General features: G+C 58.8%; 54 protein-coding genes and 1 tRNA gene (1 of these 55 only partly in view). 21 read left to right on the top strand and 34 right to left on the bottom strand.

Annotation, left to right across the window (positions count from 1 at the left end; all coding sequences use genetic code 11):
- The 16 genes from WNY61_RS17880 to WNY61_RS17805 form a co-directional block, all read right to left on the bottom strand.
- Positions 1–1,707 carry the 5' portion of a heavy metal translocating P-type ATPase gene (locus WNY61_RS17880; protein ID WP_342852798.1) on the bottom strand. 414 nt of this gene lie to the left of the window's left edge, so only the first 1,707 of its 2,121 coding nucleotides appear in the window; its start codon is at positions 1,705–1,707; its stop codon lies beyond the left edge, outside the window.
- Complete coding sequence (locus WNY61_RS17875; RefSeq protein ID WP_342852797.1) at positions 1,704–2,174, bottom strand: FixH family protein; 471 nt, start codon at positions 2,172–2,174, stop codon at positions 1,704–1,706. The genes WNY61_RS17880 and WNY61_RS17875 overlap by 4 nt, the downstream gene beginning before the upstream one ends.
- Complete coding sequence (ccoG, locus tag WNY61_RS17870; RefSeq protein ID WP_342852796.1) at positions 2,155–3,762, bottom strand: cytochrome c oxidase accessory protein CcoG; 1,608 nt, start codon at positions 3,760–3,762, stop codon at positions 2,155–2,157. The genes WNY61_RS17875 and ccoG overlap by 20 nt, the downstream gene beginning before the upstream one ends.
- Before the next feature lie 95 nt (positions 3,763–3,857).
- Positions 3,858–4,763 carry a cytochrome-c oxidase, cbb3-type subunit III gene (gene ccoP / locus WNY61_RS17865; protein WP_342852795.1) on the bottom strand — a complete coding sequence of 302 codons (906 nt, stop codon included), beginning with the start codon at positions 4,761–4,763 and terminating at the stop codon, positions 3,858–3,860.
- On the bottom strand, positions 4,760–4,963 hold the full coding sequence (locus tag WNY61_RS17860; protein WP_342852794.1) for a cbb3-type cytochrome c oxidase subunit 3: 204 nt from the start codon (positions 4,961–4,963) through the stop codon (positions 4,760–4,762). Before WNY61_RS17860 ends, ccoP begins: the two co-directional genes overlap by 4 nt.
- A gap of 10 nt (positions 4,964–4,973) precedes the next feature.
- Complete coding sequence (gene ccoO / locus WNY61_RS17855) at positions 4,974–5,810, bottom strand: cytochrome-c oxidase, cbb3-type subunit II (RefSeq protein WP_342852793.1); 837 nt, start codon at positions 5,808–5,810, stop codon at positions 4,974–4,976.
- Positions 5,811–5,815: 5 nt separating this feature from the next.
- A complete protein-coding gene (gene ccoN / locus WNY61_RS17850) occupies positions 5,816–7,426 on the bottom strand; it encodes a cytochrome-c oxidase, cbb3-type subunit I (protein ID WP_342852792.1) in 1,611 nt (536 codons plus the stop codon).
- A 125-nt stretch (positions 7,427–7,551) separates the two neighbouring features.
- Positions 7,552–9,999 (bottom strand): FAD-dependent oxidoreductase, encoded by a 2,448-nt coding sequence (locus tag WNY61_RS17845; RefSeq protein ID WP_342852791.1) that lies wholly within the window; start codon positions 9,997–9,999, stop codon positions 7,552–7,554.
- A gap of 1 nt (position 10,000) precedes the next feature.
- Positions 10,001–12,463 carry an FAD-dependent oxidoreductase gene (locus tag WNY61_RS17840; RefSeq protein WP_342852789.1) on the bottom strand — a complete coding sequence of 821 codons (2,463 nt, stop codon included), beginning with the start codon at positions 12,461–12,463 and terminating at the stop codon, positions 10,001–10,003.
- 58 nt (positions 12,464–12,521) lie between these two features.
- The gene (locus WNY61_RS17835) at positions 12,522–13,109 is read right to left on the bottom strand and encodes an XRE family transcriptional regulator (RefSeq protein ID WP_342852788.1); all 588 of its coding nucleotides are present in this window, start codon (positions 13,107–13,109) and stop codon (positions 12,522–12,524) included.
- A gap of 89 nt (positions 13,110–13,198) precedes the next feature.
- On the bottom strand, positions 13,199–14,464 hold the full coding sequence (locus WNY61_RS17830; protein ID WP_342852787.1) for an ABC transporter permease subunit: 1,266 nt from the start codon (positions 14,462–14,464) through the stop codon (positions 13,199–13,201).
- Positions 14,464–15,267: an ABC transporter ATP-binding protein gene (locus WNY61_RS17825; protein WP_342852785.1), complete on the bottom strand. Its 804-nt coding sequence runs from the start codon at positions 15,265–15,267 to the stop codon at positions 14,464–14,466. The genes WNY61_RS17830 and WNY61_RS17825 overlap by 1 nt, the downstream gene beginning before the upstream one ends.
- Before the next feature lie 106 nt (positions 15,268–15,373).
- A complete protein-coding gene (locus WNY61_RS17820; RefSeq protein WP_342852784.1) occupies positions 15,374–16,366 on the bottom strand; it encodes an ABC transporter substrate-binding protein in 993 nt (330 codons plus the stop codon).
- 433 nt (positions 16,367–16,799) lie between these two features.
- A complete protein-coding gene (locus WNY61_RS17815; RefSeq protein WP_342852783.1) occupies positions 16,800–17,576 on the bottom strand; it encodes a MetQ/NlpA family ABC transporter substrate-binding protein in 777 nt (258 codons plus the stop codon).
- Between the two features lie 45 nt (positions 17,577–17,621).
- Entirely contained in the window at positions 17,622–18,296 is a 675-nt protein-coding gene (locus tag WNY61_RS17810; RefSeq protein ID WP_342852782.1) for a methionine ABC transporter permease, read from the bottom strand.
- Positions 18,286–19,347: an ATP-binding cassette domain-containing protein gene (locus tag WNY61_RS17805; protein WP_342852781.1), complete on the bottom strand. Its 1,062-nt coding sequence runs from the start codon at positions 19,345–19,347 to the stop codon at positions 18,286–18,288. The genes WNY61_RS17810 and WNY61_RS17805 overlap by 11 nt, the downstream gene beginning before the upstream one ends.
- A 192-nt stretch (positions 19,348–19,539) precedes the next feature.
- Between WNY61_RS17805 and WNY61_RS17800 the strand changes: the two genes are divergently transcribed.
- Together WNY61_RS17800 and WNY61_RS17795 are read left to right on the top strand one after the other, a co-directional pair.
- Complete coding sequence (locus WNY61_RS17800; RefSeq protein WP_342852780.1) at positions 19,540–20,457, top strand: MBL fold metallo-hydrolase; 918 nt, start codon at positions 19,540–19,542, stop codon at positions 20,455–20,457.
- Positions 20,454–21,401, top strand: coding sequence for an MBL fold metallo-hydrolase (locus WNY61_RS17795; RefSeq protein ID WP_342852779.1), 948 nt, complete (start codon positions 20,454–20,456; stop codon positions 21,399–21,401). The genes WNY61_RS17800 and WNY61_RS17795 overlap by 4 nt, the downstream gene beginning before the upstream one ends.
- A 9-nt stretch (positions 21,402–21,410) precedes the next feature.
- Here WNY61_RS17795 and WNY61_RS17790 read toward each other — a convergent pair whose 3' ends face one another.
- Complete coding sequence (locus WNY61_RS17790) at positions 21,411–22,670, bottom strand: urate hydroxylase PuuD (RefSeq protein ID WP_342852778.1); 1,260 nt, start codon at positions 22,668–22,670, stop codon at positions 21,411–21,413.
- A gap of 97 nt (positions 22,671–22,767) precedes the next feature.
- On the opposite strand from WNY61_RS17790, the gene WNY61_RS17785 reads away from it, so the two are divergent.
- Complete coding sequence (locus WNY61_RS17785; RefSeq protein ID WP_342852777.1) at positions 22,768–23,676, top strand: LysR family transcriptional regulator; 909 nt, start codon at positions 22,768–22,770, stop codon at positions 23,674–23,676.
- On the opposite strand, the gene uraH is transcribed toward WNY61_RS17785, so the two are convergent.
- On the bottom strand, positions 23,673–24,026 hold the full coding sequence (gene uraH / locus WNY61_RS17780) for a hydroxyisourate hydrolase (protein WP_342852776.1): 354 nt from the start codon (positions 24,024–24,026) through the stop codon (positions 23,673–23,675). The two genes, WNY61_RS17785 and uraH, sit on opposite strands and share 4 nt — an antisense overlap.
- 139 nt (positions 24,027–24,165) lie before the next feature.
- Between uraH and puuE the strand changes: the two genes are divergently transcribed.
- From puuE to WNY61_RS17765, 3 genes are read left to right on the top strand one after another with little or no spacing between them, the layout of a single operon-like run.
- Positions 24,166–25,575, top strand: a complete 1,410-nt coding sequence (puuE, locus tag WNY61_RS17775) for an allantoinase PuuE (RefSeq protein WP_342852775.1) — start codon at positions 24,166–24,168, stop codon at positions 25,573–25,575.
- Positions 25,572–26,066 (top strand): ureidoglycolate lyase, encoded by a 495-nt coding sequence (locus WNY61_RS17770; RefSeq protein WP_342852774.1) that lies wholly within the window; start codon positions 25,572–25,574, stop codon positions 26,064–26,066. Before puuE ends, WNY61_RS17770 begins: the two co-directional genes overlap by 4 nt.
- A 55-nt stretch (positions 26,067–26,121) precedes the next feature.
- Positions 26,122–27,558 (top strand): nucleobase:cation symporter-2 family protein, encoded by a 1,437-nt coding sequence (locus tag WNY61_RS17765; RefSeq protein ID WP_342852773.1) that lies wholly within the window; start codon positions 26,122–26,124, stop codon positions 27,556–27,558.
- Between the two features lie 224 nt (positions 27,559–27,782).
- On the opposite strand, the gene WNY61_RS17760 is transcribed toward WNY61_RS17765, so the two are convergent.
- The 4 genes from WNY61_RS17760 to WNY61_RS17745 all read right to left on the bottom strand — a co-directional run bounded on the left by WNY61_RS17760 (position 27,783) and on the right by WNY61_RS17745 (position 31,575).
- Positions 27,783–28,604: a bifunctional allantoicase/(S)-ureidoglycine aminohydrolase gene (locus tag WNY61_RS17760; protein ID WP_342852772.1), complete on the bottom strand. Its 822-nt coding sequence runs from the start codon at positions 28,602–28,604 to the stop codon at positions 27,783–27,785.
- 466 nt (positions 28,605–29,070) lie between these two features.
- Positions 29,071–29,637 carry a hypothetical protein gene (locus WNY61_RS17755; protein WP_342852771.1) on the bottom strand — a complete coding sequence of 189 codons (567 nt, stop codon included), beginning with the start codon at positions 29,635–29,637 and terminating at the stop codon, positions 29,071–29,073.
- 94 nt (positions 29,638–29,731) lie between these two features.
- Positions 29,732–30,457 carry an RlmE family RNA methyltransferase gene (locus tag WNY61_RS17750; RefSeq protein ID WP_342852770.1) on the bottom strand — a complete coding sequence of 242 codons (726 nt, stop codon included), beginning with the start codon at positions 30,455–30,457 and terminating at the stop codon, positions 29,732–29,734.
- Complete coding sequence (locus WNY61_RS17745; protein WP_040701136.1) at positions 30,457–31,575, bottom strand: Ppx/GppA phosphatase family protein; 1,119 nt, start codon at positions 31,573–31,575, stop codon at positions 30,457–30,459. Before WNY61_RS17745 ends, WNY61_RS17750 begins: the two co-directional genes overlap by 1 nt.
- A 288-nt stretch (positions 31,576–31,863) precedes the next feature.
- Between WNY61_RS17745 and WNY61_RS17740 the strand changes: the two genes are divergently transcribed.
- From WNY61_RS17740 to WNY61_RS17730, 3 genes are read left to right on the top strand one after another with little or no spacing between them, the layout of a single operon-like run.
- Entirely contained in the window at positions 31,864–32,160 is a 297-nt protein-coding gene (locus WNY61_RS17740; protein WP_342852769.1) for a virulence factor, read from the top strand.
- A gap of 30 nt (positions 32,161–32,190) precedes the next feature.
- Entirely contained in the window at positions 32,191–33,120 is a 930-nt protein-coding gene (locus WNY61_RS17735) for a methylenetetrahydrofolate reductase (RefSeq protein WP_342852768.1), read from the top strand.
- Positions 33,121–33,133: 13 nt separating this feature from the next.
- Complete coding sequence (locus WNY61_RS17730; RefSeq protein ID WP_342852767.1) at positions 33,134–34,213, top strand: methyltetrahydrofolate cobalamin methyltransferase; 1,080 nt, start codon at positions 33,134–33,136, stop codon at positions 34,211–34,213.
- Between the two features lie 225 nt (positions 34,214–34,438).
- Here the strand turns inward: WNY61_RS17730 and WNY61_RS17725 are convergent, their stop codons facing one another.
- Positions 34,439–36,451 carry a hypothetical protein gene (locus WNY61_RS17725; RefSeq protein WP_342852766.1) on the bottom strand — a complete coding sequence of 671 codons (2,013 nt, stop codon included), beginning with the start codon at positions 36,449–36,451 and terminating at the stop codon, positions 34,439–34,441.
- Between the two features lie 88 nt (positions 36,452–36,539).
- Between WNY61_RS17725 and WNY61_RS17720 the strand changes: the two genes are divergently transcribed.
- The 5 genes from WNY61_RS17720 (at position 36,540) to WNY61_RS17700 (ending at position 40,640) form a co-directional block, all read left to right on the top strand.
- A complete protein-coding gene (locus WNY61_RS17720) occupies positions 36,540–37,628 on the top strand; it encodes a pyridoxal-phosphate dependent enzyme (protein WP_342852765.1) in 1,089 nt (362 codons plus the stop codon).
- A 108-nt stretch (positions 37,629–37,736) separates the two neighbouring features.
- Positions 37,737–38,378: a DUF1326 domain-containing protein gene (locus WNY61_RS17715; protein ID WP_342852764.1), complete on the top strand. Its 642-nt coding sequence runs from the start codon at positions 37,737–37,739 to the stop codon at positions 38,376–38,378.
- A gap of 1 nt (position 38,379) precedes the next feature.
- The gene (locus WNY61_RS17710) at positions 38,380–38,586 is read left to right on the top strand and encodes a hypothetical protein (RefSeq protein ID WP_342852763.1); all 207 of its coding nucleotides are present in this window, start codon (positions 38,380–38,382) and stop codon (positions 38,584–38,586) included.
- A 6-nt stretch (positions 38,587–38,592) separates the two neighbouring features.
- Positions 38,593–39,153 (top strand): DUF2182 domain-containing protein, encoded by a 561-nt coding sequence (locus tag WNY61_RS17705; protein WP_342852762.1) that lies wholly within the window; start codon positions 38,593–38,595, stop codon positions 39,151–39,153.
- A 17-nt stretch (positions 39,154–39,170) separates the two neighbouring features.
- The gene (locus WNY61_RS17700) at positions 39,171–40,640 is read left to right on the top strand and encodes a pyridoxal-dependent decarboxylase (RefSeq protein WP_342852761.1); all 1,470 of its coding nucleotides are present in this window, start codon (positions 39,171–39,173) and stop codon (positions 40,638–40,640) included.
- Between the two features lie 432 nt (positions 40,641–41,072).
- On the opposite strand, the gene WNY61_RS17695 is transcribed toward WNY61_RS17700, so the two are convergent.
- From WNY61_RS17695 to WNY61_RS17650, 10 genes are all read right to left on the bottom strand, one after another.
- Positions 41,073–41,149 (bottom strand) — tRNA-Arg (locus tag WNY61_RS17695).
- A gap of 74 nt (positions 41,150–41,223) precedes the next feature.
- Positions 41,224–42,444: a cysteine desulfurase gene (locus WNY61_RS17690; RefSeq protein WP_342852760.1), complete on the bottom strand. Its 1,221-nt coding sequence runs from the start codon at positions 42,442–42,444 to the stop codon at positions 41,224–41,226.
- A gap of 3 nt (positions 42,445–42,447) precedes the next feature.
- On the bottom strand, positions 42,448–43,026 hold the full coding sequence (locus WNY61_RS17685) for a YIP1 family protein (protein WP_342852759.1): 579 nt from the start codon (positions 43,024–43,026) through the stop codon (positions 42,448–42,450).
- 1 nt (position 43,027) lies between these two features.
- Entirely contained in the window at positions 43,028–43,510 is a 483-nt protein-coding gene (locus WNY61_RS17680; RefSeq protein ID WP_342852758.1) for a YIP1 family protein, read from the bottom strand.
- The gene (locus WNY61_RS17675; RefSeq protein ID WP_342852757.1) at positions 43,510–44,790 is read right to left on the bottom strand and encodes a SufD family Fe-S cluster assembly protein; all 1,281 of its coding nucleotides are present in this window, start codon (positions 44,788–44,790) and stop codon (positions 43,510–43,512) included. The genes WNY61_RS17680 and WNY61_RS17675 overlap by 1 nt, the downstream gene beginning before the upstream one ends.
- Positions 44,790–45,545 carry a Fe-S cluster assembly ATPase SufC gene (gene sufC / locus WNY61_RS17670; RefSeq protein ID WP_342852756.1) on the bottom strand — a complete coding sequence of 252 codons (756 nt, stop codon included), beginning with the start codon at positions 45,543–45,545 and terminating at the stop codon, positions 44,790–44,792. The genes WNY61_RS17675 and sufC overlap by 1 nt, the downstream gene beginning before the upstream one ends.
- A gap of 84 nt (positions 45,546–45,629) precedes the next feature.
- A complete protein-coding gene (locus tag WNY61_RS17665) occupies positions 45,630–46,436 on the bottom strand; it encodes a polysaccharide pyruvyl transferase family protein (RefSeq protein ID WP_342852755.1) in 807 nt (268 codons plus the stop codon).
- Positions 46,436–47,959, bottom strand: coding sequence for a Fe-S cluster assembly protein SufB (gene sufB, locus WNY61_RS17660; RefSeq protein WP_342852822.1), 1,524 nt, complete (start codon positions 47,957–47,959; stop codon positions 46,436–46,438). Before sufB ends, WNY61_RS17665 begins: the two co-directional genes overlap by 1 nt.
- 35 nt (positions 47,960–47,994) lie before the next feature.
- Positions 47,995–49,131 (bottom strand): cysteine desulfurase family protein, encoded by a 1,137-nt coding sequence (locus WNY61_RS17655; RefSeq protein ID WP_342852754.1) that lies wholly within the window; start codon positions 49,129–49,131, stop codon positions 47,995–47,997.
- Positions 49,086–49,547 (bottom strand): Rrf2 family transcriptional regulator, encoded by a 462-nt coding sequence (locus WNY61_RS17650; RefSeq protein ID WP_007119583.1) that lies wholly within the window; start codon positions 49,545–49,547, stop codon positions 49,086–49,088. Before WNY61_RS17650 ends, WNY61_RS17655 begins: the two co-directional genes overlap by 46 nt.
- 172 nt (positions 49,548–49,719) lie before the next feature.
- Between WNY61_RS17650 and WNY61_RS17645 the strand changes: the two genes are divergently transcribed.
- The 4 genes from WNY61_RS17645 to WNY61_RS17630 all read left to right on the top strand — a co-directional run bounded on the left by WNY61_RS17645 (position 49,720) and on the right by WNY61_RS17630 (position 52,504).
- On the top strand, positions 49,720–50,373 hold the full coding sequence (locus tag WNY61_RS17645; RefSeq protein ID WP_007119582.1) for an alpha/beta hydrolase: 654 nt from the start codon (positions 49,720–49,722) through the stop codon (positions 50,371–50,373).
- Complete coding sequence (locus WNY61_RS17640; RefSeq protein WP_342852753.1) at positions 50,373–50,609, top strand: hypothetical protein; 237 nt, start codon at positions 50,373–50,375, stop codon at positions 50,607–50,609. Before WNY61_RS17645 ends, WNY61_RS17640 begins: the two co-directional genes overlap by 1 nt.
- On the top strand, positions 50,606–51,190 hold the full coding sequence (locus WNY61_RS17635; RefSeq protein WP_342852752.1) for an HD domain-containing protein: 585 nt from the start codon (positions 50,606–50,608) through the stop codon (positions 51,188–51,190). Before WNY61_RS17640 ends, WNY61_RS17635 begins: the two co-directional genes overlap by 4 nt.
- 99 nt (positions 51,191–51,289) lie before the next feature.
- The gene (locus tag WNY61_RS17630; protein WP_342852751.1) at positions 51,290–52,504 is read left to right on the top strand and encodes an NADP-dependent isocitrate dehydrogenase; all 1,215 of its coding nucleotides are present in this window, start codon (positions 51,290–51,292) and stop codon (positions 52,502–52,504) included.
- Between the two features lie 236 nt (positions 52,505–52,740).
- Here WNY61_RS17630 and WNY61_RS17625 read toward each other — a convergent pair whose 3' ends face one another.
- On the bottom strand, positions 52,741–52,947 hold the full coding sequence (locus WNY61_RS17625) for a DUF6356 family protein (protein WP_243267448.1): 207 nt from the start codon (positions 52,945–52,947) through the stop codon (positions 52,741–52,743).
- Positions 52,948–53,062: 115 nt separating this feature from the next.
- On the opposite strand from WNY61_RS17625, the gene WNY61_RS17620 reads away from it, so the two are divergent.
- The 3 genes from WNY61_RS17620 (at position 53,063) to typA (ending at position 55,830) form a co-directional block, all read left to right on the top strand.
- Positions 53,063–53,521, top strand: coding sequence for an Lrp/AsnC family transcriptional regulator (locus WNY61_RS17620; protein WP_342852750.1), 459 nt, complete (start codon positions 53,063–53,065; stop codon positions 53,519–53,521).
- Positions 53,522–53,536: 15 nt separating this feature from the next.
- On the top strand, positions 53,537–53,866 hold the full coding sequence (locus WNY61_RS17615; RefSeq protein ID WP_342852749.1) for a multidrug efflux SMR transporter: 330 nt from the start codon (positions 53,537–53,539) through the stop codon (positions 53,864–53,866).
- Between the two features lie 146 nt (positions 53,867–54,012).
- Positions 54,013–55,830: a translational GTPase TypA gene (gene typA / locus WNY61_RS17610; RefSeq protein ID WP_342852748.1), complete on the top strand. Its 1,818-nt coding sequence runs from the start codon at positions 54,013–54,015 to the stop codon at positions 55,828–55,830.
- Positions 55,831–55,875 lie beyond the last annotated feature (45 nt).

Below are 55,875 nucleotides of genomic sequence, written 5' to 3'. Positions count from 1 at the left end.
CAGTGCAGCAGCGCGCGCGTCTGTGTCGCCTGTAACCATAGCCACAGTTAGACCCCGCCCACGAAGCGCTTGGACCACCTCTGCGGCGCCCGGGCGTGGGGTTTCAAGAAGCGGCAGCGGAATGCAACGGTCGGGCAAGTGAAGTTCTGGCCCGTCCTGCCCCCTGCCCAGCCACACCTGCGCCCCGTTCCATAAGCCGAAGACCCCCTCGCCCGGCACTTCATGAAGCTCGCTCAAGTCCGCGGGCCGGTGATTGTGAAGGGCGGCGGCCAATGCACGCGAAGCCGGGTGGTCCGACACCCGTGCAAGGCCAAGCGCCACCGAAGCCGCCGTTGCATCAAGTTCGGGCAGCCGCGCCACACCTTCCGTCAGCGTGCCCGTCTTGTCGAACAAAACCGTGTCGATTTCGGCCAATCGCTCCAGCGCAGTCGGGGACTTCAGCAACACACCATCGCGGAACAGCCGCCCTGTCATCGCCGCTGTCACCGCCGGAATAGCCAGCGCCAATGCGCAGGGGCAGGTGATGATAAGCGTCGCCGTCGCCACTGCAATCGCGTGATGCAGATCCCCCGTCAGCCCCCACCAAACGACAAATGCCACAGCCGCCAGCCCGTGCACCACCGGCGCATATAGCCGTGCGGCCCGATCCGCGATCCCGCTGTAGCGGTGTTTGCCGGTTTCGGCCACTTCGACCAAAGCCGCCAAACGGCGCAGGGTGCTGTCTTCGGCCCGACGCACGACGCGCAGGGTAAGCGGAGAGCCCAAGATCACCTCGCCCGCGCAGACCGGGTCGCCTGCCGTCAAGACGATGGGCTCCGCCTCCCCTGTCAGGGCCGATCGGTCGACCATTGCGGCACCAAGCGCGATGCCATCCACCGGCGCGCGGGCACCTACGGCCAAAGCGATGCGGTCTTCGGGCATCAAGGTGGCCACGTCAACGGTTTCGCGGCCAACCGGGGTCAAACGGGTCGCGCGTGGCAATTCCAGTGCCGTCAGCTCTGCCGCTGCGGACCGCGCCGTGGCCCTTGCGCGGTGCTCAAGATAGCGCCCTACCAATAGGAAAAAGGTCAACGACAGCGCCGCGTCGAACCACGTATGCGCGCCGGTTGCCGCGAAGGTCTCATAAAGTGAGGTCGCAGCCGCCAGCAGAATCGCCAGCGCGATTGGCACGTCCATGTTCATCCGCCCGGCCCGCAGCGCCACGGCTGCCGAAGCAAAGAACGGCACCGCTGAAAAGGCCAAAGCGGGCAGTGCGATAGCCGCAGAAACCCAGTGAAACATCACCCGCGTGATATCGCCCGCCCCAGACCAGACCGCGACAGATACCGCCATCACATTCATCATGGCAAAGCCTGCCACGGCGGCCCGGGCCAGCAGGCGGCGGCCTGTGTCATCACCCATTGGGCGCAGGGCCGTGGCGTCCAACTCATGCGCCTCAAAGCCCGCATCATTGAGCGCCTTCAGCGCTCCGTCTGCATCATACCCATGCGCTAAAACAATGCGAACCCGCTTGGCCCCAAGGTTTACCCGTGCTGACTGAACCGAAGGTAATTTGGCCAAAACCCCTTCCACCCCGGCAATACAAGCCGCGCACCGGATCTGCGGCAGCGCAAGATGAAGAGCGGCCGCGCCGCCCGATGCTTTGTTCGCCGCAGCGTCGACCGAGGGGGCCACCGCAACACAGCCGGGACAGGCGGCGAGGGTCATCGCACAACCCTCAGAGGGATACGGCGGCGAAAGAGTGTTCCATCAGCAGCGTGCATTTCGATCCGCAAATTCCAGTTCCCCGGCCCGGCAGTCACCAAAGCAGTCCACGCCCGGCCATCCCATTTGAACTCAGGCGTTATATCATCGGCGACAGTCGTCGCGCGCCCCAACGTCGCCGTAATGATCTGGGGCTTTACCACAGCGCCCCCCGCCTTCTGCACCGCCAACCGCAAGGCCGTCTCAGTCAAATCCGTCTGCACGGCCCAACCCAATGCATCCTGTGCTGCGCGGTCCGTGTCAAAATTCTGCGAGGCGACATAGCTGGAGTCTGTTTCCATGCCCGGAAAGGTCTTCACCGCGCTGACCGCCAGAGCAATGTTCACCGAAATGATGATAGTGAAACCGCCGACAAACATCGCCAAGACGTGCCATCCGGTTAGCGGTCGTTCAGTCTGCACCGTGTTCATCAAGACCTTCCTTTCCATTGAAAATGGTATTTCCATACGCCCGCTCGCCCGAGGTGATGTCTTCGACCCAGAGGCGCAGATCACTGCGCGACTGCCCGGCGGCGTGGGTCTGCGGGGGGGCGATCACATAAACACGTTGTAGACGGCTGGTATCAGCGGGCACTTCGACCACCCTGTCCAACGCGCCCTCTAGGGCCAGTTGCAGACCGGCATCCCCCACCTGCGACAATCGAAAATCCCGCGCCTCGCCATGTTTGTTGCGCAGTCGGATGTCATAGGCGTTGCGGATTGATCCGTCAGACAGGGTAACAAACGTTGGGTTGCGGACCGGGGCGATGGTCATGTCGATCTCGGGTCGGATGAATAGCGCAACCACAAGCGCCACCCCGATGGCGGCCCAAGCCGTGGTGTAAAAGATCGTTCTGGGGCGAAAGATGTGCTGCCAGAGCGGTTTGGGCTGCCACGGAGGCTGCGTGGCCCCGGCAACATCACCCGCGGGCGCCTCTGCAAGTCCCGCGACGGCGGCGCTTTGCTGGGGTGCGGTCGGCGGCTCATCATCCAGCGCGAGGTAGTCAATCAAGCCACGCGGACGTCCGATCTTGGCCATCACATCGTCGCAGGCATCAATACACAGAGCGCAGGTAATACACTCCATCTGCTGGCCCTCGCGGATGTCGATGCCCATGGGGCAGACCGCAACGCAGGCGTTGCAGTCGATGCAATCGCCCAATACCTCGCCACTGCGCGACTGGCGGCCTCCGGCGGAGTTTTTGTCCAGCGCCGCACCATAGCGCGCCACGGCATCGCCGCTGCCGATCGCCTCGACAGCGGCTTGCTGACGCTTCACCCCACCCTTACCCCGCGGCTCCCCACGCCATTTGCGGTAGCCAACGGTGAGCGTGCCAGGGTCCATCATCGCGCCTTGAATGCGCGGCCAAGGGCACATGTAGATGCAGACCTGTTCGCGCATGAAACCGCCAAAGATGAATGTCGTGGCGGTGAGAATTGCGATGGTCGCATAGGCCACGGGTGCCGCCTGCAGGGTCACAAGGTCACGCGCCAAGCTGGGCGCATCGGCAAAGTAAAAGACCCAAGCGCCGCCCGTCGCCACCGCAATAACCAGCCAGACCACCCATTTGGTCAGACGCAGCCGCGCCTTGCGCAGGCTCCACGGTGCGTTGTGCAGACGGATGCGCGCGTTGCGGTCGCCCTCGATCCAGCGCTCGACGGTCATGAAGAGATCTGACCAAACGGTTTGTGGGCAGGCGTAACCACACCAAACTCGGCCCAGGGCGGAGGTGAACAGAAACAGCCCAAGCCCTGCCATGATCAACAGACCGGCCACGAAATAGAATTCATGGGGCCAAATCTCGATCCAGAAGAAATGGAAACGCCGGCCCGCTAGATCGACTAGAACGGCCTGGTCTGGCAGGTTCGGGCCGCGATCCCAGCGTATCCAAGGGGTGATATAATAGACCCCCAGCGTCAGGATCAGGATGACCCATTTCAACCGCCGAAAGAAACCGCTGACCCGGCGGGGGAAAATCGGCTCACGCGCGGCGAAAAGCGGGGGGGCGGCGTTTGACATGGGCGGTTGGCTCCGGGTTACGTCTTCCGGCCTACACCCTTGGGATGCAGGCCGCTTTGATCTGCATCAAACTGCCGATCCTCTTTTGAACCGGGTTAGTCTGCGGGCATATCATCGAAATCACCGACAGCAGCCTCACCGCCGCCCAAACCGTGGACATAAGCGGTCACGGCGCGCACTTCGGCTTCGCCTAAACGCGCCTGCCACGGCGGCATCACCCCCATACGCGGCGCATTAAGTTGGCGTAGGATCGCGCCATGGCTGCCGCCCCGCAGCCAGATCGCATCAGCAAGATTGGGGGCACCGATCTCACGGTCTCCTAAGCCTTTCTCGCCGTGGCACGAGGTGCAATTATCGGCGAAAACTTCCGCACCTGCCTGTGCCGCCGCTTCATTATGATCAAGCCCCGACAGACTGCGCACGAAATGCGCAACGGCATCCAGCTCCGCGTTTTCCATCCAGTCGAAGGGCGGCATCTCTGAGAAACGCGCGTCGTCGTCTTCCTCATTCCGGATGCCGTGGCGCACGGTATAGGCGATATCCTCCATCGTGCCGCCCCAGAGCCAGTCATCGTCCAAGAGGTTGGGATAGCCTGAAGCCACCACACCCCCTGCCCCCGCACCGTGGCATTGCGAACAGTTGGCGGCAAAGACCGAACGCCCAGCCTGAACGGCGAAGCGGTGCAACTCGTCATTATCTTTCAGCACCCCAAGATCGACGTTTACGAGGCTTTCGGTCAGATCGGCATTCGACAGGTCAACGCGCGCAATTTCGGCGGCAACCTCACCCCGGGTCGAATAGCCCAAAAGCCCCGCTGTCGCGCCTGAAACCATCGGCCATGCGGGATAAAGGATCGTATAGATCACACCCCAAACGATCGTTGCGTAAAAGGTCCAAAGCCACCAGCGCGGCAAGGGCGTGTTCAGCTCTTCGATACCATCCCAACTGTGTCCGGTGGTCTCGGTCCCGGTTTCGGGGTCGATCTTGCGATTGTCGGTCATTTGCAAGCTCCGTCATGGCGGGCATGGTCGTTGCGGGATTGATCGGGGTCTTCGTTCCGAAAAGGCACATCTGCCGCGTCGTCATGCAGGGCGCGCGACCCCGGACGGTAGGCCCAACCGATGACTCCCAGAAAGATCAGCGTCAGGATCAGCAGCGCCCAGCTATCGGCCAGTTCACGCAGGAAAGAATAGGTGTCCATGGCAGGCTCCTTAGCGGTTGGCGTCGGGCACGAAGGTCGAGAAATCGACCAGCGTTCCGAGCATTTGCAAATAGGCGATCAGCGCGTCCATCTCGCTGACACCAGGCTGGCCGTCAAAGTTGCGCACTTGCGCGCCGGGGTAGCGTGCAAGCAGCCCGTCGTAATCGCCAAAAGGATCAACCTGCACGCGAAAATCCCCACTGGCGCTGGCAATCATTTCATCGTTGTAAGGCACGCCGACCATGCGGTGGGTCGCCACCAGATCGGTCACGTCGTCGCCTTCCAGCTTGGCATCCATCAAGAAGGCATACTTCGGCATCACACTTTCCGGCACGACCGACTGCGGATCCCTTAGGTGATCGACATGCCACTCATCCGAATAGCGCCCCCCGACCCGCGCCAGATCCGGGCCCGTGCGTTTGGAGCCCCATTGAAACGGGTGGTCATACATCGATTCCGCGGCAAGGCTGTAATGGCCATAGCGCTCTGTCTCGTCGCGCATCGGGCGGATCATCTGGCTGTGACAGACATAGCACCCTTCGCGCACGTAGATTTCGCGCCCCGCGAGTTCCAGCGGCGAATAGGGGCGCATCCCTTCGACCTCTTCGATGGTGTTCTCCAGCCAAAAGAGCGGCGCGATTTCGACGATCCCACCGATGCTGACAACACCAAGCGAGGCGATGAGCAGCAAGGTCGCGTTACGCTCAAACCGCTGGTGAAAGGTGATCGTTTGCGTCTCGGGCGGCAACTCGTTCGGGATTGCGCCGTGCGTTAGACCTTCGCCGGCGGTCACCACCTTGGGATCGTCAGCTGGGTCATAGTTCGGGCTTTGGGGGTTCTTGGCCATTGATCTTACTCCGCTGGCAGGGCGACGGAAATGGGGCGGGCTTCGGGGGCGCGGATGGTCATCCACATGTTCCAGACCATCACGAGACCGCCCGCGAGGTAGAGAACCCCGCCCAGACCACGGACCACATACATTAAGTATTTAGCTTCGACGGTGTCGGCAAAGCTGTTGACCAAAAAGCCGTTGGCATCCACCTCGCGCCACATCAGACCTTCCATGATGCCCGACACCCACATCGACGCCGCGTAGAGCACGATGCCCACAGTCGCGAGCCAGAAGTGCAGGTTGATCGCCGCAAGCGAATGCATCTGCGCCCGCCCCCAGAGCCGTGGTGTCAGGAAGTAAAGCGCCCCGAAGGTAATTAGCCCGTTCCAGCCAAGCGCGCCGGAATGCACATGGCCGATGGTCCAGTCTGTGTAGTGGCTCAGCGAGTTCACCGCCCGGATCGACATCATCGGCCCCTCAAAGGTCGACATGCCGTAGAAGGCGAGTGAGGCCACGAACATGCGGATGATCGGATCGGTACGGATCTTGTCCCACGCGCCCTCAAGGGTCATCAGACCGTTGATCATACCGCCCCAGCTGGGCATCCACAGGATGATCGAAAACACCATGCCCAGCGTTGCAGCCCAATCGGGCAGCGCGGTGTAATGCAGGTGGTGCGGCCCGGCCCAGATATAGAGAAAGATCAGCGCCCAGAAGTGGATGATCGACAGTTTGTAGCTATAGACCGGGCGGCCCGCCTGTTTCGGTACGAAGTAATACATCATCCCCAAAAAACCGGCGGTGAGGAAAAACCCTACGGCGTTATGGCCGTACCACCACTGGGTCATGGCATCCTGAACGCCCGCAAAGACCTGCACCGATTTAGAACCCCAGATCGACACCGGGATCGCCAGATTGTTGACCACATGCAGCATCGCCACGGTGATGATGAAGGCCAGAAAGAACCAGTTCGCCACATAGATATGCCGCTCGCGCCGCTTCAGGATCGTGCCGAAAAACACAGCGAGGTAGGTCAGCCAAACGATGGTCAGCCAGATGTCGACGTACCATTCCGGCTCGGCATATTCTTTCGATTGCGTGGCCCCCAACAGATAGCCCGTGGCGGCCAGAACGATGAACAGCTGGTACCCCCAAAAGACGAACCAAGCCGCGTTCCCGCCCCAAAGCCGCGCCGAAGAGGTGCGCTGCACAATGTAGAAAGACGTGGCGATCAAGGCATTGCCGCCAAAGGCGAAAATCACCGCGCTGGTGTGCAGGGGGCGCAGACGGCCAAAATTGGCATAGGGCTGGGCCCATTCGATGTTCAGCGCGGGAAAGGCGAGTTGAAAGGCGATGAAGGTGCCCACGAGAAACCCAACGACACCCCAGAACGCCGTGGCGATGACACCATAGCGGATGGGGCCATCCATATAGCCCTCTGGCCGTGTTGAAATCACCGGCTGACGATCCTCGACCGGCACTTGGCGCAGCTGCCAGAAAAACAACCCCGCCGCCACGAACATGATCAGTAGGGCATGGACCATATAAGCCGGATCGCGCGCCCAATCCGCGCCCAGTGCCGCCAATAACACAATGAGCGCAAGCACGATCAACTTGAGCGTATCGAACATATCCCGAATCCCTTCATCTTTGGGAGACGGATCGCATGAGGCTCAACGTGCTGCTTTGATCTAAATCAAAAGATACTGGATCAACGGGTTGGGTGCGGGCTTTTCTTAAGAATAGGTGGTTGGCCCTACCCCTTGCTGCGGACCCCGCCGGGATCATACATCGGTTTCAGGCTCGCCTCGGCCCTGACGCGGCGGCCCGCGATGTCGATCTTATACGTCGAGCCCAGTAGATCAGCCACGCTTTGCCCTTCGCAGGGTACATAGCCAAGGCCAATCGCCCCCCCCAGATGGTGCCCATAGTTGCCCGAGCTGAGATAGCCCGCGATACGACCATCGCGCAGGATCGGCTCGGCATGATAAAGCAAGGGTTCAGGGTCTTTTAAGCGGAATTGCAGCATCCGCAGTTTCAGCCCCTCCTCTTTTTTGCGCAGCACCGCGTCGCGGCCAATGAAATCAGCCTTATCGGTCTTAACAGCAAAGCCTAACCCAGCCTCTAGCACATGATCCTCGCAGGTGATGTCATGGCCAAAGTGACGAAAGCCCTTTTCAATCCGGCAACTGTCCATCGCGTGCAGACCACAGAGTTTCAGCCCGAACGCCGCGCCTGCTTCCATCAAAACCTCAAACACATGCGCCGCCATTTCGGTGCTGACGTAGACTTCCCATCCAAGCTCGCCCACGTATGAAACCCTGTGCGCCCGAGCGAGACCCATCCCAATCTCAATTTCGCGCGCCATACCAAAGGGGTGCACCACGTTAGAGAAATCATTCGGCGAAATTGCCTGTAACAGCTGCCGCGCGTTTGGACCCATAACCGCCAGCACAGCCTCGCCCGCGGTTACATCGGTAATAACCACCCGACGCTCGCCCGCATGGCGGCGCAGCCACGTCTCATCGGCCAGACGCGTCGCTGCGGGGGTCACGACTAGATAGGCAGTTTCACTCAACCGGGTCACAGTGATATCCGCTTCAATCCCGCCGCGAGGGTTGAGGAATTGCGTATAGACAATCTTTCCCACTGGCACCGCCATCTGTGCGCCGCAGACATGGTTCATGAAGGCTTCGGCCTCCGGCCCCTCGACCCGGATCTTGCCGAAGGACGACATATCATACAGCCCTACGCCCTCTCGAATGGCAGCGTGTTCTGCGGCCTGATTTACAAACCAGTTCTGGCGGCCCCAAGAATAGTCGTATTCCCGCTTCTGCCCCTCATCAGCGAACCAATTCGCCCGCTCCCAGCCCGCAAATTCGCCCATCACCGCACCATACTCCAGCAGATGCGCATGGATCGGACTGCGCCGGATGCCCCGGGCGGTGGCCTTCTGGCGATAGGGAAAGTGATCGGCGTAAAGCAGCCCCAGCGTTTCGGTCGACCGTTTGGCAAGATATGTCTTGTTGCCCTGAAAGGGCTGCATCCGCGCGATATCTACATCACCCAAATCAAAGGGTTTCTCCCCGTCCTCCATCCATTGCGCCAGCGCCATACCCGCACCGCCCGCCGATTGAATACCGATAGAATTAAATCCAGCGGCGACCCAGACATTGTCCATCTCAGGGGTTTGGCCCAGGTGATAGGCATCATCGGGGGTAAAGCTTTCCGGACCATTAAAGAAAGTGTGTATCCCCGCGTTAGCCAGCAAAGGTAGTCGTTGGACAGCCATCTCAAGGATCGGCTCGAAATGGTCGAAATCCTCGGGCAGTTGATCGAATTCAAAGCTCTCAGGAATACCATTCAGCGCCCAAGGTTTGGCCACAGGTTCGAAAGCGCCAAGCAGTATTTTGCCCGCATCCTCTTTGTAATAGGCAAATTCATCGGGGATCCGCAGCACTGGCAGTTCGCGCAGGCCGGGTATTGCTTCGGTGACGATATAAAAATGCTCGCAGGCTTGCAGAGGCACATTGCTGCCCAGCATCTCGCCCACCTCACGCCCCCACATGCCCGCGCAGTTAATGACGTGCTCTGTCTCTATCCGCCCCGCGCTGCCGTCTTCACCGGCCCAATCTACCGCAGCAATGCGCCGCCCCTCACGGGCAACCCCAGTGGCCTTGACCCGCTCGGCCACGATGGCCCCACGCGCCCGCGCACCTTTGGCCAGCGCTAGGGCGATATTGGCCGGATCGCCCTGCCCGTCTTTGGGCAAATAGACGGCACCGGTCATGCCTTGGGTCTCGACATGCGGGTATTTCTCACGCACCTCTTGCGGGGTGATTTCCTCCACCTCTACGCCAAAGGCCCGGGCCATGGCCGCTTGGCGCAGGATCTCTTCTTTGCGTTCCTCAGTCAGGGCCGCCGTGATCGAACCGACACGTTTGAACCCCGTGGCGACACCGGTCTCTGCCTCCAGCGCGCCGTAGAGTTCTTGGGAATACTTCGCCAAACGCGTCATATTCTGTGTCGCGCGAAGCTGTGCTATTAACCCTGCCGCATGCCATGTGGTGCCTGAGGTCAGCTGCTTGCGTTCCAACAGAACGACATCGGTCCAGCCGAGTTTCGTTAGGTGATAAGCGACCGAGCAACCAATGACGCCCCCGCCGATGATGACCGCGCGGGCCTTTTGGGGTAATTGCACCATCTTAGACCTCCTGCGCCCGAATGCGCGCGTTTTGGCTGTCCCAAAGCGGTGCGTCAGGCTGCACTACCGCGCGGTAACTCTGGCCAAAAATCTCAACCATAAGCTCGGTGCCCGCCGCGGCGGCCTGGTCCTGCACCATCCCTAGCGCGATGGAGCCATCGACCCGGTAGCCATAGCCGCCGCTGGTCACTTCGCCCACGGCCTCTCCCTTCAGCCGCAGCGTCGCCATCGCTGGCGCATCTTGCGCATTGCCCTCAACGATCAGCGTCACGAAACGACGCTTTGACCCCGCCGCCTGCTCTGCGACCAGCGCTGCTTTGCCGGGAAAATCTTGTGGCTTATCAAGCCTCACAAATCGGTCCAGTCCCGCCTCCAGCAGGGTGTACTCCTGCGAAAGATCGCCCTTCCACGTCCGATATCCCTTCTCAAGGCGCATGGAATTGAGGGCGAACATCCCAAAGGGCTTGGCCCCCGCTGTAATCACCGCATCATAGATCGCGGGCATATCTGTCGGGGCTGCATGAATCTCCCAGCCCAATTCTCCCGCAAAACAGACCCGCGCGAGCAGTGCAGGCTTGCCATGAACCGAAGCGTCTTGAAGGCTGAGCCAAGGCAGGGACAGGTCGGCGTCCGGCGCCAGCTGCGTCAAAACCGCACGAGATTTCGGCCCACAGAGGATCTGTGTCGAGACCGCATCAGTCCGATCCGCCAAAGTGATCACCCCCCTCGAAGGAAGTGCATTTCGCAGCAGTTCATAGTCATGCCATTGCGCCGGAGCGGCGGTGATCAGCGTAAATTCTTCTTCTGCGTGCCGCAGGATCGACATTTCACTTAGCACACGCCCGCGACTGTCGGGAAAATAGCCCAGCGTCATCCGCCCGACTTTGGGCAGCGCGCCAGCGATCTGGCCCAGCAGCCAATCCGCTGCCCCATCCCCCGACAGGGCAAACCGCGAGAACCCCGGCAGGTCCAAAACGCCGACATGATCGCGCACCGCCGCGACTTCCTCGCGGACGCGTGTCGCCCACGGGCCGCCGCGGTCCCATGTCTGGGTGGCTTGCTCTGATGTGTCGTCGTCGGGCTCTGCAAACCAATTCGCCCGCTCCCACCCGTTGTAGGCACCCATCTGCCCGCCCGCTTTGCGCAGACGGTCATGCAGCGGGGACAGCTTGCGGTTCCGCCCGGCGGGCCAAGCATGATGCAGGAAATGCATCGCATATTCATGGCCATAGGTCTCAAGCGCCTTGGCGAGGGTGAATCTGTGATCGGCATGCGCGGTAAAGCGGCGCGGGTCGACATCCCACATGTCCCACTCTGTCTCGCCTTGCATAATCCATTCGGCCATGACCTTGCCTGCGCCGCCGCCCTGCGCGATGCCAAAAGTGAAGCTATGCGCCTCGAACGCATTCGGCACGCCGGGCATCGGGCCAAGCATTGGCAAGCCATCAGGCGCATAGGGGATTGGCCCGTTGATGACCCGCCCGACACCGCTGCTGCCTAAAAGCGGCATTCGCGCCATGGCATCTTCGATATACCACTCCAAACGGTCCAGATCATCGGGGTAAAGCTGAAAGCTGAAATCTTCGGGCATGGGATCATCGGGTGTGACCCAATGCGCTTTGCAATTGCGCTCATAGGGGCCGAGGTTCAGGCCGTTTTTGTCTTGCCGCAGGTAGTACGAGCTGTCGACATCGCGAACCATCGGCATCTTGTGACCTTTCTCAGCGGTCCAAGTGGCCAATTCTGGGATTTCTTCTGTCAGGAAATACTGATGGCTCATCACCACGGCGGGCACCCGGCGACCGCCATGCGGGCGGAACCATTCGCCCACCCGCTGCGCGTAGTACCCCGCAGCGTTGACGACCTTTTCGCAGCGAATATCGCCTTTCCCTGTCTTTACGATCCATTCATCGCCGTCCCGATCAATCCCCGTGGCAGGAGTAAACCGGTGGATCTGCCCTCCTGCCTCCCGTGCGCCCTTGGCAAGGGCTTGGGTCAATTGCGCGGGGTCGATGTCACCGTCCAACGGATCCCACAGGCCGCCCGCAAGGTCATGCAACTCTATGAAAGGGTTATGCTCTTTCAACTCGGCAGGGGTGCACATCTCCATCCCCAGCCCTTGTGCGCGGGCCATGGAAGCGACATGTTCAAACTCTTGCATGCGCGTGCGGCTATGGGCCAGCCGCAAAGCGCCCGTCACATGATAGTTGATCGGGTAGCCCACCGCATCGCCCAAGCCGCGGTACATCTCAAGTCCATAGCGCTGCATGTTCATCACCGCCCAAGAGTTTGAAAAGTTCGGGCAATTGCCCGCCGCATGCCAGGTAGAGCCCGCGGTCAATTCATTCTTCTCGAGGAGCACGCAATCGGTCCAACCCGCGCGGGCGAGGTGAAACAGCGTCGACACCCCCACAACGCCGCCCCCGATGATCACAACCCGCGCAGTTGTTGGAAGATCCGTCATGTTTCGCTCCTCATCCTACGCTTCGCCATTGAGCTGGCCGTCGATTTTCAGTGTTTGTTCAGTAAACCGGCGGAGAAATGACCCAAACTAGTACGGCGGGCGTGTCGAAAGGGTTATCCCAAGTATAATACTCACCCCTGATGCGGAAACTATCGCCAGAGCCGACACTGAAGCTGCGCTCTCCGATCATCAGGTTCAACCGCCCCGAAATGACGAAGCCGACCTCCTGGGTCTCTCGCTTGATGGGCGCTTCCAACCCCGCATAGGGGGCGAAAGTAGAATATATCACTTCAAAACTGTCGGTCAGATCGGGCGAGAGCAATTCTTCTGTGAGGCCGTCTGCAGCACTTCCCATGGCCCGTCTGGCACCTGCGCGCACGACATATCCGCGCTCTTCGGGGGGCACTGCCGCTTCGCCAAATAGCAAAGAGATCGGCACGCCCAACACCTCTGCGATCCGACGTAGATCGGCAATGGAGGGGGTTGAGATATCGCGCTCGACTTGGCTGACCCAGCCGACAGAACGATCTAACGCCTCGGCCATGTCGGTTAGGGTTAATTTGCGCCCCTTGCGAATTGCGCGCAAATCCGCGCCAAGTGACCGCGGCGTCACGGCGTCAGAGGTGCGCGAACTCTCGTTGGTCATGTGAAAATTTGCTCCATTTTTTCACTGTGGCGTGGAATCCAACAGCTGGCAAGACTTTTACTTAGCGCGGAGCGGCGCGGTGGGCGGCGTTATGACCGCCCTTTCCAAGGCACCAGAACCCGCTCGGCCTTGCGCATCACCATATCGATGCCGAAACCGATGACGCCGATAAGGATGATACCCATCAGCACGATATCGGTGAGCTGGAATTTCGAGGCGACCATGATCATCATGCCCGCGCCCTTCTCTGCCGCGACCAATTCAGCGGCAACCACGGTACCCCAACAGACCCCCATTGCCACACGCGCACCCGTAAAGATTTCGGGCAAGGAGTTCGGCACAATCACGTGACGCATGATCTGCGCTTTAGATGCACCCAGCGAATAGGCCGCATGCACCTTGGTAATATTCACCCCCGACACGCCAGAGCGGGCAGCGATGGCCATGATCCAAAGGGCCGCAAGGAACAGCAGGATAATTTTGCCAACCTCGCCAATCCCCGCCCAGATGATCACCAGCGGGATCAGTGCCAGCGGTGGCACCGGGCGCATGAATTCAACGATCGGATCGAACCAACCGCGGAACCAACCGGACAGGCCCATGGCATAGCCCAGCGGAATGCCCACCAACGCGCCAAGGGCAAAGCCCACGACAACACGGAACAATGAATATCCCAGATGCTCCCACAGGGTGCTGTCACGGTAACCTTGGCTGGAAATCTCACCCAGTCGTGCGACAACGGCTTCTGGCGGCGGCAACCAGATCGGCTCCATCTGCCAGCCCTTTGCCGGTTCAAAATTTAGAGTGCCCTTGGGGGACATGCCAACACGGCCAAATTCGGTCAGCACCTCACCACCGGGAACAATCTCTTGACCATTCACCGCCACCACCCGGTGACCAATGTCGCGGTCTTTCTCATCGTTCTGATCGACGCGCAAAAGACCCGAGCGCCAAGCGCCAATGGTAAAAGCATCATTCTTGGCCCAACCCTCACCCGGATCGACCTGCGGCGCTTTGGCGTCTTCGCCGACAGGATGCACCAGGACAGAGATCGTCGCATCATCGCGACTGCCGTCATCTGCTTCGGCCGTGTAGGTCATCTGCGCGACCCCTTCAAAGGGGCCGGGCGCGTGCATAAAACTTGGCAACAGCGAGGAGCCGGTGAAGGCGCCCCAAAGCAGAAAGATCGTCAAAATTGAAATCACGCTGGCAAAACGGTTTGAGGTCACCGCACTTTCATCGCCAAAGGTAACTGTCTTGCGCGCGACAAAGCCGTTCGCCGTTTGGTCGACGGCAAGGCGCACCAGAAAGAATGAGGCTACAAAGATAACGATGTATATGAGTAGGATAACCATTATGCGTCCTCCGTCCGGCCCATTATTTCTTCTTCCATGTCCCAGATCATTCCGAGAATCTCTTCGCGTCTTTCGGCAAATTCAGGATGTTTCTTAACCTCTCGCAGGTCGTGACCCACGCCAAGATCAGCGAAAGGGAGGCGGTATTCGCGGTGGATGCGCCCCGGACGCGGGGCCATGACCAGCAGGCGCTCACCCAGCAGCAGTGCTTCCTCGACCGAGTGGGTGATGAGAATGATGGTCTTGCCCGTCTCTTTCCAAAGTTTGAGCACAAGGCTCTGCATCTTTTCGCGGGTCAGCGCATCAAGCGCGCCCAAAGGTTCATCCATCAAGATCACATCAGGATCATTCGCCAAGCAGCGCGCGAGCGCGACACGTTGCTGCATCCCGCCGGAGAGCTCGTAAATCGCCTTTTCCTTAAAGTCTCGAAGCCCAACAACATTCAGCAAATGGTCAACCTCCGCGCCATATTGCTTTTCGCTCTGCCCCTTCATACGCGGACCAAAACTCACGTTTTCGCGCACCGACATCCACTCAAACAGCGCGCCTTGCTGAAAGACCATGCCGCGCTCTGCATCTGGCCCAGTAACGTCGTGACCGTTAAGGATCATCCTGCCAGAGGTCGGCGCCAAAAACCCCGCCACAATGTTAAGCAAGGTCGTCTTGCCGCAGCCCGATGGGCCCAGCACCGACATCAACTCGCCCTCAGCAAGGTCAAGCGATACATTCTCAAGTGCTTGGACATGACTGCCATTGGGCAAGTCAAACCGCATCGACAGATTTTCGATTTTTAGTCCCGACATGCGGCCCTGCTGCCCCTCTATTATTTTTGTAAGGTCGCCCCCCCTCCCCGGCGCTTTCTTAAACGCGCAGGGCAAGGGGGGGCGGCCATTTTCGTGCGGTTTTGGCTTACATATCGCTCGCGGATTGCAGCGGGCCGGTATTTACCGAATCTTCATAGCTATCAAGCGCCGCATCGATTGCGCCCGCCTCGACAAAGACATCGGCCACGCCTTTCATGAACTCCTGCGCCCCCCCATCTAGCCACTTCGCGCTCAACTGCTCCTCCACGGATGGGAAGGTGAAGGTCGCAATCGTTTCCATGGTGGCGTCTTCGTCCATGCCCGCATCCTTAGCGATGATAGGCAGCATCTTGGCGTGATTGGCCTCATCCGCCCACATCGCGTTGGCCTCTGCCGTGACCTTTAGGAACGAGGCCACCGTGTCAGAGTTTTCTGCCACCCAAGAGGCTGGGCCAGAGGTCACGTCAAAGACGAGGATGCCCAGTTCTTCTTTCTCTGCGCCGGTCATCAGAATATTGCCATGCTCCAACATGCGTCGCAGCGAGCCGCCCCAACCGCACGCCATATCGACCGAGCCCTGCGCGATGGCCGCAGCACCGTCCGGTGGGGCCATATCGACCACATCAAGCGATCCAACATCGACGCCGAAATGGCTCATTTGCTTGAGAAAACTATAATGCGCAGCAGTGCCAAGCGGCACAGCGACTTTCTTGCCCGCAAGCTCGGCAACGGAGGATTTGTCGATCTCCAATTCCTCGCGGACGACGCAGTTGTCGTTTTCAGAATAGCTGACTGCCACGTCAAGAATTTGGATATCTTGGCCCGCCGAGGTCGCAACGACGAAGGGCGGCACGCCCTGGCTCACCGACATATGGACGTCCCCCGAGGCCATCGCTGCAGACATCGCGGTGCCTGAATCAAAACTGACCCAATTCACGGTTGTCCCGAGCGCCTCGTCATACATTCCCTCTGACTTGGCGTATTGGAACGGCATAGGCCATTCGAGGAAATACCCAACGGTGAGGTCTTGCGCGGCGGACTGGGTGACACCCAGCACAAGCAGGCTGGCGGCGGTGCTCATCAGTTTTACGGTCTTCATGATATTCTCCCTAGGTCTGTTATGGTCGTTTCTTCTGATCGAACGTTCAATCCACATGTGTCGCGACCATTGGCCCCAAATAAGAATAGCATGGGGCAGTCCCGGATTATGTGAAAATATCCAACATGATTTCACGATACGAGCGAAATTGAAATTTTCAACAAAATTTTCGCGTTGCAACGCAATATAATTGCGAAGTTAAGGGCTTTGCTTGAAATTTGTTCAGTCGGATGCGCGGCCTTCTTCATGACCATAAACAGACAGTGGTCTAATATCCTAAACAGAAATTTAATAATTTTGGGGGACCGTCAAACTCGACCTTTGCAGAGAAGGAGTTTTTCCACGTCTAAACTGGCGCCCAGCCGGGGCCAAAGTGCGCTTGACCCGCGCGGGGCGGGTCAAGTCAAGTTTCGCAGGCTCGCAGAGCGGTGCCTTACCAAGAGGTGATAACAGTGCCCTGATAGCTCTCGTCGATAAAGGTCTTCAACTCGTCGGAGTGGTAGGCTTTGAGCAGTGTTTCTACCCAAGCAGCTTCCTCGTCACCTTTGCGCACGGCAATGACGTTCACGTAAGGGTTTTCGGCACTCTCCATCGCGATGGAATCTTCCTTGGGGCTAAGGCCCGATGCAATGGCGTAGTTCGTGTTGATCAAGGCGGCGGTCAAATCAGCCAGCGAACGCGGCAGTTGCGCGGCGTCGAGCTCTTTGAACGACAGGTTTTTCGGGTTCTCGGTGATGTCGAGCACAGTCGGCACCAGACCGGCGGCCTCATCAACCTTGATCATGCCAAGCTCCTGCAGAACCAAAAGCGCGCGGCCACCGTTGGTTGGGTCATTCGGGATGCCGAAGGTGGCCCCTTCTTCGAGATCGGCAATGTCGGTGATTTTGTCGGAGTAGACACCCATGGGGGTGGTGATCGTGGTGCCGACAACGCTCAGCTCAAATCCACGGTCCTTCATTTGCGCCTCAAGGTAAGGCACGTGCTGGAACGAGTTAGCCTGAATATCGCCATCTGCCAACGCTTGGTTCGGCACAACGTAGTCAGAGAATTCGATCACATCGATGTCGAGCCCCATCGGTTCGGCGATGCGGGCGACCTCTTCCATGATCTCGGCATGTTCACCCGGGGATACGCCGACTTTGATTTCTTCGGCTGCGAGGCCCGTAGCCATCAGCGCCAAAACGGAAGTGAGTGTGGTAAAACGAAGCATAGTAGTCTCCTTAGATTGAGAGATCGGGTGTTGGGGGTAAGGGTCTTATTGCCCACCGCTTTTCGTGGCGCGCTTGTCCACGGCGGTGGCGATACGCTCACCGATGGACTGCACAAGCTGCACCAAAACGATAAGGATGATAACGACGATGGCCATGACATCGGGCATAAAACGCTGATATCCATAGCGAATACCCAAATCGCCAAGGCCTTCACCGCCAACGGCACCAACCATCGCGGAATAGCCAATGAGACTAACAATGGCGAGCGTGAGGCCCAGCGTGATGCCGGGCAACGCTTCGGGCAGCAACACTTTACGGATAATCTGCACCGGGGTCGCACCCATTGCACGGGCGGCTTCGATCAGGCCGGAATCAACCTCGCGGATTGCATTCTCAACCAGTCGCGCGATGAAGGGCACCGTTGCAATCGTCAGCGGCACGATGGCGGCCGTGGTTCCGATGGAGGTGCCTGCAACCATACGGGTAAAAGGGATAATGGCCACCACAAGAATGATAAACGGCACGGAGCGGGTGGCGTTTACCACCAACCCGAGGATCTTGTTCACCCAAGGTGCTGACAGTAGCTCACCACGCTGGGACGTGGCCAAAAACAGCCCCAATGGCAGACCAAATAGCGTGCCGAGGATCGCTGAAATGGCGACCATGTAAAGCGTTTGCCCCGTCGCTTCGAGGAGTAGATTAATAAGGTTAGCCGACATAGCCGAGCACCTCCGTCAGAAGCCCATGTTGTTCAAGAAAAGCCCGTGCTTGGCCCGCCTGCGCGATTGGCATTGAAACCAACAGGTTACCAAAAGGCCGCGTGCCAATTTCTTCGACCGCGCCGGCAAGGATATTGACCGGGATGCCCATATCCTGCGTCAGTCGTGCCAGCATCGGGTCGGTGGCATGCGCCCCGGCAAAGGTCACGCGGACCACCTCTTCGCCATCCACTTCGGGCGCGGTTTGGGTCAAGCGTTCTTTGACGAAAGCAGGCAGCGTGACGCCGGTCACGCCCGACAGAAACGACCGGGTTGTCGCGTGTTGTGGCGCAGTGAAAATGTCATAGGTAGCGCCATGCTCCACGATCTTCCCGGCGTCGATCACCGCCACGTGGCTCGCAATATCGCGCACCACGGCCATCTCGTGGGTAATCAAAAGGATTGTGAGTCCCAGATCGCGATTAATGTCCTTTAGCAGTGCCAGAACTGTCTGGGTGGTCTCGGGGTCCAGCGCCGAGGTCGCCTCGTCAGAGAGCAGCACCTTTGGCCCGGTGGCCAGCGCGCGCGCAATGCCGATACGTTGTTTCTGACCGCCCGACAGTTCCGCCGGATAGCGGCCCGCCTGCGCGCTGAGGCCAACCCGATCTATCAAATCAGCCACGCGTGGTTTAATCTGAGCCGATGGTACTCCGGCCACTTCGAGCGGCAAAGCGATGTTGCCTGCAACCGTGCGCGATGACAGCAGATTGAAGTGTTGAAATATCATGCCCACGTCACGGCGGATCATGCGCAGCTTGGCACCTTTGGCAGCGCCGACATCCTGTCCGCCAACCAACACATTGCCCGATGTGGGCCGCTCTAACCCATTGACCATCCGTAGCAAAGTGGACTTTCCCGCCCCCGAACGCCCGATGATCCCGGTGATGGAGCCGGAAGCCACATCAAGAGAGACTCCCTCAAGCGCGTTCACAGCCGCCCCGCCCGCCTTGGCATAGGCCTTTCCGACCCTGTCGAAGGCAATTGAGGCACCTTGAATGTCTGTATTGGTCATTTTTTGTCCGGATTGGCGTGGGTTTCGGGTAGCGCTCCGTAGACAGAAACACGCCCCGTGATGCAAGGCACGAAGATGCATAGCTGCTTTGTTTTCCGGGCCTAGCGCATGGCGGCGCATTCACCCTTGCGACTCTTGGATCAGGGGATGATTATATTCACGAATCGGAATGAATGGCGGGAGGGGAATAAGATGAAGCTCACCAGACGTATGGTACTCGCCGGGCTGGGCGGTGCGGCAGTGGCTCAAGGTCCGCTGCGTGCCTTTGCAAAGACCACGGCGCAGGTCGGCGATTACGAGTTTATCAGTGTAAGTGATGGCAACTTGGTCTTGCCGCGCAGCTTTTTCTTCGACGGTTTGCCGCAGGACGAATTGGCGCAGGCCCTCGCTTCGTTCGATCTCCCCCAAGACCAACTGGAGCCGCCCTGCAATCTGACCCTGTTGCGCAATGCAGAGCGCGTGGTGCTGTTCGATGCAGGTTCCGGCCCCACCTTCATGCCTTCTGCCGGCACCCTTTTGGATAATCTGGACGCTGCGGGCGTTGCGGCGGACGCGGTGACAGATGTTGTCTTTACCCACGGCCACCCGGATCACCTTTGGGGCGTGTTGGACGATTTTGATGATCTGGTGTTCCCCAATGCAAACTACCACATGGGTCAGGTCGAGTGGGACTATTGGCGTGATCCGGCGACCGTCGACACGATCGGTGAAACCCGCGCGGCCTTTGCCGTAGGCGCTGCACGGCGGTTGGACGCGATTGAAGACAGGATGAGCCATTTTTCCGATGCAGCCGAAGCTCTGCCCGGTATCATGGCCCAAGCAAGCTTTGGTCATACGCCTGGACATATGTCATTCATGGTCGGCGACGATAGTGACGCCCTGATGATTGGCGGCGATGCCATTGGCAACCACCACCTTGCCTTTGCCCGTCCCGGTTGGGCCAGCGGAGCGGACCAAGACCCTGACCTTGGCGCACAGACCCGCCTGCGACTTCTCGACAAGCTTGCGCATGAGCAGACGTTGCTGATGGGGTTCCACCTGCCGAACGGCGGGCTGGGCCGGGTCGCACGAGATGGGGATAGCTATCGTTTCGTGAGGGCCGATCAATGAAAAAGCTTCTTGTCACCGCCGCGCTGCTTACCGCCACCAGCGTCATGGCGAGCGAAGATATTGCGGATAAATACCCCGGCTCTTTGCTCTATGACAAACCCTATGAGGTCATTCCAGGCGTCTTTTCCGCCATCGGTGCAACAGCGCCGCCGACCTATGAGAACGCAGGCCATAACAACAACTTAAGCTTTGTCGTGACCGGCGACGGCGTTGTCGTCATCAACGGTGGTGCCGCCTATGGACTGGCCAAGGCGCTGCATGATGAGATCAAAGCCGTGACTGATCAGCCGGTAAAGCTGGTGTTTAATGAGAACGGTCAGGGCCATGCGGTTCTGGGCAACGGCTATTGGGCCGAACAAGGCGTGCCCATTGTTGCGCATGTGGATGCGGCCCATGAAGTCGAAAGCTTTGGCGGCAGCATTTTAGAAGGGATGCAGCGCTACAATCGGGACCGCGCCGAGGGCACAGAGGTCCAACTGCCGACTGAAACTTTCGAGGATGAGTATATCGTCGAGATGGGCGATTTCCGTATTGAGGCGCGCCACCTTGGCCCCGCGCATAGCCCCGGTGATATTGTGATCTGGCTGCCCAAACAGCGCCTCGTCATTTCTGGCGATTTGGCGTTTCACGAACGTATGCTGCCGATTTTCCCTGATACGATGACGGCGGATTGGATCGAGACATGGGAAACCGCTTTTGAACCGCTAGGGGCGATCTATGTGATCCCCGGCCATGGGCATCCGACCAATATGGATCAGGTCCGGCGCTACACCCACGACTATCTGGTTTATCTGCGCGAACAAATCGGCGCGCATCTGGATTCAGGTGGCGGACTGGCCGAGGCCTATTACGTCGATCAAACGCCCTACAAAGGATTGGACACGTTCGAGGAATTGGCCACCAAGAACGCAGGACGGGTCTTTGAGCAGATGGAGTTCGAGTGAGCCTACCGATTACTTCCCGGCAAGGCTGAAGGGCTGATTGGCGGCCCCATCACGATACCACCGCATGATCGTGCGGCGTTCTTCTTCTTCCATGAAGGACACATTTGCAGGCGGCATGGCGTTGGTTACCCCCGCCTGAACATAGATTTCCCGCGCAGCGCGGGCGATGTCAGACGGTGTCTCCAGCAACAACCCTTTGGGCGCGCGGTGGATGCCATCGTAGAATGGTTCGCGCGCGTGGCACATGCCGCAGCGGCCCGGCACGATGTTGGACACATCCTCAAACCCTTGGGCGCTGGCAAAAATCTGTTCGGTTTTGGTCAGCGGCCGCGCTTCAGCCGCCTCGATGTCATCCTGCATCAGTGGCGCGGTTGAGAGCCACATGATCGCCACGAACAGCAGCGCTGTCACACCCCATGTCCAATGCGGCCCCTTGCCGGTGGCGTGCATGGTGTTGAAGTAATGCCGGATCGTCACCCCCATCAGAAACACCAGCGCCGCGATTAGCCAGTTGTATTCCGTCGCAAAGGCCAGCGGGTAATGATTGCTGAGCATCAAGAAGATTACCGGCAGTGTTAGGTAGTTGTTGTGGGTCGAGCGCAGCTTGGCGATCTTGCCGTATTTGGCATCGGGCGTACGACCCTCTTGCAGGTCTTTCACCACGATGCGCTGGTTCGGCATGATGATGAAAAAAACGTTGGCCGTCATGATCGTGGCCGTGAATGCCCCCAGATGCAGCAGTGCGGCACGGCCAGTGAACACTTGGTTATAGCCCCAAGCCATTGCCACCAGCAGCACGAAGAGAAGCAGCATCAACGCCGTGGGGCGGTTGCCGAGCTTTGATTTGCATAAGGCGTCATAGATCAACCATCCCAACGTCAGCGACCCGGCAGAGATCAGAATGCCTTGTAAAGTCGACAGGTCTGCTTTTGACGGGTCAATGAGATACAATTCCGCCCCGGCCCAGTAGACCACCATCAGCAGCGCCGCGCCCGAAAGCCACGTCGAATAGCTTTGCCACTTATGCCAGATCAGGTGCTCGGGCATATTTTCGGGCGCGACCAAATACTTTTGGATGTGGTAGAACCCGCCCCCATGAACCTGCCATTCCTCACCAAAAGCGCCTGCGGGCAGATGCGGCACTTTGCGCAGCCCCAGATCAAGCGCAATGAAGTAGAACGACGCGCCGATCCACGCCATGGCGGTGATAACATGCACCCAACGGACGGCAAAGCCGATCCAATCCCACATGATGGCGATATCGTGCATGGTGTTCTCTCCGGATGATTCACAGGCCAGACTATTCAATCGCGGATTTTACCGCTAGATTTGTCATTCCCTAAACTCTATCAAAAGTTCCCGATAAATGTCCTATTTCGACAACATCCGTACTTTCGTGCGCGTCTATGAACTTGGCAGCATGTCGGCAGCAGCGCGCGATCAACGCGTTTCGCCCGCGGTGGCATCAGCGCGGATCACGCAGTTGGAGGGGCATCTGGGCGTACGCCTGTTTCAGCGCACCACGCGCAGCCTGTCGGCGACCGAACAGGGGCGGATTTTCTATGACGGGGCCTGCAAGATCCTCGCCTCCGTCGCCGAAGCCGAAGCGGGCATCGAGGATGTCACCGACAACCCCCGCGGCACGCTACATGTCGCAGCCCCTTTGGGCGTCGGCCGCAGACTGATCGCGCCGCATGTTCCAGCGTTTGCAGCAGCTTATCCGCTGGTTGACGTGCGCTTACGCCTGAGCGATCGCAAGCTGGACCTGACCGCCGAGGGGCTCGACGTGGCCTTCTTCCTCGGGCGGCCCGAAGATTCCACCCTGCGCATCCGGAAAGTGGCCGATTGCGAACGTGTGCTCTGCGCCAGCCCGGCCTATGTTGCGGCCCACGGACACCCCCGCAGCGGAGCCGAGATTGACCGAGGCCAGCACAACTGCCTAAACCTCCGCTTTCCCGGCGCGACAGAGTTTCAATGGCAACTTCAAGGCCCGGAAGGCGCGGCGAAATACGACGTGCGTGGACGGTTTGAAAGCGACGACGGTGATGTGCTGACCGATTGGGCGCTCGCGGGCGCGGGCATCGCCATGAAACCGCTGTTCGAGATCGCCGACCACCTGCGCAGCGGTGCCTTGGTGCGGGTGGTTGAAGACACACCACCCCTGCCCGTTCAAATGGCGTGTCTCTACACACACCGCCGCCACCAAGACCCGAAAACCCGGCTGTTCATGGACTTTATGATCGCCCGGATGGAGGACGCGCTTAGGGTCGGTTAGCTGCCGCGGTAAGTCGAATAGCCGAAGGGTGAAAGTAGCAGCGGCACATGGTAATGCGCGGCCTCCGACATGCCAAAGCGCAACGGGACGACATCAAGAAAACGCGGTTCTTCGGCGGGGGTGCCATTGGCGTCGAGATAGGCCCCGCAGTGGAACAGCAGCTCATACGTCCCGGTCTGAAATTCCTCGGCAGGCAGGATCTGCTCATCCGTGCGGCCATCGGCATTGGTGGTCAAACTCCGCAGATGGGTGCGGTTCTCGCCTTCCAAGCGGAACAGCTCGATCTTCAGCCCCGCTGCCGGACAACCGCGTGCCGTGTCCAATACATGTGTTGTCAGATAGCCTGTCATCATACCCTCCGTGCCTAACCCTTGATCGCTTGGTGCACCATTAAGTGAAAGAGCCCTTTTCACGATAGTCTTTCAGGAATTAATTGAAAGCAATGCAAGACCTTCCGGTTTAGACAGAGAACGACAGAAGGAGAACGACATGACTCGCTACCCCCGCGACATGCAGGGTTACGGCCCGACACCCCCGAACGCGCAGTGGCCTAATGGTGCGAAGATCGCCGTGCAACTTGTGCTAAATTACGAAGAAGGCGGGGAGAATAACATCCTGCATGGCGACGCGGCTTCCGAGGCGTTTCTGTCTGAGATCGTCGGCGCCGCTCAATGGCCGGGGCAGCGTCATGCCAATATGGAATCAATCTATGAATACGGCGCGCGCGCCGGATTTTGGCGGCTGCACCGCTTGATGAAGGACTTGCCGATCACGGTTTACGGTGTTGCTACTGCGCTGGCCCGTTCGCCCGTGCAGACCGCCGCGATGATCGACGCAGGCTGGGAAATGGCGACGCATGGCCTCAAATGGATCGAGCACAAGGACATGCCCGCAGAGGAGGAGCGCGCGGCCATCGCCGAGGCGATCCGCCTGCACACCGAAGTGACAGGCAGTGCCCCACGCGGATTCTACTGTGGGCGTTCATCGGAAAACACCATACGTCTGGCGGCTGAGACAGGACAGTTCGCCTATGTTGCCGACGCCTATGCCGATGACCTGCCCTATTGGGTAGAGATCGGCGCGCGTGACCAGTTGATCGTGCCCTACACGCTCGACTGCAACGACATGCGCTTTGCCACCCCGCAGGGTTTCAACGCAGGCGCCCAGTTCTCTGACTATCTCAAGGCCAGCTTTGACGCGCTTTACCGTGAGGGGGCCAAAGGTTCCGCAAAGATGTTATCGGTTGGCCTGCACTGCCGTTTGATTGGGCGCCCCGGACGGGTCGAGGCGCTGCGCCAGTTCATCGAATATGCCCAAAGCCACGAAGGCGTCTGGTTCGCCACCCGTGAACAGATCGCGGACCATTGGGCCGAAACTCACCCGCATGAGCGTCGCGAACGGCCAAGCCAGATGGACCGAAAGACTTTCGTCGCCAAATACGGTAGCATTTTTGAGCATTCCCCTTGGATCGCTGAGGGTGCGCATGCGCTGGAACTCGGCACCGGGCATGATACGGCCGTTGGGCTGCACAATGCACTGGCGCGGATCTTCCGCAGTGCGAGCGATGAGCAACGGCTCGGCGTACTTCAGGCCCACCCCGATCTGGCAGGCAAGCTCGCGCAGGCGCAACGCCTGACGGCAGAGAGCACCTCCGAACAGGCCGCCGCAGGATTGGATGCGCTGACGGATGCTGAACGCGACACTTTCACCCGTCTCAACAACAGCTACGTTGAGAAACACGGCTTTCCCTTCATCATCGCGGTGCGCGACCACGACAAGGCGGGCATCCTCGCCGCGTTTGAACGCCGCATTAACAACGACCGCGGCACCGAATTCGCCGAGGCTTGCCGTCAGGTTGAACGCATCGCGCACCTGCGGCTGAAAGACATGCTGCCATGAAACGTCAGCTGATCCTGCAGCCCCTCACTCCCGAGGCCTTTGCGCCCTTTGGCGAGGTGCTGGAAGTGCGCGGCGCACCAGACAAGATGATCAATCAGGGGATGTGTGGACGGCATCATGATTTGGCCGACCTCGATTTCGGCGAAGGCCGCGCGGGCATCAGCGTATTCGACGCCACGCCCCGCGCCCTGCCCTTCGTCCTTGATATGGTAGAGCGGCATCCGCTCGGCGCGCAGGCCTTTTTACCGATGCATCAAAACCCGTATTTGGTCGTGGTTGCACCCGATGACGCAGGCAAACCCGGCAGGCCGCAAGCCTTCCTTGCTGGTCCCGGTCAGGGCGTGAATTACCGCCGCAACACTTGGCACGCGGTCTGCTGCCCGCTCAGCGCGCCCGGTCTTTTCGCCGTGGTGGATCGGATCGGGGACGGTGACAATCTCGAAGAACATTGGTTCGACACAGCCTGGGAGGTGGTCGACGCCGCAGAATAACCCGTCATGCCCTCAACAGAAGCGGCAGGCGCAATCGGTCACAAGGGAGAACGAAATGACTGACGCTTCACTGGGCACGCCTGAGCAACTGCGCGACCCCAACTATACCCCCGCGCTGGCCAAGGCGGTGCCCTTGGGCATCCAGCATGTGCTAGCGATGTTTGTCTCCAACGTGACGCCTGCGATCATCGTGGCGGGGGCTGCGGGTTTTGGCTTTGGCTCGGATGCCGGGGCGCAGGGTTTTCCCGACATGACCTATCTGATCCAGATGTCGATGCTCTTTGCCGGGATCGCCACGCTGTTTCAAACCATCGGCATGGGGCCCGTGGGTGCACGGCTCCCCATCGTGCAAGGCACCAGCTTTGCCTTTCTGCCGATTATGATCCCCCTGGTTGCTGGCAAAGGCGTCGAAGCGCTGCCCGCGCTGTTTGGCGGTGTGCTGGTTGGTGGGTTGTTCCATACGCTGCTGGGTACTTTCATTGGCCGCATTCGCTTTGCCCTCCCGCCGCTTGTGACTGGGTTGGTCGTCACGATGATCGGCCTCGCGCTGGTCAAAGTGGGCATCCAATATGCCGCTGGGGGCGTTCCGGCGATGGATCAGCCGGAATATGGCAGCCTCCTCAACTGGTCCGCTGCTCTGATCGTGATTTTCGCCACGCTGGGATTGAAGTTCTTTACCCGTGGCATGCTCTCGGTCTCTGCCGTCGTGATCGGTATCGCGGTGGGCTATGTCTATGCGCTGGCCGTGGGCATGGTCACGGTCGACGGCATCGCGACCAGTTGGGACCGCGCCGCCGCTGTGGCGCTGCCTATTCCTTTTGCCTATGGGTTCGAGTTCAGCTTCGCCGCCGTTGTGGGGTTTTGCCTTATGGCCTTTGTCTCGGCAGTCGAAACCGTCGGCGATGTCTCTGGCATCACCAAGGGCGGTGCGGGGCGCGAGGCAACGGATGCTGAGATCACGGGTGCCACATATGCGGACGGTCTGGGCAGCGCGATTGCCGGGGTCTTTGGCGGCTTTCCGAACACGTCCTTCAGCCAGAACGTTGGTCTGATTGCAATGACCGGCGTGATGAGCCGCCATGTGGTGACGATTGGCGCACTGTTCCTAATCCTCTGCGGGTTGGTGCCCAAAGTCGGCGCGGTGATCCGCACCATTCCCATCGAAGTCTTGGGCGGCGGTGTAATTGTGATGTTCGGCATGGTTGTCGCCGCGGGCATCTCGATGCTGTCGGACGTGAACTGGAACCGGCGCAACATGGTGATCTTTGCCATCTCGCTGTCGATCGGTCTGGGGCTGCAGTTGGACCCGAAAGCGGTACAATATCTGCCTGATACGCTTCGGGTGCTGATGACAAGCGGGCTACTGCCAGCGGCATTGATCGCGATTGTGTTGAACCTGTTGCTACCCGAGCAATTGTCGGATGAGGCGACGGAAGAGGTTTCGGGCGGCCTATCGGGCACTGGCAATGGATCGCTTGAAAAGCGGGTTTGAACAGAAAGGAAGGGGCACCGGTTGAGTGCCCCTTCTCATTCCTACAATCTCTGACGCTCACCCTGGCCCGGAATCAAGCCACAGGCGCCGGGCCATCGCCTGCCCGTACTGGAGGGCTGGCGATTTGATGAAGATTTGCGCACCCTTGCGACGTCGCATATTGGCCGCTCAATAGTGTGGCTTGGATCGACTGATGTTTCCACCCCACGGGCAGCCGCTGGCCCTCAGCGCAGCTTCATATGCCGGTTCACGTCCTTATAGAGCAAATACCGAAACGGCCCCGGTCCGCCCGCATAGCAGGCCTGCGGGCAAAAAGCGCGCAGCCACATGAAATCGCCGGCCTCAACCTCGACCCAATCTTGATTAAGCCGGTAAACCGCCTTGCCCTCTAGAACGTAAAGCCCATGCTCCATCACATGGGTCTCACAAAAGGGGATCACCCCACCGGGTTGCAGCGTGACGATTGTAACATGCATGTCATGGCGCAGATCGCTGGGGTCAACAAACCGCGTCGTCGCCCAGACCCCATCCGTGTCAGGCATAACGTTCGGTTCGATGTCCTGCTCGTTCAGGATCAGCGGATCGGGATGATCCAGCCCCTCTACCGCCTCATAGGCTTTGCGGATCCAATGGAACCGCGTGACCGCGCCACTGTCGTTCTTTAGCGCCCAATTCGTCCCCGCCGGAATATAGGCATAGCTGCCTTCGCGCATCGCGTGGCTTTCCCCTTCAAGGGTTAGAGTGAAACCACCTTCGACCACGAAGAGCACCCCTTGCGCCTCTTTATCCAATTCAGGCCGCTCGGAGCCACCACCGGGCTGCACCTCCATGATATATTGCGAAAATGTCTCAGCAAAACCGCTCAAGGGGCGCGCGATGACCCAGAGCCGCGTATCTTCCCAGAATGGCAAAAATGAGGTTACGATATCGCGCATCGTGCCGCGGGGCAGAACGGCGTAGGCTTCGGTGAAAACGGCGCGGTCAGACAACAAAGTTTTTTGATCCGGGTGGCCGCCAGTGGGCGCGAAATAACGAGGGGGGGGCATCATTTTTCTCCGTGGGGGGGTGGACCGCAGAATTGCCCTTTCCCGCGCTGAGGCCAAGGTCTTTATCGATGAAGGATTGTTTGGTTAAATTTGATAGTCTTCGATAAAGGTCTGCCCACCACCCGAATTTTTCCCCACGCTCGCCATTTTCGCCCCTCAAGGACGCCGTATTTATCGGTCTTATTTGTATAAAATCTGAAGATTTGCGATTATTAACCGTCCGGAAGCAAGAGATGCCGCACCAAACCGCGCCACTGAATACAAGCCGCCACCGCCGCTTGTTTGAGATACTGTGCCACGCCGAACGGGCGGCACAGACCAGCGCGCGGTTGGCGATCGCACATCGTTTGGTAGATGAAGCCGTAGGTCTAGAGCTTCGAAAAACTGCTGCGCGCTCCCTATACCCTATCCCTTTAACAAGGCGAAAGCAGGTTTGGGGCGTAATGCGCAGGCTGGTACAGCGGCATCAGAAGAAAGATGCGGCCTCAAGCTCGACCGTTATTACCCCAATGATCGTGCCGTTCGATGGCTCTGTAATGGGCATCGACACACGGCTTTGATGCGCCTTTGTGCTATCGTCAATGGCAACTTGATCGATCACAAACACCCCTGAAGGCGGCGAAAAGCGATTGCTGCTTTTTGGCTTACCCCCTTTAAAATAGACCGACGCCGTACCGCTGGTGATAACGGTCAGTCCGTAGGCGTCCAACAGCTTTACTTCGGCGATTTGACCGTCAGATCGCGCAATTTGGTTTTTTAAAAAGGCCACGACCGGTGCGGCCGTCGCGACCTTCGTCTGCGATGATGGCGCAGCGGGCCGTATTACTGCCACCGGTGCGGCTGCTAGGATATTCATCTGGCGGTGTCGAAGATTCTGCTCAGCAATCGCGTCGACGATCCGGGCGTCGTTCACCCAAGTCAGCAATTCCCTATCAATATAATCATTCAGCGTTCCAGGCACTTCAGACGCAGAGAGTTTGACGACAGAACATAGGACGAAAATGAGCGATACAATTGGCAGGTGTCGTACCATCGGGAAGCCCTCATATGAATGGCGGCCCAGAGACCGCGGGAGGATTACACCCTAGCCGCGGATTGGTTTACCACTTATGAACGCCCGAATTGCCTTAGGACTCGTTGCCCTTAAACCCTGTGGCCACAACGAATTTCTCTGAAGAATCCGCACGGCTGGCCGGTGGTTTGATGTTTGCGACCTTGGTAAAGCGCATCTTTAGCAGCTTTTGCAACTCACCCTCAGCCCCCCCAGCCAGAACCTTGGCCACGAAAGTGCCACCGTCTTCGAGGACATCAAAGGCAAAGTAGGCCGCCGCTTCGCACAGCGCGATGATCCGCAAGTGATCGGTCTGTTTATGCCCCGACGCCGACGCCGCCATGTCGGACATGACCACATCTGCCTTACCGCCGAGCCATTCTTTGACCTTCAGGTCGGCGTCGTCTTCCATGAAATCAAGCTGGTGCAATTCGCATCCTGCGATCGGCTCCATCTCTTGAAGGTCGACGCCAAGAATGGTGCCCACCTGTTTGCCCGACCGCTCGCCCAGCACATTACAGCGCTTGACGGCCACCTGACACCAGCCGCCCGGGGCCGCGCCCAGATCGACGATCCGTGCACCGGGCACGAGGAACCGAAATTTATCGTCCAACTCCATAATCTTATAAGCCGCGCGCCCGCGATAGCCTTCGGCCTGCGCGCGTTTGACATAAGGATCATTCAATTGCCGCTGCAACCAGCGGGTCGAGCTAAGTTTGCGCCCGCGTGCGGATTTAACCTTTACCTTAAGGTCGCGCTGACCGCGCCCTGAGGTGTTCTTTCCGTCCGGTGTCTTGGTCATCAAAAGACCCCTTCTTCTAATACGCCATCGGCGCTCATCTGTGCATATAGCAGGCCTTCGCGCAGACCGCGATCCGCAACTGACAACCGATCCGTCGGCCAGCAGCGCATCAGTGCCTGCAAGATTGCGGCGCCCGACATGATTAACGCCGCGCGGTCCTGCCCGATACGCGGATCGGCGCGGCGCCCGCCCGGTCCCATGGCAATATAAGAATGGATCACCTTGTCGATCTGCGCACTGCTCATGCTGAGCCCGTCGACCTTGGTGCGGTCATAGCGCTTTAGGTTCAAGTGGCTCGCTGCCACGGTGGTCACGGTGCCCGAGGTGCCGACGATCTGAAACCGCTTTTGCGACTGGATCGTCTGATAGGGCGTAAAATCAGTGAGGTTCTCTTCGAAAAACCAGCTCATCAGCGCGAAACGGGCCGCGTCATCCTCTACGTCAGAGAATTGATCACGCAACGTCGCCACCCCCAAGGGCACGCTAATCCAATCCACCACCCGCGCCGAGGGCACATCAGACTTCGCCTGATTGAATCCACCCTGCAGGCGCATGATAGAACGCGCGCGGTCGGCCTTGGGAACTTTTGAAATATCAATCCAAACCAACTCGGTCGAGCCGCCACCGATATCGACCACCAGCAGATTTTCCGTCTTCCGGCTCACCAAAGGCGCGCAGGAGATCACGGCAAGCTGCGCTTCTTCCTCAGGGCGGATGATGTCGAGCTTAAGGCCAGTCTCGCGCTGGATGCGGCGCATGAATTCCGCGCCGTTATGCGCGCGACGACAGGCCTCGGTCGCCACAAGCCGCATGTTCTGCACCTTGTTGCGCCGCAGTTTCTGCTGACAAATACGCAATGCCTGAATGGTGCGCGCCATGGATCCGCGCGACAATCGCCCGGTTTTTTCCAAACCGGCACCCAATTGCACCGATTTTGAGAAACTGTCCACCACATGGAAACCGCTGCCACGTGGCTGGGCGATTAACATGCGGCAGCTATTTGTACCCAGATCAAGGGCCGCATATAGCTCATTAGATCTGGGCGGAACTGGCGCGGGGCTCAGAGCCGGAATGTCCTTATCGAGCGCACCCGCACCTTTGGGACGCTGTGGCGCCATGGTTACGCGCCTTTCATATCGAGTTATCCCCACGGTATTCTCTGCGCAGGGCCGGTGCAAGAGGTCGCGGCAGCGTGGGCCAAATTCCGCAGCGTTTCCTTCTGCGTGATCCCACCCCCACCTCACAATGATCTTGAGAATAATGGGGACGCGCAGCCCTCGTGATGGACCGCCCGATGCGCTATCACCGCCATCAAGTCGCGGATGGGTCGTGTTTCGTCGAAAAACGGCCCTGTCCTGACCGCGACCCTCGTTAGACAGGCTTAACCGGACCGGAGGAATCGTCCCATGCCCGCAGTTACAATCGTTTATTGGCGCGATATTCCGGCTCAGGTCATCGTCGGCAAAGGTCGCCGTGGGTCCAAACGCCCCCTGCCCGAACGCTTTGAGCAGGCAATTGACCGCGCTGCAATGAAGGTCGGCGCCGGGGATACCGACGCCTATCTGGCGGAATGGCGTAAGGCGGAACCCTTTGAGGTTGAAGGCGACCCTGATGCTGTTGCCGATGCCGCAGCCGCCCGGATTGATGCGGAATACGACCGCGACCGGATCAAGCAACTGATTAACAATGACGGCTGGGCATAGCCTGCCAGCCCTATGATCAAGGACACGCTCATGGCACTTTTGAACTTCCGCAAGAAAGAAACCGCCGCCCCACAGGCGCCGGTGGCCGAAGTTGAGGCGCTGTTGAGGGATTATTCGATCGAAGTGATGCCCCGCACCGCCGAGAAGGTCGAAGATTTCCGCGCTCTGCTGCCTGAAGGCACCCGTGTCTATATCGCCCATATCGACGGCACCCCGATCGAGGATATGGTCGCCACCGCAGCGCGGCTAAACGCCGATGGCTTTAAAGTCATGCCGCATTTTCCGGCGCGTATTATCAAAGACCGCGCCACGCTTGCCGATTGGATCGCCCGCTATCAGGGTGAGGCTGACGTGCGCCAGGCGCTGTTGCTGGCGGGCGGTGTCACCACTCCCGTGGGGGAATTCAGCGACTCCATGCAGCTGCTGGAGACGGGTCTGTTTGATGAGGCTGGCTTTACCCGGCTGCATGTGGCGGGCCACCCGGAGGGGAACCGCGACATTGACGCTGACGGGGGCCGCCTGAATGTGGATGCGGCGATGAAGTGGAAGAACGATTTCCAGACTCGCACCGATGCGGAAATGGCCATCGCCACGCAATTCGCCTTTGAGGCGCAGCCGATCATCGAATGGGCCGACAGCCTTAAAGCCGCAGGTATCACTCTGCCCATCCATATCGGCATCGCTGGGCCTGCCAAGCTGCAAACCCTCATTAAATTCGCCATCGCCTGCGGTGTCGGCCCTTCACTAAAGGTGCTGCAGAAACGCGCGATGGATGTCACCAAGCTGCTGTTGCCATATGAGCCGGCAGATGTGATCAGTGAATTGGCCGCTTACAAAGCGGCGAACCCGGACTTCAACATCAGCCATGTGCATGTTTTCCCGCTGGGCGGGATCAAGACCAGTGCCACATGGGTACAAGAAAATGGCGGCGCCTCTGGGGTGCCAGCCGACGCAGCCTGAAGGACAGACTTACATGACCAGAACCGTCATCGAATCCAAAACCAAGACCGCCGTGATCGGCTTTGACGAGCCGTTCTGCGTGATCGGAGAGCGGATCAACCCCACGGGCCGCAAGATCCTAAGCCAAGAGCTAGAGCGAGGCGATTTTTCGCGGGTCGAGGCCGATGCCATCGCACAGGTCGCCGCAGGGGCCACGGTTTTGGATGTGAACTCGGGCGCGGTCTTTTCCAACAAGATGGCCGAAGACCCACGCTATGCCGACAACAACTTTGTCGAGCCGATGCTGATGCCGGAACTGATCAAGGTCGTGCAAAACGCTGTCGACGCGCCGATCTGTATCGACAGTTCTGTGCCCGGCGCACTCGAAGCAGGGCTTGAGGCTTGCGAAGGCCGCCCGCTGTTGAACTCTGTCACCGGCGAAGAAGAACGGCTCGAACTCGTGCTGCCGCTGGTCAAGAAATACAACGTGCCAGTGGTGGCGATCTCCAACGATGATACCGGCATCTCCGAAGACCCGGATGTGCGCTTTGCCGTCGCGAAAAAGATCGTCGAACGCGCTGCCGATTTTGGCATCCCGGCACATGATATCGTGGTCGATCCGCTGGTCATGCCAATCGGCGCGATGGCAACAGCAGGCCATCAGGTCTTTACACTTGTGCGCCGCCTGCGTGAGGAATTGGGCGTGAACACCACTTGCGGTGCCTCCAACATCTCTTTCGGTCTGCCCAACCGCCACGGGATCAACAACGCCTTCCTACCCATGGCGATGGGCGCGGGTATGACCAGCGCCATCATGAACCCGGTGGCCGTACCGCTGAATGCTGTGAAAATTGCAGAAAAACGCGCTGAGATGGCCGCTGCGGGCATCATCCTTCCCGAAGAAATGGATGATGAGACCTTCGCGACGCTCTTTAACCTCGGCTCCACCAAACCCCGCCCGGGCAAAGAGATGGAGGCGATCCGTGCCGCCAACTTCCTCTTTGACCGTGACCCACACGGCAGCGCGTGGATTGAGTTCAACAAGGTCGCCCCCAAAGCCGGTCACGAAGGCCGGGGCCGCGCAGGCCGCACCGGCGGACGCCGCCGCCGGTAATCCACTCAAGCTTTCTAAAAGACCCCGTCAGCATCGCTGCGCGGGGTCTTTTTTATGCGTAACGATTTCATCTTTAGGGTGGCTTTGCGGTGGGACCGTGTCTCTGCCTCCTACGGATGGGTTGCGAGCAGTGTTGCCCCTTACGAACCCATAGTCGCAAACTATCGCGGAAGAGGACGTGTTTACCCTCATGGAATTCAGCGTGTAAAATCAAGGTTTAGACAATTAGCTAAGAAAGATCTGAGCTGCTGCTGATCGTAGGAGTTTGGCTTGGTCTGGTTCAAAATGAAAAGCCGCCAAGAAGTTATCGATGCCGTAGCCAGCCTGCATTGCATGGATGGCGCTGGTCAGCTCGCGCCCTTCTGACACCCTGCCTGCGACCGAAAGACAGATCGCTGCCAACCCATAAATATTGACGTGCGCATTAGGTCGCGCAGCCGCGCGCTTCGCCCATACGGCAGCCTCTTCGAATTCCTTGAGCCGGAAGTGGGCGATTGCACGACTGCCCAAGATGCCGAACATAAGCGGGTCATATGGACTGAGCGAACGCGAGAGATCTGACGATCGGATTGCCGCATGGGGGTCTCCGGTCTGGGATTCAACAAACGCCAAAGAATAATGGCCCAAAGCAAAGTTGGGACTAAGGTCGACTGACTCGCGCAATGAAACAACGGCCGCGTCGTTCTCTTTACGCAACCAAAGCGCACGTCCCATTGCCCAGTGCGCTGCGGGATCTTTCTCGTCAGCTAAGAGACTTTGTGCTGCTGTTGCATAGGCGAGATTGGCCTCCACGACAGGGTCGGACCAGTTCTGAAAGGCACTCTGCCAGTGTGTAAACGACAGCCCTGCAAACGCCCTGGAGAATGTAGGATCGAGAGTCTTAGCGCGTTCAAAACAGAGCTGAGCCTGTGCGTTGTCGTGCTTCGTAAAGCGATACATGTGCCAGAGGCCACGGTGATGTGACCCCCAAGCGTCAAGCGAGGACGGCGGACGAAGAATGGCGCGATTGCGCTCGGATTGCTCTATCTCGCCCATTAGTGCCGAGGCAATCCAGTTGCCCAGATTGCTTAACGCCCCCATAAGGTTCGCATTGGCAATTTCGCAAACATCTGTCCAGACAATGCTGGCGCATGAGGTTTCGACGAGTTCAAGCTCGAACCACAAGGTGGACGATTGCTGGCGTAAGGTCCCAGTTGCCACATAGTCGACGCCAAGCGTTATACCTGCTTCAGCCGGATCAAGTCCGTGGTTCGCCAGCGCTTGAACCGACGCACGGGCAATAACGGAGATACATCTGAGCTTTGCCAAACGGACGATGACATCATGCGTCAATCCGTCGGCCATCTCGATATATAGCTGATCACTCTGCACGGCGAAGAAGGGCATCACCGCCAGTGAAGAGCGTCTATTCTGAAAATTAGCGGTAGAGTTTGCGTCGTCATTAGGTTGAATGACTTCGGCAGGATAAACACTTCCCGCCACCACGACGCCGCCCATTGATCGGGCGTCTTTTGCTGCTTCACGCAGCCCAGTCAATGGCAGCCCCTTGTCAGAAAAAAGTTCTTCAGTTGTCTTCAGATGCGTATCAGCTTCGGCGAACCGACCATGCCCGATGAGATATGAAAGGAGCAGGCGATGCCCCTCAATTTCAAACGGAGCGAGATCGAGCCATTGCTCGACAGTTCTTGGAAACGCTGGATCATCGAAAGGGGTCGCCTTCGCAAGCGCCCTTGCTAATGCGCGTGATGCAGAAGAAAAGCGGCGCCTTTGAGCAGACAGCCAGACTGAGGTAGCCGTGCCAGACAGCTCCATGTCGCCAAGAAATACCTCTCGATGCCGATCTGCAAAGACCGAAAGTTCTGGCAGCGTAGTCGGCAAGCCTTTTTCTAACTCCACCAGTTCAAGCGCGTCAACGGAACACCCTGCAAGATCAATGCCAATAGCATCTTCGAGAGTGATGATGCGTGGACGCTCCGGTGTGTCGATAGATTTCCTCAATTTACTTAAATGCCAACGTAGCTCGGCTCTGGGATCATTCGGCAAATCCCAAAGCAGGTCGCATAAACGCGAGCGCCCCACAGGCTGACCTTCTGTAACAAGGATAGCAAGCAGAGCGCGTAGTTTTCGCGACTTAGGCAGGGGCACAGACATGCCATTACGCGTCACGCGCACTGTTCCGAGCAGACGAATATCGAGCGCGTCAGTCCCGCTCGACCGCATGTTTGGGTCAGATTCCACGGAAGTTTCCACGGTGCCTCCCACGCAGGAGTGATGCATCGGTGATACCATGAAAACTTAAACATCCATATTGGAAAAGGAGCGAGGCATGCCCCTCGATACGCGGATCAGGACGACTCAAGGGCGAAGGCACCTATATAACTCGATCCTCGACACGATTGGTGACACGCCCACTGTTCGCATCAACAACCTCGGTCCGTCCCATGTGACGCTCTATGTCAAAGTGGAGGCCTTCAATCCGGGAGCTTCCGTCAAGGACAGGCTTGCGATTGGTATTATTGAGGCAGCGGAACGTTCCGGAGCACTCAAACCCGGTCAAACGGTTGTCGAGGCCTCCAGCGGTAATACGGGCATCGGCCTTGCCATGGTCTGCGCCCAGAAAGGTTATCCTCTCGTTGTGACGATGGCCGACAGTTTTTCTATCGAACGACGCAAGCTGATGCGAATTTTCGGCGCTAAAGTCGTTCTGACGCCCCGCGCGGAGAAAGGTTTTGGCATGTATCGCAAGGCGGTGGAACTTGCAGAGGCGCACGGTTGGTTTCTTGCCAGCCAGTTCGAGACCCCGGCCAATGCCGCCATTCACGAGGCAACGACAGCGCGCGAGATTGTTGCTGATTTTGCTGGGTCGCGGCTTGACGTTTTCGTCACCGGCTATGGAACGGGCGGTACCTTTGCTGGCGTCTCGACACATTTGCGACGCGAGCGGCCCGACACTCGGATCATCCTGACCGAACCTGCCAATGCGCAACTTCTCGGCAGTGGTGGGCGGCAAGAGCGGGAGGACGGTAGTGCTCCCGCCGCCAGTCACCCAGCATTTGAGCCACATCCCATCCAAGGTTGGACACCGGATTTCATTCCGCAGGTGCTGCAAACGGCGCTCGCAAACAATAACTATGATGAACTGCTGCCGGTCACGGGTGCGGACGCGGTAGCCTGGGCTCTTGAACTGGCCAGCAAAGAAGGCATCCTGACGGGCATTTCTGGCGGGGGAACTTTTGCTGTGGCTGTCAAAGTGGCCGAAGCTGCGCCGCAAGGTTCGGTCATCCTGTGCATGCTACCGGACACCGGCGAGCGCTATATGACGACACCGCTCTTCGAAAGTATCGCCGACGACATGGACGGCGAAGAATTGGCACTGTCGCAATCCACCCCCTGTGCTCAGTTCGCGGCGGAATGACAGAGAAGACGCTGCATTTCGGTTGAACCACGCGAACCGTAAAAATGCTCCGCCCAAAACTGAAGGAAAGTTTAACGATCATATTTCACCTCATCAGGAGAAACGACCATGACACAATGGGAAATTCACGGCTCTGAGCTGACCAACTGCAATTGCGCCTATGGCTGCCCTTGCCAGTTCAATGCACTGCCAACCCACGGCACATGCGAAGCGGCGCTCAGCTTTCATGTCGACAAAGGTCACTACGGAGAAGTCACGCTCGACGGGCTGAACATGGCCATGGTCGTGAAATGGCCCGGCCCCATTCACAAGGGTGAAGGACGCATGCAGATGATCATCGACGAACGTGCCTCGCCCGAGCAGCGTGAGGCCTTGGAAAAGATCATGCGCGGCGATGACACCGACGAGATGGCGACCATGTGGTGGGTCTTCTCAATGATGTCTCCGCACAAGGAGGAAACCCTTTACAAGAAGATCTCTTATACGTCCGACATCAAAGCCCGGACTGGAGAGGTCCATGTCGACGACGTCTTTGATCTGGAGGCGCGTCCGATCCTCAATCCCGTGACCGGCAATCCTCACCGGGTGCGGATCGACACAATCGGCGGCTTCGGCTACCGGGTCGCCGAGATGGGCAACGGGACGACACGCACCCACGGCCTGATCGACCTTCCCAACAACACCGACACCTACGCCCAATTCAATGAGCTGCATCTGTCGAACAGCGGCATCATCGAAACAGTCCATTGAGATGGCTGGCGGGTTAAGCCCATTAGAACGGTTGCTGTACCGGGATCAGGTGTTGGTCGCCTTCGGCCTTGCAGCGGTGACCTTGCTTTCGTGGGGCTACCTGTTGACCGGCGCCGGCATGGAGATGCCCTCCATGTCGACGCCTATGGAAACCGCACTGACGCCGGGCTGGTCCCCCGCACAGGCAGTGCTGATGTTCATTATGTGATGGGTGATGATGGTGGCGATGATGCTACCTTCGGCCGCGCCGATGATCCTGCTGTTCTCTTCGGTCGCGAAGCGGGCAAGCAGGCCGGGGAGCACTGCCCTTTTCGTTTCGGGTTATATTCTAGTTTGGGGCGGTTTCAGCGTGCTGGCCACGCTCATGCAATGGCAACTGACCCAGATAGGGCTTCTCAACGGCATGCGAGCCAATTCTCAAATGCTGGCGGGACTGCTGCTGTTGGTGGCGGGGATCTATCAGCTTACACCCGCCAAGAACGCCTGCCTAAAACACTGCCAATCGCCGCTTCAGTTCGTGATCGGCCATTGGCGGCCGGGGCCGCGCGGCGCCCTCTCGATGGGGCTTCAACACGGCGGCTATTGTCTCGGCTGCTGCTGGGCACTGATGGCACTTCTATTCGTAGGAGGCGTGATGAACCTTGCCTGGATCGGTGGCCTCGCGGCCTATGTGCTGATCGAAAAGCTAATCCCTCAGTGGCGCTATTTCGGATTGGTTTCCGCCTGCCTGCTGATTACTGCCGGAGCAGTCCTGCTGGGTTTTCCGGTCTCATAAGGGAGTTTCTTTGAACCATGTCGAAAACATCGGAAACTCTTGATCCCGCTGACTGGGAAACGCACCGCGCGATTGCGCATCAAATGGTCGACGACGCCATTGATTACATCCGAGATGTCCGATCCCGCCCCGTCTGGCAGGACATGCCGCCACAGGTGCGCAGGCAGTTTAACGAGGGCGTGCCTCATGCAGGCACGCCTCTGCCCGAAGTCTACCAGCAGGTGATGACAGAGGTTTTTCCCTACCCGATGGGCAATATCCATCCGCGGTTCTGGATGTGGTATATGGGGGCAAGCAACTTCACCGGGGCGATGGGCGATTTCCTCGCCGCCATTCTCGGATCGAACCTCGGCGGCGGTGATCATGCAGCGGCTGAAATCGACAAGCAAGTCGTAGGCTGGATGAAAGAAATGATCGGCTATCCGGCGGAGGCAAGCGGCACGCTGGTCTCGGGCGGCTCAATGGCGAACCTGATCGGACTGACTGTGGCGCGCAACGTCATGTCTGGTATTGATCTGCGCAATGAGGGTGTCGGCGCTCTTTCCGTACCGATGCGCTTTTACGGCTCGGATCAGGTCCACTCCTGCCACCGCATCGCGGTTGAAGCGATGGGGCTCGGAAACAATGCATTGCGGCGTATTCCGTCCGGCGCTAACTGCCGAATGGATCTTTCTGCCCTGCGCACAGCCATTGCCGAAGACCGAGCCTCCGGCCTGCACCCTGCCTGCGTGATTGCGACAGCGGGGACTGTGAATACTGGAGCGATTGACGACCTTGAAGCCATCGCCGACCTCTGCGCCGAGGAAGGTCTTTGGATGCACGTCGACGGCTGCATCGGCGGACTTCTGGCCATCGCACCGAAAGGGCGCGCAATGGTAAACGGGATCGCACGAGCCAACTCGATCGCTATAGATCCACACAAGTGGCTGCATGCCCCCTTTGAGGTCGGCTGCGCCTTGGTGAAAGACGCAGACGCGCATCTGGGCGCATTCACGGTCACGCCCGAGTATCTTGAGGCGGCACCGCGGGGCATTGCCTCGGGGGCGTGGCTGCACGACTTTGGCTTGCAAACGTCGCGCGGGTTCCGGGCGCTGAAGGTCTGGATGGCACTGAAGGAACACGGACTTGCGAAATTCGGGCGGCTGATCGATCAGGATCTCGCCCACGCCCGTCATCTGTCCGACCGGATTGTTGCGACACCAAACTTGGAGCTATGTTTTCCGGGCGTCATAAATATTGTCTGCTTTCGATACGATCCGGGAGGACTTTCGGAAGCTTCCCTCAAACAATTAAACACAGAGATAATGGTGCGCCTGCAGGAGACCGGCATCGCCGCGGTTTCGGACACGACGGTAAGAGGACGACATTGCTTGCGCGCTGCAATAAATAATCATCGGACCCTCCCGTCCGACTTGGACATGTTGACTGGCGAGGTCGTCCGGTTGGGTGAGATACTGGCTCAAAACATCAACATGAAGAAAAGTTGACCCCCGGATAAACTATCCGGAAAGCTGTCATCTCAACGAGCATACGGTAGTCGTCGGCGTTTTGTATCTACCCAGTGGCGCGTTCGTCGACAGTATTACATTTGACTTTTGTTCGCGCCAGATATCAAGCCAGCCAGCGTCCCCGCAATTGACCGAGCACCCGCAGCCCATGATAGGCTGACATTGCCCAAGCAGCCGCTGATCTTGTATGCATTTACTCCCACTACGCCGGCGACTGAAGGTCTAAACGTTGCCCAGGGTGGAACGCAAAAATCAGGTCGTGATTGGTTAGTATAAAGGATTGGGAACCCAGCTGGATTCGAACCAGCGACCTCTCGCTCCCGAGACTAAGCACTCCATCCAGATGCACAAAATGAAAACCATCCGAACACTCAGCTGCGAGGTAATGATGGGTAACAATAACGAGGAAAATGGCGGACCCTAGAGGATTCGAACCTCTGGCCTCTGCCTTCGGAGGGCAGCGCTCTATCCAGCTGAGCTAAGGGTCCACTGAGGGGCGGTATAGCCAGAGCGCGCCGCTCCTGCAATGGGAAATCAGGGTGCGAGGGCGGCGAAAATGGGCTTAGGCGAAAAGATCATGTGCCAATTCAAGCGCATCAACCAATGTGTCGACCTCGGCGCGGGTGTTATACATGCCAAAGGACGCGCGGCAGGTGGCCGAGACGCCCAAGTGCGTCATCAAAGGTGCTGCGCAATGATGCCCTGCCCGCACCGCCACGCCCTTTTTGTCGAGCACGGTTGAGATGTCATGGGCATGGGCCGCACCGTCCAAAGTAAAGCTGAAGATGGCCGCTTTGTCGGGCGTCGTGCCCTGCAGGTTCAGCCAGTTCAAACCACCCAGCCGGGAGACGGCGTAGTCGCGCAGATCGTCTTCATGCGCGGCGATATTTTCCATCCCCAGATCCATCATGAAATCTAGAGCCACACCCAGGCCAATGGTGGCGACGATGCCGGGCGTACCGGCCTCGAACATCATCGGCGGGTCGTTGTAACTTACGGCGTCTTTCGTGACCTCGCGGATCATATCGCCGCCACCGATGAAGGGGCGCATTTCGGCCATACGTTCGGATTTGATGTAGATCGCGCCCGAGCCCGAGGGGCCATAGAGCTTGTGCCCGGTGACAGCATAAAAATCACACCCGATGTCCTGCACATCCACCGGCATATGCACAGCGCCCTGCGAGCCATCAACCAGCACCGGAACGCCTTTTGCATGCGCCGCGGCGGTGATGACTTTCACATCAACCTTGGTTCCTAAAACATTGGAAAGATGAGAAATTGCAACAATCTTGGTCTTCGGCCCGATCGCGTCAATCACCGCCTGTGGGTCCAGCGCGCCGGTTGCATCGACATCGACCCATTTCAGCACGACGCCCTGCCGTTCACGCAGGAAATGCCATGGTACGATATTTGCGTGATGCTCCATCACCGATAGAACGATCTCATCACCCGCCTGCATTCGCGGCATCGCCCAGCCATAGGCGACGGTATTGATCCCCATGGTCGCACCGGTGTTCAGCACGATCTCATCTTCTGAACCGGCATTCAGAAAGCGCGCAACCGTGCCGCGGACGCTTTCATATTTATCGGTCGCTAGATTAGAAAGGTAATGCAAGCCACGGTGAACATTAGAATATTCCTGCGCGTAGGCCTGCGTGATCGCATCGATCACCACCTGTGGCTTCTGCGCCGATGCGCCATTGTCGAGATAGACTAGCGGCTTGCCATTCACCTCGCGGCCAAGGATCGGAAACTGCGCCCGGACGGCTTCAACGTCGAACATGACTTAAACTCCTTGGGCGGTGAGCCCGAACAAAGACAGCAAGAGGCCAAGACCCAGCAAGACCCCAAGCGCGGCCCCTGCCAGCACGGCGGCAGCGTGCAACAGCCCCGGCAAATGCAGCAGTTCGGCCACGAAATTCAGCAGGATCCACAGACCCCAAAAGGTAACGACGAAAGAGGCCAGCAGCGCGACAAGTGGCAGGGCCAAGGTCAGCAGAAGGATCCCCAGCTGCGCACAGAGTCGCAGCGCTTGCAGCCACACAACAGCGGCCAAAAGCGGGTCAACCGCGCCCTGCCCGCCCATAGCCCTGCCGACCCAAGAGAGCGCGTACACATAGAGCAGCATCAACCCGGCCAGCAGCGCAAATAGCACAAGTGGCGATTGAAAATAGGTCGGGAGCGCCATGGCGGGGGGCGCGATCAAAAACATCGCCGAGATCACCAGCGCGTTCAGCGCCGCAACCAAGGCGAGCGATGTCCAAATCACCTCTCGCCCCAACGGCAGGGCCGCGATCGTCCGCGCCGCTGCACGGGGGCTGCGCAGCGTGGTTTGCGCAAGTTGGGTCAGGGAAGCAATGTCCATCTCAGCCCCGCTGCGCCGCAAGCAGGCCAGAGATCCAGAACCAGAAGAATACCACCAACCAAACCACGCCCACGATCTGCGCCTGCACGCCCGGCCCGATAAAGCCTAGCGCAAGGCCCAGCAGCAGCAGGATCGGCGCGGAGGCGAGAAGCGACCAAACCAACGTCAACCGCACCGCGTAGCCGGTGAGCCGCTGCCCCGCGATGCGGCTGATCGCCCAGACCATCGCGGCAAAGCCATAGAGCAACAGAGGCATCACAAAAATCCAGAAAAACGCGCTCCAATACTGGCGAACCGAAAGCGGCCCTTCAGGATCAAGATGAGCGGCGCGCGCTTGATAGGGCGACATGGCAACAAAAATCAGCAACCCTGCCATCAGCGCGAACATCAACACGCGCACTTCGTTACGGCCCTGCGCCAACAGCCCCGACATGACTTTGCCGGGGCCGCGATAGGTCGCAACGATATCGCTGGTGACAGCCATCAGCTGCTACGACGCTCCAACCACGAGCTGAGACGCCCGTTGATCTCTTCGCGCAGACCTTCGGCTTCAATCTCCTCAACCGCTTCGGCAAGGAAGGCGAGTGTTAAAAGGTCCGTCGCCTCGGCATGAGAAACGCCCCGCGCGCGCAGGTAGAACAGCGCTTCTTCGTCGATCGCACCCGAGGTGGAACCATGCGAACAGGCCACGTCATCGGCGTAGATCTCAAGCTCTGGCTTGGCGAGGAACTGGCTGTCTCCGTCCAGCAGCAGCGACTGGCTGATCTGGTAGCCATCAGTCTTCTGCGCGCCTTCTTTAACAAGGATTTTTCCCTGAAACACGCCCGTGGCCCCGTTGCGAAGCACCTTTTTATAGACCTGACGGCTTTCGCAGTTCACCGCGTCATGGGTAATGAACACCGTGTCGTCATGGTGAAAATCGCCATCGCCAACACAAGCGCCAGCCACATGGGCCGAGGCATCATCGCCGGTCAATTCGATCACGCATTCATTGCGCGTCATCGCGCCGTTCACGGTGACGGTAAAGCTTTTAAACAGCGACTCGGCGCCCAACCGGGTGAAAAGATGCGTCGCTGCTCGGCGTTCATGGTCGCGCCCCTGAGCACGCACATGGTGGAAACGCGCAGTGTCGGCAACGTCGACTTCCATGACGGTGTTAAAGCGTGCCGCAGCTGGGCCGTTCTCCAACAGGGTCACTTCAGCACCCGTGTCAAGCTTGACAACATGGTGCAACATCGCGTCGGAAGTCTCTGATTTATGGTGATAAACCAGATTGATCGGCTTACTCGGCTTGCCGGTCACATGGATCAGCACTCCGTCCGTCGCAAAGGCCGTGTTCAGCGCCGCGAGGGGCCGTGCGACAGGCGTTTGGCCGTTCTTTTCCAGCGCGCCATAGAGATCACGCGCCCAGTGCAAATCGGTGTTGGCAGCAGCCAGCCGTTCGATTTTAACACCTTCCAATGACAGATCGTCGGAGGCTTCCGCGTCAAAGACACCGTCGACGAAAACGATCCGCAAACGCTCGGTGTCGTCAAAGAGCGGCGCGTCACCATGATCAAAGATCGCAGCGGGCAGTGCCTCGGCTTGGGTCAGCGTGTCAGGACGCGTGAACTTCCAGTATTCATCGCGACGCTGCGGCAAGCCCATGGTGCGAACCCGTGCCAGAGCGTCTTCACGCGCCGTTTGCGCCCAGCCACCCTGTGGCATATCGAGCGATGCGATCATCGCCTCGGTTGCGGTTTCTTGCAGTTTCGCTTCGGCCATTACACCACCTCGGCGAGGATGTCGGCGTAACCGTTGTTTTCAACTTCCAGCGCCAGCTCGGGGCCACCCGTCTTGATGATGCGGCCGTCGGACATGATGTGCACGACATCTGGTGTGATGTGGTCCAGAAGACGCTGGTAGTGGGTGATGACGAGGAAACCACGACCCTCAGTGCGCAGTGCGTTCACGCCTTCGGCGACCAGTTTCATCGCGTCTACGTCAAGGCCTGAATCTGTCTCATCCAAGATGCACATCTTTGGCTCAAGCATAGCCATTTGCAGAATCTCGTTGCGCTTTTTCTCGCCACCGGAGAAGCCCATGTTCACAGGGCGCTTCAGCATATCCGCGTCGATCTTCAGATCTTTCGCCTTGGCGCGGATCACCTTGAGAAAGTCAGCAGCCGACATTTCCTCTTCGCCGCGGGCTTTGCGCTGTGCGTTCACCGCGGTGCGCAGGAAAGTCATGTTGCCGACGCCGGGGATCTCCACCGGGTACTGGAAAGCAAGGAAGAGGCCCGCCGCGGCGCGCTCTTCGGGCTCTAGATCAAGCAGATCGTTGCCTTCAAGCGTCGCGGAACCGTCGGTGACCTCATAGCCATCTTTGCCCGACAGCACATAGCTTAGCGTCGACTTGCCCGAGCCGTTCGGCCCCATGATAGCGTGCACCTTGCCGGCTTCGACTTCCAGATCGACGCCTTTGAGGATCTGCTTGTCCTCTTCTTCCAATTTTACGTGCAGGTTTTTGATGCTCAGCATTTCGGTCTCCTTCTGGCGCGCGTTCGCGCCGCAATGTCAGTTATTTCAGTGTTTGAACAGGGGCTTGCCCCTGCGTGCTAAAGTTCATGCCGCCCCCTGACGGGCGCAGAGCGCGGCGGGAAAGTGATCCACCAACGCAGTGCGACAGGCGTCGATGCCATCTTGATAGGTCAGTGCTGCGTCTGGTTTAGAGGCGCTGGCAATCTCGGTCAAAGCAATCGGTGCGCGCATAGCCCGGCCCACAGATGCCGCATAATCGTGGAACTTGAGCCGACCCTGCCCCTCGGGTGCGACCCATGTGTTGGCGACCCCATAGGCATCTGCGGTAATCAACCCATGGAGGGAAGAAGCAAAAACATGTGCGCAAGACGCGATCGCGGGACAGACAACCTCAGCCGGGCTTCGCGGATCAATCAGCACATAGGCGCTGTCTGATGCGACCAATTCCAGCAGCTTAGGGTCATCCGCCAGCGTGTGATGCGGGACGATGCCGATCTTGTCAGTGCGCGCACCTTCAGCAGGAAGCACTTCATTAACCAGCAGACCGGGATCACCGAAAGCATCGGTTTCAATTCCCAAAAGAGCCGCTGTGATAGGCCCCCGCAGCAATGCCACCTCAACGTTTTTGAGAAAACCCCGCCCGCCGGGCGGACGCAGCAACCCGCTGCCCCAGATCATCGGTTTGCCTGCTTCGCGCGGCTTGTCAAAATTACGCCGGACAAGCTGCAAAAGCGAACCAAGCGCAAAGACATCCGCGTCATCAACAGACGCATGCACCACCCGCCGCCCTGAGACATGGCTCAGGATCAGCGGGCTCAGCGCATCGCCGAAGTTCGGCTGCGCTTTCCACCAATGCAGGCGAAGAGGCGTATGCGCGGCATCAAGGCTCATTAGCCGACAGAGCCTTCCAGTGAGATCGCCACAAGTGCTTGAGCTTCCATGGCAAATTCCATCGGCAAGGCCTGCAGAACGTCCTTGCAGAAACCGTTCACGACAAGCGCCACGGCCTCTTCCTCGTCCATCCCGCGCGAGCGGCAGTAGAACATTTGGTCGTCGTCCACCTTGGAGGTTGTCGCCTCATGTTCTACCCGGCTGCTGTTATTCTTGACCTCGATATAAGGCACCGTGTGCGCCCCACATTCCGACCCGATCAGCAAGCTGTCACACTGTGTATAGTTGCGCGATTCCTTGGCCTTGGGGTGCATCGATACCAGACCACGGTAGGTGTTCTGCGCCTTGCCCGCCGAGATGCCCTTGGACACGATGCGCGACTTGGTGCGCTTGCCGAGGTGGATCATCTTGGTGCCGGTGTCGGCCTGCTGCATGTTGTTGGCGATGGCGATGGAATAGAACTCGCCTTGGCTGTCGTCGCCCCGCAGAATGCAGGACGGGTATTTCCACGTCACGGCAGAGCCGGTTTCGACCTGCGTCCACATCACCTTGGCCCGGTCGCCTCGGCAATCGGCACGCTTGGTCACGAAGTTATAGATGCCGCCCTTGCCGTTCTCATCCCCGGGATACCAGTTCTGAACGGTGGAATATTTCACCTCGGCATCTTCTTCGATGATGATTTCCACGACCGCCGCGTGCAGCTGGCTCTCATCCCGCTGCGGCGCGGTGCAACCTTCGAGGTAGCTGACATAAGAGCCCTTGTCGGCGATGATCAATGTCCGCTCAAACTGGCCAGTGTTTTCAGCGTTGATGCGGAAATAGGTCGACAGTTCCATCGGGCAGCGCACGCCCGGCGGCACATAAACGAACGACCCGTCAGAAAAGACAGCGGAGTTCAGTGTCGCATAGAAATTGTCGTTCACCGGCACGACCGAGCCAAGGTACTTGCGCACCAGCTCGGGATGCTCGCGGATCGCCTCGGAGATCGAGCAGAAGATTACGCCAGCCTTTTTCAGCTCTTCCTGAAAGGTTGTGCCGACAGAAACGGAATCGAACACCGCATCAACAGCAACCTTGCGGCCCTCGGCGGGCGCGTCTTCGGCCCCTTCGACACCGGCGAGGATCATCTGTTCCTTCAGCGGGATGCCCAGTTTCTTATAGGTGTCCAGCAATTTGGGATCGACATCATCGAGCGATTTCGGCTTCGTCGCCATGCTCTTGGGCCGGGCATAGTAATACTGCTTCTGGAAGTCGATCTCCGGGTAATCGACCATCGCCCATGTGGGCTCTTTTTTGGTCAACCAACGGTCATAGGCCGCGAGGCGCCATTCGGTCATCCACTCGGGCTCTTCGTTCTTTTCCGAGATCAGGCGCACGATATCGGGGTTCAGCCCCATGGGGGCATAATCCATCTCAATGTCTGTGGACCAACCGTATTTGTATTTGCCGCCGACTTCGCGCACGGCGTCCACGGTCTCCTGGTCGACGCCTTCCTTGACGCCATCTTTTTCTTTCAGGGTCATATTATCCAAGGTCTCGTTCCTTTCCGTGGGGGCGCTCAGGCGGCCCGCGTTTCGTGCTTTTTCATTTTTGCGGTCCAGCTTGTCGCGAACCGCAGGATATCTTCCCGGGTGGTTTGCAGGCCCAGCGACACCCGGATCGCGCTGGCGGCCTGTGTTTCATCAAAGCCCATGGCGCGCAACACAGCACTGGCGCGCACTTTGCCGCTGGAGCAGGCCGAGCCGGCCGAAATGGCAAATCCGGCAAGATCCATTTGCATCACCTGCGTCTCACCCTTCCAGCCCGGCGTGACGATGCAGGAGGTGTTGGGCAAACGCGGCGCATCTTTTCCTACAAAAATAGTCAGCTTTGAGGCATCTGCAAGGGTTGCTTCCAGCAAATCGCGCAGTTCGGCTACTTCTTTCCAACGCCCTGCAGCCACATCCGCCGCAGCTGCTTCTGCCGCTGCGCCAAACCCCGCGATGCCAGGGATGTTCTCCGTCCCAGAGCGGCGTCCCATTTCCTGTCCGCCTCCGCGCAGTTGAGCGGCGACATCGATGCCCCGCTTTACGATCAGCGCGCCAACACCCTTTGGCCCGCCGAGTTTATGCGCCGAGACAAGAATGAAATCCGCGCCTGATGTTGCCATTCTGAATGAGGTCTTACCAAGTGCCTGCACAGCATCGACCAACACGAAGGGAGACTTCTCCATCGCCCAACAGTGCTGCGCCAGTGGCATGGTCTGCTGGAGCACACCGGTTTCGCTATTGGCCGCTTGCAGAGAGACCAAATCGGCCCCTTCCGCAGGGCTCAAATTCCCATCCCAAATACCCTGAGCATCAACGCCCAGCCGACCCGCCTGCCCCCAAGACAGGACCGCATCATGCTCCACTGCCGAGGTGACAACCCGTGCGCCCAGAGAAGCGGCAAGTGCTGCTGCCTCTGTAGCGCCAGAGGTAAAGATAACGTCGACTGGATCACAACCGACCAACCCCGCCACCTGCGCCCGGGCACGCTCAACCACCGCCTTCGCCGCGCGCCCTTCGGCATGCACCGAAGACGGGTTACCGGGCAAATCCATCGCCGCGATCATCGCCGCGCGCGCCTCCACGCGCAGCGGCGTGGTCGCGTTATGGTCGAGATAAGTTCTCACGGCTCGTCCACCACGGCAAAAAGGTTGGGCACCGCAGGGCATGGGACCAATTCGTTGTCCACCACATCCGACAGCCGTGTCTGGTGCAAAAAGACGTAGACATGCGCACTCAGCCCCTGCCACAGCCGGTTGGTCAGCGATTGCGCACGGCTGCCCGAGAGCCCGCCGGAAGCGCCCGCGCCCTTGTGCATCGCATCAACCGTCTCATCTACCGCCGCCAGCACATCGACCACGCGAATATCGGTCGCAGGCCGTGCCAGTCGATAGCCGCCGCCCGGCCCGCGGACAGACGCCACCAGCTCAGCGCGACGAAGCTTAACGAACAACTGCTCCAGATAGGGCAACGACACCGACTGCCGCTCGGCAATGTCGCCAAGCGACACGAGCGAGCCTTCGGGCTGCAGGGCAATATCGGCCAAAGCGACCATCGCGTAGCGCCCTTTGGTGGATAGCTTCATCGTCTTACCCTCACTCGCCACGCCATTTGATTGACGCGGGCGGCTTAAATGCCTAAGTCCAAATACTGATCCACGCGAGACTGCGCGGAACCAGATTAGAACCGTTCTAAGGTGGCCTAGCGAATTCGTCAACTATTCGCAGTGATCTTTGAACCCCCAGACAGGGACACCCATGCCCGAGGTTATTTTTCCCGGACCCGAAGGCCGCCTTGAAGGCCGCTACCACCCACAAAAAGAACGTGACGCCCCGATTGCCATCGTGCTGCATCCGCATCCGCAGTTCGGCGGGACGATGAATCACAAGGTTGTCTATAACCTGCACTATGCGTTCTACAACATGGGTTTCACCGTGTTGCGCTTTAACTTCCGTGGCGTTGGTCGCAGCCAAGGCGAATACGACCAAGGCATTGGCGAATTGTCCGATGCGGCCTCGGCGCTCGACTACCTTCAGTCGATGAACAACAACTCCAAGCATTGCTGGGTTGCTGGTTTTTCCTTTGGCGCGTGGATCGGCATGCAACTGCTGATGCGTCGGCCTGAGATCACCGGCTTCATTTCGGTCTCGCCGCCCGCGAATATGTACGACTTTTCGTTCCTTGCGCCCTGCCCGGCCTCTGGTCTGGTTATTAACGGCACCGCCGACCGCGTGGCACCGCCTGCTGACACCACCAATTTGGTCGGCAAGCTGCATGAGCAAAAGGGCATCACGATCACCCATCAGGAGATCGAAGGCGCCGGGCACTTCTTTGAAGAGCCGCATATGGACACGTTGATCACCTCGACCAGCGACTATGTGAAACGCCGTCTGACGGAATCCACGCGCTGATGGCGGATGCAGTCGTTCTCGAACTGGCCAACAAGCTTGCCGAGGAGTGCCTCGCCGTGCAGGCTGAGACCGGTGAAGAACGGCTGTTTATGGAAGTTGGCGAGGTGCTTGGCGCCTCGTCACAAACACTTGAAGAAGCCTTTTTGACGGCGATCCGTACGCGGATGGCCAATGATAAGGCCCGCGTCTTTCTTGCCTGCAAACTGCGCGCGCATCGCGGCAAAGCAGGCGCATGACCGCACGGCTTGACCAGCAGATCGCCTTTCTGAACGAGGCCGATAAGCTCAAGACCATTCTGCGCGGCACCACCCTGTGCGATGCAAGTCGCGCTGAAAACTCCGCCGAACACTCATGGCACCTGACACTCTACGCGCTGGTGCTGGCCGATCAGGCCGGGCCGGAGGTGGACATCAACCGCGTCATCAAGATGCTGATTCTGCACGATCTTGTCGAGATTGACGCGGGCGATAATCCGATCTTTGGCGACTATGACGCTGCCGATATGGAAGCGCAGGAACAAATCGCTGCGACCCGTATCTTTGGCTTGCTGCCTGACGATCTGCGCAATGACCTTCGCAGCATCTGGGAAGAGTTCGAGGCTGCCGAGAGCCCCGCAGCGCGTTTTGCCAAATCGCTGGACCGTTTCCAGCCGCCCATGCAGAACCTCGCCTCCGGCGGTGGCAGCTGGACAGAATACAAGGTTTCTGAAGCGCAGATCGAAGAGAAGGTCGGCCGCAAGATCGCCGTCGGCGCCCCGGCCCTTTGGTCCTATGCCCGGACCCGGATCAGTGCGTTTTTCGCCGGGGTCGGCGCCTAAGCGCGGCCCTTCGGCATACCGTGGTATACCATCTTCCTCTTTGGCCCCGAGTAGGCTAGAGCATGCGCATAGGCACCCCTCAAAACAAAGGAATTCGTCATGTCGAAGATTAAGGTAGAGAACCCCATCGTCGAACTAGACGGCGATGAAATGACCCGCATTATCTGGGATTTTATCAAGAAAAAGCTAATCCTGCCCTATCTCGACGTGGACCTGAAATATTACGATCTTGGCATGGAAGTCCGAGACGAGACCGGCGATCAGATCACCGTTGACGCCGCCCATGCGATCCAAAAATACGGCGTGGGTGTGAAATGCGCGACCATCACGCCTGACGAGGCCCGCGTCGAAGAGTTCGGCCTCAAGCGCATGTACCGCAGCCCCAATGGCACGATCCGTAACATCCTTGGCGGTGTGATCTTCCGCGAGCCGATCATTTGCAAAAACGTGCCGCGCCTTGTGCCGGGTTGGACCCAGCCGATCGTCGTGGGCCGCCATGCCTTTGGCGACCAATATCGCGCCACCGACTTCCGCTTTCCGGGCAAGGGCAAGCTAACGATCAAGTTCGTCGGCGAAGATGGCGAGACCATCGAGAAAGAGGTCTTCGACGCGCCCTCCGCCGGGGTGACTATGGCGATGTACAACCTCGATGATTCGATCCGCGATTTTGCGCGGGCGTCGATGAACTACGGGTTGAACCGGGGCTGGCCCGTCTATCTGTCGACCAAGAACACCATTTTGAAAGCCTATGACGGTCGGTTTAAGGACATTTTTGAAGAAATCTTCGAAGCTGAGTTCGCCGAGGACTTCAAGAAGAAAGGCATCTGGTACGAGCACCGCCTAATCGACGACATGGTCGCGGCAGCGATGAAGTGGTCGGGCGGCTATGTCTGGGCTTGTAAAAATTACGACGGCGATGTGCAGTCCGATACTGTGGCACAGGGCTTTGGCTCGCTCGGGTTGATGACCAGCCAATTGATGACCCCCGACGGCAAGATCGTCGAGGCCGAAGCCGCCCACGGGACCGTAACGCGCCACTTCCGCCAGCACCAGAAGGGCGAGGAAACCTCAACCAACTCGATCGCGTCGATCTACGCATGGACTGGCGGGTTGAAGCACCGTGGCAAGCTGGACGAGAACACGGCGCTGATCAACTTTGCGGAAACGCTGGAAAAGGTCGTGGTAGACACGGTGGAATCGGGTCAAATGACCAAAGACCTCGCGCTGTTGGTTGGGCCGGACCAAAGCTGGCTCACCACCATGGGCTTCTTGGAAAAGGTCGATGAGAACCTGAACAAGGCACTGGCGGGCTGAGCCGGTCGGATGCTGAGATGACAAGGGGCCGCAGGGATGCGGCCCTTTTTCTTGGGCGCTTCCGCCCTCGGGGTATGCGAACTGGTAGGGCGGGTGTGACCTTAAGAAGGTGCGTCAAAGCTGAATCATAAAGTGGGATGAGGTCACCGAGCATCGCCAACCCGCGGGCAGTCGCTAGCCTTCATCGCCGATTGGGACAGGATGTTGAATGCAGGCCTGCAAACCGGCGTCCCCTCTCACTGACCCCGGTTATGGGTCCGCGCGTAAAGCTTCGCGATGATTCCGCTTGCCGTCTTTTCGAACAAACAAGGGATCAGCGCATGCACCAAAGCCGCCCCTGCCGCTGCAAACAGCAGACCGGAAAATTTCAACGCAAATGCCATATGTTCAAAAAATGTCTCGTCCACTTTGGCGGGGTGGTCGAAAAAGATGCGTGCGATCATGGGAAACTCCTGAAATTGGCTTGTCGCCAGCATAGACCAGCCGCCCTGTGACGTTTTCTCAAATCATTGCGCTGTTTTTCTTGTCTGTGGGAAGATTTCCCGCCAAATTGCCTGAATGACAACACTTGATGAAATTGACCGTCGCATTCTGACCGAACTGCAACGTGATGCGGCCCAATCACTCGAAGCGCTTGGTGCTGCGGTGAACCTATCCCGCAACGCCTGCTGGCGCCGTATTCGTACGTTGGAAAAGGCAGGCATCATCAAAAGCCGCGTAACGCTCTTGGATGCTGCGAAACTTGGCCTTGGCCTGAGTGTCTTTATTCAAGTGCGCACCAATGCCCATGCGCCCGACTGGCTAGAACAATTTTCCAAGGCCACCCGATCAATGCCTGAAATCCTCGGCGTGTACCGCATGACCGGTGATCTGGACTATTTGATCCGCGCGCGGGTTGCGGATATGGCGGGATACGATCAACTGTACCAAGATCTCATACGCAAAGTGCCGCTATCGGATGTCTCGGCCAGTTTTGTCATGGAAGAGATTAAAGAAACCACGCAACTACCCCTCTGAATAAGGCGTCACCTCATGCATTACCTGTGGCTGTTCATCGCAATTGTTGCGGAAACCATCGGCACGACCGCCCTGCAGGCTTCGCAGCAGTTTACCCGCCTTTGGCCATCGGTGGCGGTGGTGGTGTTCTACCTTGTGTCGTTTTACTTCATGGCGCTGGCGCTCAAGGTCATGCCCGTTGGGATCGTCTATGCCATTTGGTCGGGCCTCGGCATCGTGTGCATCGCCGCGATTGGCTATCTGCTCTTTGATCAACGGCTTGATGGTCCGGCCCTGCTGGGCCTTAGCTTTATCATCGCTGGTATTCTGGTAATTCATCTCTTTTCCGGCACCACCACCCATTAAAGTGGCAGGTGCGCAGCGACGGACCGCGCAAGCGGCGACCATCGGGCATTAGGGCTAGCAATTGCAGCCGTGGCGCGGTATGGGCGGCGCAATTATTCGCGCAGCCCGAGGCTGGCGCGCCACTCCCCTATCCAAAGGCTGACTTAATGGACCTGCGCAACATCGCAATTATCGCACACGTCGACCACGGCAAAACGACGCTGGTGGACGAGCTTCTGAAACAATCCGGCACCTACCGTGAAAACCAGGCCACGACTGAGCGTGCCATGGACAGCAACGATCTGGAGCGCGAGCGCGGTATCACAATCTTCGCCAAGCCGACCTCGGTCGTCTGGAACAACACCCGCATTAACATCGTCGACACCCCCGGCCACGCCGACTTCGGCGGCGAGGTTGAGCGTATCCTGTCGATGGTCGACGGTGTGGTCCTATTGGTAGACGCCGCTGAAGGCCCGATGCCGCAGACCAAATTCGTGACTTCCAAAGCGCTGAAGCTGGGCCTGCGCCCGATCGTTGTGCTGAACAAAGTCGACAAAACCGACGCAGAGCCCGACCGCGCGCTCGACGAATGCTTTGACCTCTTCGCCAGCCTCGACGCCACGGACGAGCAGCTTGAATTCCCGCATATGTATGCCTCCGGTCGCTCCGGCTGGGCCGATTTGGAACTCGACGGTCCGCGCAAAGACCTCACGGCTCTGTTCGACCTGATCCTAACGCATGTTCCCGCGCCCAAGCAGATCGAAAACGCAGACAAGCCCTTCACCATGTTGGCCACCACGCTCGGCGGCGATCCCTTCTTGGGCCGTCTGCTGACCGGTCGCGTGGAAACCGGCACGCTGAAGGCAGGCCAGACGATCAAGGCGATGTCGCGCGATGGCACGCTGATCGAGAACTTCCGCTGCACTAAAATCCTCGCCTTCCGCGGCTTGGACCAAACCGCCATCGAATTGGCCGAAGCGGGTGACATCGTCTCCATCGCTGGCATGACCAAGGCGACCGTGGCCGACACGTTGGCCGATGCATCGGTCAGCGAAGCGATCCCTGCCCAGCCGATTGACCCGCCCACCATCACCGTGACCTTCGGCATCAACGACAGCCCGCTGGCGGGCCGTGACGGCAAGAAAGTTCAATCCCGCGTCATCCGCGAGCGCCTGATGAAAGAAGCCGAATCCAACGTCGCGATCAAAATCTCCGACACGCCGGGCGGCGACGCCTTTGAAGTTGCCGGTCGTGGCGAATTGCAGATGGGCGTTCTGATCGAGAACATGCGCCGCGAGGGTTTTGAGCTTTCGATCTCCCGCCCGCAGGTTCTGTTCCAAGAGATCGACGGCGTCCGCCATGAGCCCATCGAAGAAGCCACCATCGACGTGGATGACGAATACTCTGGCGCCGTGATCGAAAAGATCACCGGCATCCGTAAAGGCGAGTTGGTCGAGATGAAACCCGCTGGCGCCGGTAAGACCCGGATCATCGCCCATGTGCCATCGCGCGGGCTGATCGGCTATCACGGTGAATTCCTGACCGACACGCGCGGCACAGGCGTCATCAACCGCGTCTTCCACTCTTGGGCGCCGCACAAAGGCCCAATCCCGGGCCGCCGCGCTGGCGTTCTGATCTCCATGGAAAACGGCACTTCGGTCGCCTTCGCTCTGTGGAACCTCGAAGAGCGCGGCAAGATGATGATCGGCGCACAGGCTGACGTCTATACCGGCATGATCATCGGCGAGCATTCCCGTGAGAATGACCTCGAAGTGAACCCGCTGAAGGGCAAGAAGCTGACCAACGTCCGCGCCTCGGGCACCGACGAAGCGGTCCGCCTGACCACGCCGATCACGCTGAGCCTCGAAGAAGCCATTGCCTATATCGACGATGATGAGTTGGTCGAAGTGACGCCCAACGCGATCCGTCTGCGCAAGCGTTTCCTTGACCCGCATGAGCGTAAGCGCATGGCCAAAGCTGGCTAAGAGCGAGCGTTCATTACGAAAAACGGCAGCGCATCCGAACGATGC

The sequence above is a fragment of the Sulfitobacter sp. AS92 genome, assembly GCF_038900015.1.
GTDB lineage: Bacteria > Pseudomonadota > Alphaproteobacteria > Rhodobacterales > Rhodobacteraceae > Sulfitobacter.
Note: the sequence above shows the minus strand (reverse complement) of the source record. Positions and strands in the feature narration are given on the sequence as shown.

Excerpts from the sequence above, each read along its gene's own strand:
- WNY61_RS17765 (WP_342852773.1), top strand. The coding sequence starts at position 26,122 with ATGACTGACGCTTCACTGGGCACGCCTGAGCAACTGCGCGACCCCAAC.
- ccoG (WP_342852796.1), bottom strand. The coding sequence starts at position 3,762 with ATGTCAAACGCCGCCCCCCCGCTTTTCGCCGCGCGTGAGCCGATTTTC.
- WNY61_RS17740 (WP_342852769.1), top strand. The coding sequence starts at position 31,864 with ATGCCCGCAGTTACAATCGTTTATTGGCGCGATATTCCGGCTCAGGTC.
- WNY61_RS17635 (WP_342852752.1), top strand. The coding sequence starts at position 50,606 with ATGACCGCACGGCTTGACCAGCAGATCGCCTTTCTGAACGAGGCCGAT.
- WNY61_RS17650 (WP_007119583.1), bottom strand. The coding sequence starts at position 49,547 with ATGAAGCTATCCACCAAAGGGCGCTACGCGATGGTCGCTTTGGCCGAT.
- WNY61_RS17645 (WP_007119582.1), top strand. The coding sequence starts at position 49,720 with ATGCCCGAGGTTATTTTTCCCGGACCCGAAGGCCGCCTTGAAGGCCGC.
- WNY61_RS17815 (WP_342852783.1), bottom strand. The coding sequence starts at position 17,576 with ATGCTTCGTTTTACCACACTCACTTCCGTTTTGGCGCTGATGGCTACG.
- WNY61_RS17820 (WP_342852784.1), bottom strand. The coding sequence starts at position 16,366 with ATGAAGACCGTAAAACTGATGAGCACCGCCGCCAGCCTGCTTGTGCTG.
- sufC (WP_342852756.1), bottom strand. The coding sequence starts at position 45,545 with ATGCTGAGCATCAAAAACCTGCACGTAAAATTGGAAGAAGAGGACAAG.
- ccoO (WP_342852793.1), bottom strand. The coding sequence starts at position 5,810 with ATGGCCAAGAACCCCCAAAGCCCGAACTATGACCCAGCTGACGATCCC.
- WNY61_RS17875 (WP_342852797.1), bottom strand. The coding sequence starts at position 2,174 with ATGAACACGGTGCAGACTGAACGACCGCTAACCGGATGGCACGTCTTG.
- WNY61_RS17845 (WP_342852791.1), bottom strand. The coding sequence starts at position 9,999 with ATGGTGCAATTACCCCAAAAGGCCCGCGCGGTCATCATCGGCGGGGGC.
- WNY61_RS17715 (WP_342852764.1), top strand. The coding sequence starts at position 37,737 with ATGACACAATGGGAAATTCACGGCTCTGAGCTGACCAACTGCAATTGC.
- WNY61_RS17700 (WP_342852761.1), top strand. The coding sequence starts at position 39,171 with ATGTCGAAAACATCGGAAACTCTTGATCCCGCTGACTGGGAAACGCAC.
- WNY61_RS17745 (WP_040701136.1), bottom strand. The coding sequence starts at position 31,575 with ATGGCGCCACAGCGTCCCAAAGGTGCGGGTGCGCTCGATAAGGACATT.
- WNY61_RS17825 (WP_342852785.1), bottom strand. The coding sequence starts at position 15,267 with ATGTCGGGACTAAAAATCGAAAATCTGTCGATGCGGTTTGACTTGCCC.
- WNY61_RS17840 (WP_342852789.1), bottom strand. The coding sequence starts at position 12,463 with ATGACGGATCTTCCAACAACTGCGCGGGTTGTGATCATCGGGGGCGGC.
- WNY61_RS17690 (WP_342852760.1), bottom strand. The coding sequence starts at position 42,444 with ATGTTCGACGTTGAAGCCGTCCGGGCGCAGTTTCCGATCCTTGGCCGC.
- WNY61_RS17805 (WP_342852781.1), bottom strand. The coding sequence starts at position 19,347 with ATGACCAATACAGACATTCAAGGTGCCTCAATTGCCTTCGACAGGGTC.
- WNY61_RS17830 (WP_342852787.1), bottom strand. The coding sequence starts at position 14,464 with ATGGTTATCCTACTCATATACATCGTTATCTTTGTAGCCTCATTCTTT.
- WNY61_RS17720 (WP_342852765.1), top strand. The coding sequence starts at position 36,540 with ATGCCCCTCGATACGCGGATCAGGACGACTCAAGGGCGAAGGCACCTA.
- ccoN (WP_342852792.1), bottom strand. The coding sequence starts at position 7,426 with ATGTTCGATACGCTCAAGTTGATCGTGCTTGCGCTCATTGTGTTATTG.
- WNY61_RS17730 (WP_342852767.1), top strand. The coding sequence starts at position 33,134 with ATGACCAGAACCGTCATCGAATCCAAAACCAAGACCGCCGTGATCGGC.
- WNY61_RS17615 (WP_342852749.1), top strand. The coding sequence starts at position 53,537 with ATGCATTACCTGTGGCTGTTCATCGCAATTGTTGCGGAAACCATCGGC.
- puuE (WP_342852775.1), top strand. The coding sequence starts at position 24,166 with ATGACTCGCTACCCCCGCGACATGCAGGGTTACGGCCCGACACCCCCG.
- WNY61_RS17835 (WP_342852788.1), bottom strand. The coding sequence starts at position 13,109 with ATGACCAACGAGAGTTCGCGCACCTCTGACGCCGTGACGCCGCGGTCA.
- WNY61_RS17785 (WP_342852777.1), top strand. The coding sequence starts at position 22,768 with ATGTCCTATTTCGACAACATCCGTACTTTCGTGCGCGTCTATGAACTT.
- WNY61_RS17665 (WP_342852755.1), bottom strand. The coding sequence starts at position 46,436 with ATGAGCCTTGATGCCGCGCATACGCCTCTTCGCCTGCATTGGTGGAAA.
- sufB (WP_342852822.1), bottom strand. The coding sequence starts at position 47,959 with ATGACCCTGAAAGAAAAAGATGGCGTCAAGGAAGGCGTCGACCAGGAG.
- typA (WP_342852748.1), top strand. The coding sequence starts at position 54,013 with ATGGACCTGCGCAACATCGCAATTATCGCACACGTCGACCACGGCAAA.
- WNY61_RS17750 (WP_342852770.1), bottom strand. The coding sequence starts at position 30,457 with ATGACCAAGACACCGGACGGAAAGAACACCTCAGGGCGCGGTCAGCGC.
- WNY61_RS17685 (WP_342852759.1), bottom strand. The coding sequence starts at position 43,026 with ATGGACATTGCTTCCCTGACCCAACTTGCGCAAACCACGCTGCGCAGC.
- WNY61_RS17620 (WP_342852750.1), top strand. The coding sequence starts at position 53,063 with ATGACAACACTTGATGAAATTGACCGTCGCATTCTGACCGAACTGCAA.
- WNY61_RS17810 (WP_342852782.1), bottom strand. The coding sequence starts at position 18,296 with ATGTCGGCTAACCTTATTAATCTACTCCTCGAAGCGACGGGGCAAACG.
- WNY61_RS17860 (WP_342852794.1), bottom strand. The coding sequence starts at position 4,963 with ATGGACACCTATTCTTTCCTGCGTGAACTGGCCGATAGCTGGGCGCTG.
- WNY61_RS17680 (WP_342852758.1), bottom strand. The coding sequence starts at position 43,510 with ATGGCTGTCACCAGCGATATCGTTGCGACCTATCGCGGCCCCGGCAAA.
- WNY61_RS17790 (WP_342852778.1), bottom strand. The coding sequence starts at position 22,670 with ATGCACGATATCGCCATCATGTGGGATTGGATCGGCTTTGCCGTCCGT.
- ccoP (WP_342852795.1), bottom strand. The coding sequence starts at position 4,763 with ATGACCGACAATCGCAAGATCGACCCCGAAACCGGGACCGAGACCACC.
- WNY61_RS17675 (WP_342852757.1), bottom strand. The coding sequence starts at position 44,790 with ATGGCCGAAGCGAAACTGCAAGAAACCGCAACCGAGGCGATGATCGCA.
- WNY61_RS17795 (WP_342852779.1), top strand. The coding sequence starts at position 20,454 with ATGAAAAAGCTTCTTGTCACCGCCGCGCTGCTTACCGCCACCAGCGTC.
- WNY61_RS17625 (WP_243267448.1), bottom strand. The coding sequence starts at position 52,947 with ATGATCGCACGCATCTTTTTCGACCACCCCGCCAAAGTGGACGAGACA.
- WNY61_RS17705 (WP_342852762.1), top strand. The coding sequence starts at position 38,593 with ATGATGGTGGCGATGATGCTACCTTCGGCCGCGCCGATGATCCTGCTG.
- WNY61_RS17735 (WP_342852768.1), top strand. The coding sequence starts at position 32,191 with ATGGCACTTTTGAACTTCCGCAAGAAAGAAACCGCCGCCCCACAGGCG.
- WNY61_RS17800 (WP_342852780.1), top strand. The coding sequence starts at position 19,540 with ATGAAGCTCACCAGACGTATGGTACTCGCCGGGCTGGGCGGTGCGGCA.
- WNY61_RS17755 (WP_342852771.1), bottom strand. The coding sequence starts at position 29,637 with ATGGTACGACACCTGCCAATTGTATCGCTCATTTTCGTCCTATGTTCT.
- WNY61_RS17770 (WP_342852774.1), top strand. The coding sequence starts at position 25,572 with ATGAAACGTCAGCTGATCCTGCAGCCCCTCACTCCCGAGGCCTTTGCG.
- WNY61_RS17760 (WP_342852772.1), bottom strand. The coding sequence starts at position 28,604 with ATGCCCCCCCCTCGTTATTTCGCGCCCACTGGCGGCCACCCGGATCAA.
- uraH (WP_342852776.1), bottom strand. The coding sequence starts at position 24,026 with ATGACAGGCTATCTGACAACACATGTATTGGACACGGCACGCGGTTGT.
- WNY61_RS17710 (WP_342852763.1), top strand. The coding sequence starts at position 38,380 with ATGGCTGGCGGGTTAAGCCCATTAGAACGGTTGCTGTACCGGGATCAG.
- WNY61_RS17640 (WP_342852753.1), top strand. The coding sequence starts at position 50,373 with ATGGCGGATGCAGTCGTTCTCGAACTGGCCAACAAGCTTGCCGAGGAG.
- WNY61_RS17630 (WP_342852751.1), top strand. The coding sequence starts at position 51,290 with ATGTCGAAGATTAAGGTAGAGAACCCCATCGTCGAACTAGACGGCGAT.
- WNY61_RS17655 (WP_342852754.1), bottom strand. The coding sequence starts at position 49,131 with ATGCCCTGCGGTGCCCAACCTTTTTGCCGTGGTGGACGAGCCGTGAGA.